This is a genomic window from Allobosea sp. NPDC003192 (genome assembly GCF_050275675.1).
Classification (GTDB): Bacteria; Pseudomonadota; Alphaproteobacteria; order Rhizobiales; family Beijerinckiaceae; genus Allobosea.
Genome location: NZ_JBNNPK010000018.1, coordinates 55,659 through 112,631 on the forward strand (window position 1 = coordinate 55,659; position 56,973 = coordinate 112,631).

Below are 56,973 nucleotides of genomic sequence, written 5' to 3' on the forward strand. Positions count from 1 at the left end.
TCGCCGGGCGCGTTCATGCCGATCTCGTAGACGCCGTAGCGGACATCGCGCGGCGTCCTGGTCAGCGTCAGCGGTACGCCCCAATGGTTGTTGTAGGAGGCGACCGGCGCATGCGTCTTGCCCTGGCGCGACAGCACCAGCCTGAGCGCCTCCTTGGTCCCGGTCTTGCCGACCGAGCCGGTGACGGCGACGACCCTGGCGGTCAGTTCCGCCCGGCGCGCCATGCCGGCCCTTTCCATGCCGCGGAGCACATTGGGGACGATCGCAAGCGGCGCATCCGCTGGCAAGGAACCGGCATGCGCCTCGTCGACCACCGCAAGCGCCGCGCCCTTGTCGAGCGCCGCCGCGACAAAATCATGCCCGTTGCGGGCCTCGCCGGTGATCGCGAAGAAGGCGTCGCCCGGCTCGAGCGTGCGCGTATCGATCGAGGCGCCGGTTACGGCGGCCGGCAAAGGCCCTTGCGAACGGGCGCCCATCGCCTCGATCAGGCGCGCGCCGGTCCACAGCGGTTCGGTGGTCATCCCCGTCTTCCCCCAGCCAATGCCGCGATCGCCTCGCGGACCACCTCATGGTCCGAGAACGGCAACTTCCGATCGCCAATGATCTGGCCGCTTTCATGGCCTTTTCCGGCAACCACGAGGACATCCCCATGCTGCAGCATCGTGACGCCGGCCATGATCGCCTCGGCCCGGTCGCCGATCTCGCGCAGGCGTTCCGGCGCCGCCGCCAGCACCTCGGCGCGGATCGCCGCCGGATCCTCGCTGCGCGGATTGTCGTCGGTGACGATGGCGATGTCGGCGCCATCGGCGGCGATCCTGCCCATCAGCGGGCGCTTGCCGCGGTCGCGGTCGCCGCCGCAGCCTAGAACGCAGATCAGCCGGCCGCTGGCATAGGGCCGCAAGGTCTTCAGCACCGCCGCGAGCGCATCGGGCTTGTGGGCATAGTCGACCACGACGAGCCCGCCATTGTGCTCACCCACACGGTCGAGCCGGCCCGGAACCCCCTTGAGCCCGGCAATGGCCGCCACGCTGGCCGTCGCATCCTCGCCCGTCGCGATCGCGAGCCCGGCCGCGACCAGCGCATTGCCGGCCATGAAGTCGCCGACCAGCGGCAGCAGCACCTCAGTCTTGGCGCCGTCGACCTCGACCGTCAGGCGCTGCGAGAAGCCCTCGCGCGCGACGTCGAGCAGTTTCAGGCGGTCGCCTTGCCTGCCGATCCCAATCACGGAATGGCCGCCGGCCTTCGCCGCCGCCTCGGCCTTGTCGGCATAGGGCTCGTCGCGGTTGATCACCACCGGCGCGCCGGCGGGCAGCAACGTCCAGAGCCGCAGCTTCGCCGCAAGGTAGTCCTCGACGCTCGGATGATAGTCGAGATGGTCGCGGCCGAGATTGAGGAAGGCGCCGGCCGCGAGCCGGACGCCGTCGAGGCGATGCTGGTCGAGCCCGTGCGAGGAGGCTTCCATCGCAAGATGCGTGACGCCCTCGCCCGCCAGTTTGTCGAGCGAGGCGTGCAGCGAGAGCGGGTCCGGCGTGGTCAGCGAGCCGTAATCGGCGCCAGCCTCGGTGACGATGCCGATCGTGCCGACGCTCGCTGCCTTGCGGCCGAGCGCCATGAAGATCTGGCGGCTGAATTCGGCGACCGAGGACTTGCCGCTGGTGCCGGTGACGGCGACGACGGTGCCCGGCTGGCGCGGATGCACCTTGGCCGCCGCCAGCGAGAGGGCGAGCCGGGGATCCTCGACCTGGGCATAGGCTATCCCGGCCGGCAAATCGGCAGGGCGCGGCCCGCCGGCGACGATCGCGATCGCCCCGCGCTGGACGGCGTCAGTAACGAAGCGGGCGCCATCGGCCTTGGCGCCGGCGAGCGCGACGAAAGCTTGGCCGGGCGCAACCTTGCGGCTGTCGAAGGCGACGCCGCTGACACGGCGCTCGCCCACTTCAGCGAAGGCTCCCGGGAAAAGTAGGTCGAGGCTGAAGCCGGTGTCAGTCACAAGAGCGTATCCTTGCCGGGCGCGGGGTCCCGCGCGTCATTCTCGGGCGAAGCGAAGCGTAGACCCGAGAAGCTCATGCAGGATCAAGCTCCCTTCCGTCCAGAGAGCTCGGTCACGCCCGAGCATGATCTCCCTACCGCGAACCCCACGCCCCGAGCCTGGCCATCAGCGGGAACGGCGCCGGCGGCGGCTCGAAGCGGGGCGCCATGCCGAGGATCGGGGCGGCCCGCTCGATCACCTTGCCGGTGGTGACGCCGGCGTTCCAAGCTGCGGTCGAGTAGCCACCGCTCTCGGCATAGCCTTTCGGCTCGTCATAGATGGCGAGGAAGAGATAGCGCGGCTTGTCCGAGGGCGCGATCGCCGTGAAGGTGGTGAAGTTCTTGTTCTTGGCGTAGCGGCCGTTGATGACCTTCTCGGCCGTGCCGGTCTTGCCGCCGACGAAGTAGCCGGCGACATCGGCCTTGCGGGCCGAGCCCTTCTCGCCGTTGAGGCGCATGATGTAGCGCATCGCCTCGGAGGTCTCCGGCTTGATCACCCGGATCGCATCCTTCTTGGCTTCCTCCTCGGAGCGTTTCAGGAAGGTCGGCTTGATCAGGTAGCCGCCATTGACCAGCGCGCCGACTGCCGCGAGCGCCTGGATCGGCGCGACCGCGAGGCCGTGGCCGAAAGCGATGGTCGCCGTGTTGATCTCGCCCCAGCGCTGCGGAACGATCGGGGCGGCGCTCTCGGGCAGCTCGGTCGTCATGCGGTCGAGCTGCATCATCTTCTTCAGGAACGCCTTGTGGCCCTCGACACCGACCGAGAGCGCCATCTTGATGGAGCCCATGTTCGACGAGTGCAGGAACACCTCGGGCACCGTCAGGGTGCGGCCGGTGCCGTGGTATTCCTTGATGACCTGTCGGCCGAACCGCATCATGCCGCCCGCCGTCGAGTAGCTCGAATTGATGTTGGCCTTGCCGGAATCGAGCGCCATCGCGATGGTCAGCGCCTTGAAGGTCGAGCCCATCTCGTAGACGCCGACATTCATCCGGTTGATCCGGTCCTTCTCCAGCGCGTCGACCGGGTTGCCGGGATCGAAATCGGGCAGCGAGACCAGCGCGATCATCTCGCCGGTATTGACGTCCATGATGGCGCCGGCCGCCGCGATCGCCCGATATTTCTCGATGCCCTTGACTAGCTCGTCGCGCAGCAGGTGCTGGACGCGCATATCGATCGAGAGCTGCACCGGCTTGAGGTCGGAGGCCTGCATCGCAAAGCCCGCCCCGTTCAGGTCCTGCAGCCCCTGCGAGTCGATGTACTTCTCGATGCCGGCGATGCCGACATTGTCGACATTGGCGAAGCCGAGCACATGGGCGGCGACATTGCCGTTGGGGTAGACGCGCTTGTTCTCGGGCACGAAGCCGACGCCGGGGATGCCGAGCCGGTGGACTTCGGCCTGCTGGCGCGGCGTGATCTCGCGCTTGACCCAGACGAAGCCCTTCTTGGTGCTGAGCTTGTCGCGCAGTTCCTTGGCGTTGAGGTCAGGCAGAACCGCGGTCAGAAGCTCGGTCGCCTCGTCCTTGTCGAGGATGTTGCGTGGCTCGGCGAAGACCGAGACGGTGCGGATGTCGGTGGCAAGCGGGATGCCGTTGCGGTCGAGGATGTCGGGGCGCGCCGCCGAGATCGCGTTCGACGTCGCCCGGCGCAGGCCGACCTGGTCGCTCGGGAAGGCGCCGAGCATGACGAGCCGGCCGACGATCGCCAGGAACAGGCAGCTGAAGCCGAGGATGACGAGGCCGACGCGCGGCTCGCTCTTCTCGCCGCTCATCCGGAAGATGTCGCGCAGCCATTCGGTGCGGAAGCGCCATTTCGGCTTCACGACCTCGGGCTTCGCGACCGTTGGAGCGACGATGTCGGGCGCCGCAGCCTGCTGGTGGACGTCCTGGCTCATGGGCGGGCTCCGGGCGTCGTCGCAGTGTTGCTCTTGCGGTCCCTGGGGGTCTCGGTCGGCAGGCCGAGACCGAGATCCTCGAGCTTGCGGCCGATCGAATCCACCTTCGGACCGCGATTGGGAATGTCGGAGAGGCGCACGATCTGCGCCGTGCCCAGCGGCTGCAGGTCGAGATGCTTGTCGGCCAGCGCCTGCAGCCGCTCCGGGCGGTTGAGGAACTGCCACTCGGCCTTCAGCACCGCGATCGCCTCGCGCTCGCGCTGGGCCTTGGCCTTGAGCTTCTGCAGCTGCTCGGCCTGCAGGGTCGTCTCGTATTTGATCGAGTAGGCATAGAGCGCCGAGGAGACCAGCGCGCCGATGGCGATGACATGCAAGAGCTTGATCACGCTCAGCTCCTCCGGCGGGTTTGCGGCGCGGGCACGACGGCGAGACCGACGAGATCGGGGTCGGGCGCGCGCGGCGGCGCCTCGGTGCGTTCGGCTGCGCGCAACTTGGCCGAGCGGGCGCGCGGATTGGCCCTCGTCTCGGTTTCGGACGGCGCGACCGGTCCCTTGGTGACCAGCCTGAACGTCGCCGGCTCCGCCATCATCGCTGGGGCATGACGCGAGCCCGCCGGCGCCCTGCCCGAGCGCTCGGCGAAGAAGTGCTTGACGATCCGGTCTTCGAGCGAATGGAAGGTCACGACCGAGAGCCGCCCGCCCGACCCGAGCACGGCCTCGGCACCGTGCAGCGCCCGGACCAGCTCACAGAGCTCGTCGTTCACCGCGATGCGCAGGGCCTGGAAAGTCCGCGTCGCCGGATGAGCGCCGCCGGGCTCGCTCCGGACGATGCCGGCGACGAGGTCGGCAAGCTGCTTCGTCGTCGTGATCGGCGCCTTGCGCCTGGCCTCGACGATCGCCCGCGCCACGGCGCGAGAGCGCCGCTCCTCGCCGTAATGGTAGATGATGTTGGCGAGTACGCCCTCATCGGCCTCGTTGACGAGCTCGGCAGCGCTTTGCCCGCCCGCCTCCATGCGCATGTCAAGCGGCCCGTCGAACCGGAAGGAAAAGCCGCGCTGCGCCTGATCGAGCTGCATCGACGAGACACCGATATCGAGAACGACACCGTCGAGCGGCGTCATCTTGAAACGCTCGGCCTCTTCCGCCAGCGCGCCGAATCGGGCCTCGGCCAGGGTCAGCCGTCCATCCATCGCCGCGACGAGCCCCGCGCCGCCCGCGATCGCGCTTGGGTCGCGGTCCAGCGACAGCAGCGTCGCCTTGGGCTCGCGCTCCAGCAACGCGCGCGAATAGCCGCCAGCGCCGAAGGTGCCGTCGAGATAACGGCCTCCGGCTTTCAGCGCGAGCGCATCGAGCGCCTCGTCCATCAGTACGGCGATATGCGGTTCGCTCGTCATGCCACCGGCCTCGCGCCAAGGGTGCGCCGGACGTCGCGCAGCTTCGCCCGCGACTCCTCCAGATGCGCCTCGAAGCGCTCCGGCTCCCAGATCTGGAACTTGTGGCCCTGCCCGACGAAGGTGACGGTGTCGCCGATGCCCGCATGCGCCTTCAGCGTCTCGCTCAGCATGATCCGCCCTTCCGGGTCGACCTTCAACACCTCGGACGTGCCGTTCAGCGCGGTCGAGAGCGACTCCCATTCCTCGGAGAAAGGCGAGAAGCGCGACAGGATCTCGTCGATCGTCGCGCGCAGCGCATGGCCGCCGCAGTCGAGACTGGCCTGGTCGAGTGCCGGGTAGACGTAGAGCCCCTCGTAGCCATCCTTCGCCAGCACGGCCCGGAAAGGCGCCGGGATCGAAACCCGCCCCTTGGCGTCGAGCCTGTTGGTGAAATGGGAGACGAAGCGGTCCGTCAACGCCGCCTCCGGATCGGGCTACCAACCGCACCGCAAAGGCGCGAAACGAGCCGGCAGGCGCCGGCGATCGATACCCCCGTCGACCCCGACATGGCGTAGCCGTCAGCCAAAATCCGCGCGGCACACGGGCCCTGACTTGGTGCTTGCCTGTCGGTTTCGACGGGATAATTTGGGATAGCATGGGACAATATGGGCGTCAACGGATTCAGCGCTGCGGACAAAGGTCTGCCCGAGCCTGTGAACATCACAGCCCGTTAAGGTTAACTATCCGTAAAGACGAGGATTTTTGGCAAAGAACGCCGGCGCGCGGCAACGCTTTGGCCGCCTAGCCGGACCAGGTTGCGCAGAAATATTTTTGCGACTGCCGCCCTGCCCTGCCGGATCTCAGCCCTCGGCCGTGGCTCGGCGCAGCAGCGCCTCGCGCAGAGCCCGCACATCGCCCAGCAGACGCCCCGGCGGGACGCCGCTGTCCTCGACCGCGCAGGGCACCGGATTGGGCGCGTTGCCCGCCTTTTCGCGCAGGGTGCTGCCCGCCTCGGTCAGCTCGACCAGCACCTGCCGTTCATCCTCGCGACTGCGCTTGCGCAGGATCAGGCCATTACCTTCGAGGCGCTTCAGCAACGGCGTCAGCGTACCGGAATCGAGCATCAACCTGTCGCCGATCGCCTTCACGCTCTGGCCGTCCTGCTCCCACAGCACCAGCATGACCAGATATTGCGGATAGGTCAGTCCGAGCTCGGCCAGGAACGGTCGGTAGGCCCGGTTGAAGGCATGGGCGGCCGAGTACACCGCAAAGCAGATCTGCTCGTCGAGCCCACGCACCGTCGTCGCCTTTGCATCTCTCGTCATAGCCTTGCCGCCTATTGCCCGCACTATGGACCCGTGGACAGGGAGAGCGATCCGAGCGGATCGGAACAACTCGCCCAGGAAACAGTCTCCCCTGCGATGAAACCAAGATAGCCTCTCATCGCATCGAACGCTGCCTGTTCACGAGAATGTGAATTGCAGACAACTCAATTGTGCACAATCTAATTCACATCAACCACGGCGGACAGCCCGCCCAGCAAGGAGAGCAGAGATGAAGATCCTCTACACCGCCCATGGTTCCGCCACTGGCGGCCGCGAAGGCCAGGCCGCGACCGACACCGGCAACGTCAAGCTCGTGCTGAACACGCCGAAGGAGCTCGGCGGCGGCGGTGGCGAGGGCACCAATCCCGAGCAGCTCTTCGCCATGGGCTATTCGGCCTGCTTCCTCGGCGCGCTGAAGTTCGCCGCCGGCAAGGAGAGCGTGAAGATCCCGGACGACGCCCGAGTCAGCGCCGATGTCGGCATCGGTCCGCGCGATGACGGCAAGGGCTTCGGCATCGCCGTCAAGCTGACGATCTCGGCGCCCGGCATCGACAAGGCCAAGCTCGAGGACCTCGTCCAGAAGGCCCATATCGTCTGCCCGTATTCGGACGCCACCCGGGGCAATATCGACGTCGAGCTGACGGTTGCGGCCTGACATCACGCCACCCATCTGATCCTCACGGCCGGCATCCCTCCGGCCGTGAGACGATATGGCCTGCCTTGAGCGGGCATCGTTTCCGGAGCCGCAATTTCAGCTTCTGGAACACTCCCATGATCGATCGCCGCCATTTCCTCGCAGCGGCCGCGGCCACTGCACTCGCGCCCGCCCTCCCCGCTTCGGCCCGCGCGCCCCTCTCCGGCAATCAGGTGCCCGGCATCTATCGCCGCAAGCTTGGCGACCTTGAGATCACCGCGATCCTCGACGGCTACATTCCCTTCGACACCAAGGTCTTCAGCGGCGGCGACCCCGCCGCGATCCGCCAGAGCCTCGCCACTGCCGGCCAGGACGAGCGCCTGCCCACCGCGGTCAACACCTTCGTCATCAACACCAAGGACAAGACCTATCTGCTCGACACCGGCGCCGGTGCCTGGAACGCGATGGGCGACACGATGGGCCGGGCCGAGAGCAATCTGCGCACCACCGGCATCACGCCGGAGCAGATCGACGCGGTCATCCTGACGCACGCCCATCCGGATCATCACGAGGGCCTGCTCACCGCGCAGAAGACGGCGCGCTTCGCGAATGCCGAGCTGATCATCAACGAGACCGAATATGCCTTCTGGCACGATGACGGCATTCTCAACCAGGCTCCGGCCGAGGTGAAACCCTTCTTCGCCTCGGCCCGGAACGCGCTCGCGCCCTATGCGAGCCGGACCCGCAAGGTGAAGCCAGGCGAAGTCGCCCCTGGTCTCACGCTCGAGCATGCGCCGGGCCATACCCCCGGCCACAGCATCCTGCGCGTCGCATCGGGCAATGAGCAGCTTCTGCTCGTCGGCGACAGCATCCACAACGTCGTGATCCAGACCGCGCAGCCGGAGGTGACCTTCGTCTTCGACGCCGACGGCAAGCAGGCGGCAGCCTCGCGCCGGCGCGTGCTCGACATGGCCGCCACCGACGGATTGCTGATCAGCGGGGCGCACATGCCTTTCCCCGGCTTTGGCAAGGTCCTGAAGGACGGCCCGGCCTTCCGCTTCATTCCCGCCGATTGGAGCTACGTACTCTGATTGCAGCCGCTGGAAACACGAAAGGGCCGGGATCGCTCCCGGCCCTTTTCTCTAAGATGAGGGTGCCAGCCGGCCTGTAAGCCGGGTTCTGGACGGCCGGGAGATTTCTCCCCCGACGTGACGGCCATTCCTCTGGGACGCGCATCGCTGCGCGCCTCGAGCAACCAACCCGGACGACTGGACCTGGAAACCGGCCCCTCCTCCCTTGCGGGCGAGCATCGTCCCTATTCGGTTTTGCTCCCGGTGGGGCTTGCCATGCCGTCCCCGTTGCCGGGTCCGCGGTGCGCTCTTACCGCACCTTTTCACCCTTACCTCGCACCCAAGCGCGAGGCGGTTCGATCTCTGTGGCGCTTTCCCTGGGGTCGCCCCCGCCGGACGTTATCCGGCACCGTGTTTCCGTGGAGCCCGGACTTTCCTCCCCTGCCTAAGCAGGAGCGGCCGTCCGGCCGACTGGCGGCGCCGATGTGCGCTTTCGAGCCTGAGCCGTCAAGCTCAGTTGCTGGCGGAGATGGTGCCGGTGCTGCCGGAGATGCTGCGGACCTTGGCGCAATAGGTGCGGTTGGCGCCGCTCATGCGCGTGGCCATATGGCCGCTCTGGTACTTCATCACGGTGCGGCAGGTGTCGCCGCCGGCGAGGCGATAGGCCTGGCCGAGATACTTCATGGCGTAACGGGCATTCGTGTCGGCATCGAGCAGGCCGGCCGCGCCGCCGCTATAGCCGACCCCGCGCGCCGTCTGGTGGCGGATCTGCATCAGCCCGTAATTGCCGGCGTTGGACGCCCGGGGATTATAGCGGCTCTCGATGCGCACCACGGCATCCGCCAGCGCGAACGGCACGCCATTGGCGGCGGCGTGGCGGGCGACGAGCTGGCGCAGCCCTTCCGAACCGGCCGGCGCAGCCAGCGGCTTCCGGATCTCGCGATCGGCCTTGGCGGTCCTGGCCCGCCCCTTGCGCTCGCTCTTGGCTTCAGTGGTTTCGGTCGCCTGCCGCGGATCCTGCCCCCCTTCGGCAGCGGCGGCCTGGCGCCTGATTTCAGCTTCTCGCACGATGAAGGCGCGGGCGTCGGTCTCGGCGTTCACCTGGGCGGAAGCGGGTTGAAGAAAGGCCAGGCAAATCGCGAAGGCGGCGCAGCCGCTACCAGAGATTTTGTTCATGCGGGAAGAGCCTCATCTATCCATTGCAGCGCAAAACAGAGCGGCGAAATGATAGATGAATGTGACGACAATCTGGCTGATACAAACAAATTTCGATCGATTCCGAAAGAACGGTGATTACTTTAGCCTCATTTCGAGAGCAGTAATCATCATGTATTGAACGACGGAACGATTCACCCTCGCTGGCGTTGACGCAGTCATGGCGGCAGGTCAAATCATCGCCGCATTGCCACCGCAATTGCCGGTCGCAATGCAAAAACTAGGCTCCGGCCGAGTCCGTGCCGCTACGTGCGACCCGAGAAGGGGAAACGAGATGAAGAAGTTGATCGCAATGGCGGCTGTTGCGCTGGCGCTCGGCGCCTGCACACCGCATGAGGAACGCGTCGGGGGCGGCGCCGTGCTCGGCGCAGCCACGGGCGCCGTGATCGGCGGGCTCGCGACCGGCCGTGCGGGCGGCGCGCTCGCCGGCGCCGCGATCGGCGGCGTGGGTGGTGCCATCGTTGGCTCGGCCACTTCGCCCTATCGCCGCGGCGGCTACTATTATGACGACGGCTACTATGGCGGCGGCTGCCCGTACGGCTATTATCGCGACTATTACGGCCGGCTCTATTGCCGCTGAGCCGCTCGCATTCTACGCAGGAGCCGCGGCCGATCCGGCCGTGGCTGGATGAACGATGACGTCGTCTTTCTGGGGGGTTTTGGGCGGCGGCGGCCTTGGCTTCGCGCTGGGCGGGCCGCTCGGCGCGCTCATCGGTGCGCTGGCCGGGCATGTCCTGATCGACCGCGAAGGCTCGCTCTTCGGCCCTGCTCCCAAGCAGCTGATCTTCACCACCGGCCTGGTCGCGCTCGCCGCCAAGATGGCACGCGCCGACGGGGTGGTGACGCGCGACGAGATCGCGGCCTTCGAGCGCATCGTCGAGGTGCCGGAGGAGCAGAAGGCGCATGTCGAGCGCCTGTTCGATCTCGCCAAGCAGACCAGCGCCGGTTTCGAAGCCTATGCCCAGCAGATCGCGGAGGCCTTCCGCGACGAGCCCGCCCTGCTCGAGGACGTGCTCGACGGCCTTTTCCTGATCGCCGCCGCCGACGGCGCGATCCATGAGCGCGAGCACGCCTATCTGCGCGATGTCGCGACGATCTTCGCCATCGACGAGGCCGGCTTCGCCCGCATCGAGGCGCGCCATTTGCGCCGTCGCGACGATCCCTATCTCGTGCTCGGCGCCAGCCGCGAGATGAGCGACGGCGAGCTCAAGCAGCTGCATCGCCGCCTCGTCATCGAGAACCATCCCGATCGCGAGATCGCCCGCGGCCTGCCGCAGGAGGCGGTCTGCATCGCGACGCGCCGCCTCGCCGCGATCAACGCGGCCTGGGATGCGATCGAGAAGGAACGCGGCATCGGCCGCAGGGAGCCCGAGCCGGCGTGAGCGTTACCCTCACCCCTGACAGCCGCTTCGCCGCCAAGGTCTTTCCCTCGCCCAATCATGGCGAGCGCAAGTTCCGTGACGGCACGACGGGCCGCCGCCCGGACACGCTGATCCTGCACTATACCGGCATGCCCGATGCCGGCGAGGCGCTGCAGTGGCTGTGCAACCCGGCCTCGCAGGTCTCCTCGCATTATTTCGTCTTCGAGAACGGCCATATGCTCCAGCTCGTGCCGGAGGAGCGCCGCGCCTGGCATGCCGGCGCCTCGCACTGGGCCGGCGAGACCGACCTCAACTCGGCCTCGATCGGCATCGAGATCGCCAATCCCGGCCATCCCGGCGGCCTGCCTGATTTCCCGGAGGCGCAGATCGCCGCGACGCTGAACCTCTGCCGCGACATCTGCGAGCGCTGGCAGATCCCGCCCGGGCGCGTCCTCGCCCATTCCGACATCGCCCCTGGCCGCAAGATCGATCCCGGCGAGAAATTCCCCTGGCGCCGTTTCGCCGAGGGCGGTGTCGGCCTCTGGGTCGAACCGGCGCCGATCAAGGGCGGCCGCTTCTTCGCCCGCGGCGATGCCGGCCCGCCGGTCGAGGCGTTGCAGGCGATGTTCGCCATGCTCGGCTACGGCGTTTCGGTCGACGGCACCTATGACGAGCGCTTCGAGGCGGTCGTCGCCGCCTTCCAGCGCCATTGGCGGCCGGAAAAGGTCGACGGCGTCGCCGACGGGTCGACCATCACCACCCTGCGCGACCTCCTGGCGCTGACACAGGAAGCGCGGACGGCGTAGAGTATTGGCTGCCGCAGCCGGAAGTTGTATGGCCATATAACGCTTGGTAAGCTCCAGCTCTCTGGAGGTGCGTTGCATGGATATGCTCGAGGCCGGGACCGAACCACCGCAGTCGATCGCGCTTTGCCTCTCGGGTGGTGGCCTGCGTGCAACCTTCTTTCATCTCGGCGTGATCACCGCGCTGCGCGAAGCCGGCCTGCTCGAGCGCGTCACGGAGGTTTTTTCAGTGTCGGGCGGCAGCATCACGGCCGCGCACCTCGCCCTGCACTGGAACCGCTACACCAGCTCCGACCAGCGCCAGTTTCTCAACGCCTGCAGCGAGCTGCGCGCCGTCGGCAGCTGGGATATCCGCAACCGGGTCGTCCGCAGATGGGTGCTCGGAAGCTTGCTGCTGTTGCCCTACTGGAAAGGCATCGGCCGCACCGAAATCCTGCAGAAGCAGTATGAAAAGCTTTTCCGGAACGCTTCTCTGCGCCATTGCCTCGAACTGAATCCGGGTGCTCCCAAGTTTTATATCCTCTCCACCAGCTTCAATACCGGCGACCTCTGCAGCTTCAGCGACGATCATTTCATCATCCACGGCGAGAGTACCGGCGACGAGGGCGAGGCGATCACGAACCCGCCGGTGCATTACCCGGCCGACAATGTCAGATTGAGCGTCGCCGTCGCGGCCTCGAGCGCATTTCCACCGCTCTTTCCGCCGATGCGGCTCACCTGGGACAAGATCGGCGCCTCGTCAGATGGCGCATTCAGCGCGATCGCCCTGACCGACGGCGGCGTCTACGACAATCTCGGCTTCGACAAGTTCGCCGCTCTTGATGTCGGCAAGGCTCGCCAGCCGATCGACACCGTCGTCGTGAGCGATGCGGGCGGCGCGTTCAACGCCTCGCTCCGCAACGATTTCTCTGGCGTTTTCGCTCGCAATGTCCGCGCCACCGACGTCTTGATGCGCCGCACCTCGAAGGCAACGCTGCTGCGCATGCGCGAGATGCGGAACAAACGCAGGGTCCTCTATGTCCCCATCGGGCAGACCAGCACCAGGTCGCAAGCGCTGGTCACGACCCAGACGCGCCTGCAGAACATCAGGACCGACCTCGACCGATTTTCCGACACCGAGATCGCACTGCTGGTCGATCACGGCCGCGACGTTACCCGGGATACGCTGGAGCAGTCGCATGTGACGACCGCTCCCGGACGACCGACGCAGGCGGCCAGCCAGCCCGGCCTGTCGGCGCAGGAGATGAACGAGGCGACCGCTCGGGGGGCAAGCGTGACGCGCATAGGCCTGCTCGATAGCCGGGATTGGGCGAGCTATGCGCTCGTAGCGGCAGCGATCGGGATTGCGGCGCTGGTCTACTCCGGAGGGAAGCAGGTCGTCGTCAAAATCAACGAATTGCTCGGGCAGTCGCAATCGCTGGAGATCGCGAAGAAATACCAGCAGGAGCAGCAGTTGAACTATGAGCGAACGATAGCCGAGCTGCGCTCCTCGAATGAAGTTCACAAGAACGCGCTCATCACCGCTTTGAGCACGAGAGGAACTGCGAACTCCGGGAGCATTCTGACTCAGAAGTTCCCTGACAAGCTCGACCTCTCGCCTCCTCTCGCGTCTCCACAACCCCCTCAGCAAGCGCCGGACAAGAGCCGGTACACGGTCTGGATCCAGTTTGCCGGGACATTGACCCGCGAGCAGATGAAGGGCTTCGGCAGCAAGCTCAGCGAGAGCTGGCCGAACACGCCCGGCGCGGCCCAAGGCGGTGAACGCATAGGGATAGCCGCGGGGAGAAACGAAGTGCGCTACCGCTCCGATCGGGAACGGGACGCCGCCCAGATGCTCGCCGACGAGGTGAACGCCGCACGCATCGTTCCGGCCAGGGTGGTCGCCAAGCCATTCCCCCAATTGCCGCCGAACTCCCTCGAGATCTGGATCAGCAACTGATCCGGCAAGCTTTCCGCAACATTGCAGCGAGTTAACTCGTCTCGCGTGCCTGAATCTGGCATTCTGTGCCCGATGGAAGGCTGGCACTTTTCCCCGGCCTCGGAGGGTGAACGGACGTGCGTCTCTGGGCAATCGGTGCGGTCGTCGGCGCAGGCGCGCTGGCCGCCGGCTATTTCGCGCTGCGGCCGACCGGCGGCGCCGCCAACGATACGCCCTATCGCACCGCTGCGATCGATCGCGGCCAGATCACGGCCTCCGTGCGCGCCACCGGCACGTTGACCCCGATGACCACCGTCGTGGTCGGCTCGCAGCTCTCCGGCCAGATCGTCGAGATCCTTGCCGACTATAATTCGCAGGTGAAGGCCGGCCAGATCGTCGCCCGCCTCAACAGCGACCAGATCAAGACCCGGCGCGATGCTGCGGCCGCCGACCTGCAGCAGGCCAAGGCCGATCTCGTCGTCAAGCGCGCCCAGCTCGATCGGGCCAGGGTGGCGCGGACCAAGGCGAACTCGACCGTCAACGATCTCGAAGCCCAGCGCGACCGCACCCGCGCCCAGCTGGCTGATGCCAAGCGCACCTTCGACCGCCAGAACGAGTTGTTCACGCGCGGCGCCGGTGCGCAGCAGGGCCTCGACAGCGCCCGCACCCAGGTCGAGATCCAGACCGCGACGCTCGCCTCCAACGAGGCGCAGATCGCCTCGCTCCAGGCCGAGATCGGCGGGCTCGACGCCGACATCGCGCTGGCGGAAGGCCAGGTCCAGTCCGGCGAGGCGCTGATCGCCCAGCGCGACGCCAAGCTGAAGGACATCCTGATCGATCTCGAACGCACCGATATCCGCTCGCCGGTCGACGGCGTGGTCGTCCAGCGCCAGGTCGATCTCGGCCAGACGGTGGCCGCCTCGCTCTCGGCGCCGGTGCTGTTCCAGATCGCGCAGGACCTGCGTACCATCGACATCTACGCCAATATCGACGAGGCCGATGTCGGCCGGCTCAAGGTCGACCAGGACGTCTCGTTCAGCGTCAACGCCTATCCGAACCGGACCTTCCAGGGAAAGGTGCAGATGGTCCGCCTGGGCGCCCAGACTATCCAGAACGTCGTCACCTATACCGGCGTCGTCCGTGTGGCGAACCGCGATCTTGCTCTGCTGCCGGGCATGACCGCCAATCTCCAGATCGTCACCGACGACCGGCAGGACGTACTGCGCGTGCCGAATGCGGCGCTGCGCTTCCGCCCGCTCGGCGGACCGACCGCCCTGCCCGCTGCCGCGCCAGCCGAGGCGCAAGCAAGTCGCGGTGGCGGCAGTGGTCGCGCCGCCGGCGCCTTGCGCGAACGCATCGAGGAGGAGGTCCAGCCGACGCCGGAGCAGAAGCAGGCGATCGCCGCGATCATGTCCGAGCAGCGCGCCGGCAATCGCCAGGCCATGGCCGGCCTCTCCGAGGAGGAGCGCCGCGCCGCCTTCCGCGCTACCCGTACCGAACTGCGTGCCAAGGTCGCCGCCGTGCTCGATCCCGAACGCCGCGCCAAGTTCGAGGCGTTGATGCAGGAGGGCCGGCCGGCAACGCAGAGCGACGTCACGCCGGGGCGCGTCTATGTGCTCGACGGCGAGGGCCAGCCCAAGCCGGTCGCGATCCGGCTAGGCCCGAGCGACGGCGCCTTCACGCAGATCCTGCCCGCGGCCGGCATCGCCGAGGGCGTCGAGGTCGTGATCGGCGGCGGCCCGCGCAATGCCGAGCCGACGCCAGCCGGCCGCGGTCCCGCCCCGCGCGGTCCGCGGCTGTTCTGAGGCCGCTGCCATGCCCCTGATCGAGGTGCGCGATCTCTCCCGGGTCTATGATCTCGACTCCGGCCGCGTCACCGCGCTCGGCGGCGTCACGCTCGACATCGAGGCCGGCGATCTCGTCGCGGTGATGGGGCCGTCCGGCTCGGGCAAGTCGACCTTCATGAATCTCATCGGCTGCCTCGACCGGCCGACCGGAGGCCATTACCGGCTCGACGGCGTCGCAGTGGAAACGCTCTCCGGCGACGGGCTTGCCGAATTGCGCAACCGCAAGCTCGGCTTCGTCTTCCAGCAGTTCAATCTCCTGCCGCGCGTCGACGCCTGCGCCAATGTCGAGCTGCCGATGGTCTATGCCGGGCTCGACGGCAAGACCCGGCGCGAGCGGGCGCTCGCCGCCCTCGCTCGCGTCGGCCTGGCCGAGCGCGCCCATCATCGGCCGATGCAGCTCTCCGGCGGCCAGCAGCAGCGCGTCGCCATCGCCCGTGCGCTGGTCAACCAGCCGCGCCTGCTCCTTGCCGACGAGCCGACCGGCGCGCTCGACAGCCGCACCGCGCTCGAGATCCTCGCCCTCTTCCAGGACCTCAACCGCGAGGGCGTCACCGTCGTGCTGGTGACGCACGACGCCGAGGTTGCCCGCCATGCCCGCCGGGTCGTGCGTTTCCGCGACGGCCATGTCATTGCCGACACCCGGCAGGACCCGGCCGACGCCCGCGCCGCGCTCGCCGCCCATGACAGCGCCGCCCCCGTGCCGGAGGCCGCCGAATGAGCCTGCTCGAAGCGATCCGCTCGGCCCTTTCCGCCATCGGCGCCAATGCGCTGCGCTCAGCGCTGACGATGCTCGGCATCATCATCGGCGTCGCCGCCGTCATCGCCATGGTCGCGATCGGCTCGGGCGCCCGCGAGCGCGTCGACAGCCAGATCAAGTCGCTCGGCGCCAATCTCGCCATCATCCAGGCAGGCAATGTCACCCAGGGCGGTGTCCGCCTGGGCGCCGGCGCTTCCTCGACCCTGACCGACGAGGACGCCAAGGCCGTCGCGGCCGAGGTCGAGGATGTCGTCGCCTCGGCTTCCGTAATCACCACCCGCGCCCAGGCCGTCTATGCCGGCACCAACTGGTCGACGACCATCACCGCGACCGACCTCGACTTCTTCACCGCCCGCGAATGGGGCCTCGCCGAGGGCCGCCTGTTCGAGCCGGAGGAACTGCGCCGCGGCGAGATCGTCGCCATCATCGGCCAGACCGTGGCGAAGAACCTGTTCGGCGAGAGCGATCCGCTGGGCCAGATGTTCCGCATCCGCAACGTGCCGTTCAAGGTCATCGGCGTGATGGCGGGCAAGGGCCAGTCGGCGCTCGGCCAGGACCAGGACGACGTCATCTTCGTGCCGCTCGATACCGGCCGCCGCCGCATCGTCGGCCGCAACTATGCCCGCGACCGCTCGGTCCAGACCATCATGGTCAAGTTCGCCAGCGAGGAGGCGATCAATCCCGGCATCGAGCAGACGCGCGCGCTGCTGCGCCAGCGCCATCGCCTCGTCGAGGACCAGGAAGACGACTTCATCGTCCGCAACCTGACCGAGATCGCCAACACCGCGACCGCCGCAGCCAGCACCCTCTCCTGGCTGCTCGCCGCCGTCGCCGGCGTCTCGCTCCTGGTCGGCGGCATCGGCATCATGAACATCATGCTGGTCTCGGTGACCGAGCGTACCCGCGAGATCGGCCTGCGGCTCGCCGTCGGCGCCCGCCAGCGCGACGTGCTTTCGCAATTCCTGATCGAGGCGACGACGCTGGCGACCATCGGCGGCGCCGTCGGCATCGCGCTCGGCATCGGCGCCGCGACCGCGATCGCCCGCTTCGCCGGCTGGCCCTTCGTGATCTCGCCGCAAACCATCCTGATCGCCGTCGGCGTCTCCGGGCTGATCGGCGTGTTCTTCGGCTTCTACCCGGCGCGGCAGGCGGCGCGGCTCGACCCGATCGAAGCGCTCAGAAGGGAGTAAGACCTTCCGGATCGGCAATCTTCGTTAACTCTTCGGCCCTAGCGTCACCGGACTCAACCGATCACCGGGCGAGCGCATAGGGCCAGACCATGCCGCTTTCCGACGCCGAAGCCAGACGCCTCTATGATCAGGCCGCGCTGATGGCCTGCATCGGCGCCTGGGAATGTCGGCTCGCCGACACGCAATTGAGCTGGACCGACGGCATCTACGACCTGTTCGGCCTGTCACGCGGCTCACCGATTCCGCGCCGGTCCATCGTCGACCTCTACCATGACGACTCGCGCGCCGAGATGGAGCGCCTGCGCAGCCGTCTGATCGCCAGCGGCCAGGGCTTCGTCATGGACGCCCGCATCCGCACCGCCGCCGGCAGCGAGCGCTGGATGCGCCTCTCCGCCGCCGTCACGCATGAGCATGGCCGGCCGGTCCGCATCCATGGCGCCAAGCAGGACATCACCAGCGAGAAGGACATGTGGATGGGGCTGCGCCGCCTCGCCTACAGCGATCCGCTGACCGGCCTCGCCAATCGCCGCGCCTTCGAGATGCAGCTCTCGGACCTGCGCCGGCACACCGGCGATGCCTGCGCGCTCGGCCTGCTCGCCATCGTCGACCTCGACAATCTGAAACCGATCAACGATCGTTTCGGCCATGCCGCCGGCGACGAATGCCTGCGCCAAATCGCGATGCGGCTGGAGACCTCGCTCAGCGATGCCCCGCTCATCGCCCGCATCGGCGGCGACGAGTTCGGGCTGCTTCTCTGCTCGGCCGCCGGCCGGCCCTATCTGCTGCACCGGCTGGAGCAGGCGCAGCAGGCGCTCGCCCGCCCCGTCGCCTGGCGCGACACCAGCATCGCGGTCAGCGCCTCGATCGGCGCCACAATCCTCAGGCCCGGCCTGTTGCACGACCCGGAGCGGCGCTTCGCCGAAGCGGATTCGGCCCTCTACGTCGCCAAGGCCGCCGGCCGCAACTGCCTGCGCCTGTTCGGCGATCCGGTGGAGGCTGCGGAGGTGACCTCCCGACACGCAGCCAGCGCGGGTCCCCTGAGGGCAGTCTAAGCCCAAAAGCACATAGCGAACGGCCATCGGCCGCGCACGGCAATCTTTCGGTAACCTTCCTGAGGCAACCCTCTCGCCGGCGGGCGCTCGCTGACAGCCATTCGCTCGGACCCGGCCGTCCGCCCCCCGCGTTCGCTGAACGGCAGCGAACAATTCCGTTCAGGTGGCGTTGCAATTGCGGCAGCGATAATCGCCTCGACTAAATCAGGAGACACCCCATGCGACATCTGTTGATCGCAGCAGCCCTGTTCGTGGGCTCCGTCACGGCGGTCAGTGCCGCGCCGGCGGCCCCCGCGGACGCCCCGCTCGCGCCCGCCCTCGCGCGGCAGCTCGACAGGCTGCCGGCAGAGTTTACCGCGAGCGACGCCAAGCTGCGGCGGATGCAGATCATCCAGAACAATCTCGACCGCCAACGCTACGGGCGTGGCGGCGGTGGCTATGGCCGCGGTGGCGGCTATGGCGGTGGCTACGGTTACGGCCGCGGTGGTGGCTACGGCTATGGTCGTGGCTATGGCGGGCCGCCGCCCTATGGCTACGGCTATCGCCGCCACGGCTATTACGACCGCTGGTGACCAAGGCAGCGGCCCCGCAGGAAGGCGGGGCCGCTTTTACATTTGGAGCATGAAGGCAGACCATCGGCAGCCCGCCTTTGCCTTGTCGGAACGCTTTCGAGAAAATCGCATCGCCCCTGTCGGAACCCTCGCCCCTTCTTCGTCCTTGAGGTGACAGGTCGGCATCAGACCTGCCGACGCAGCAAGGAGCATGGCGATGAAGGTCATCCAGAATCTCTGGTTCGATAAGGACATGGAGGCCGCGATCAGCCTCTACACCTCGCTGATCCCGAACTCCGCGCTGGAATGGACCAGCGCCTTGCCGGCGGAATCGCCGAGCGGTCCGGCCGGCAGCGTCAAGATCGCCTCCTTCACCATTGGCGGCCAGCGCTACCAGGCCTTCGAGGCCTGGCGCTCCGACGCCTTCAACCACACTTTCTCGATCTTCGTGGAATGCGAGACCCAGGCCGAGATCGACCGCCTCTGGGAGGCGCTCGGCGAAGGCGGCAAGTTCGAGCAGTGCGGCTGGCTCAAGGATCGCTGGGGCCTGTCCTGGCAGATCGCGCCCAAGCGCCTGGGCGAACTCACCCGCGATCCCGACCGCGCCAAGGCCAGGCGCGTCGCCGAAGCGATGCTGAAGATGGTCAAGCTCGACATCGCCGGGCTGGAAGCGGCCGCGAAGGGCTGAGTTCCGCCGCTCAGGCCGCCCGCGCCCGCGCGGTGGCCTGCGCCTTCAGCTTGGCGCCGACCTCGGCGATCGCGAGGATCGCCGGCACGTATTCCTGTCCGAGCTCGGTGAGGGCGTACTCGGTCGAAGGCGGGCTCGTCGGCACGACCTTGCGCTGGACGACGCCCTTCTCCTCCAGCGCCCGCAGGCGCGCGCTCAGCATCTTCGCCGAGATCGCCGGGATATCGCGGCGCAGTTCGCCGAAGCGGCGCGGCCCGCCGCTCAGGAACCAGATCACGTTCGGCGTCCAGGCCCCACCGAGCACCTGCATGCAGGCGCCGACATTGCAGGTCTCGGGCTGCGCCGCCGCGCGATTCTTCCTGAGTTTCAAGGCCATTGCGATCGGTTCTCCGGTTACCGGGAGGATACCGGAAAACGCGGTTACAACAAGTTACCCCGTATACAGAGGTAACTGCTTGCGCCTAGCTCTCCGTGTCGTCAACGCGGATGAGGAAACCGCCGTGAAACTCTACTACGCCCCGGGCGCCTGCTCGCTTTCGCCCCATATCGCCCTGCGCGAGGCCGGCCTGCCCGTCACCCTCGAGAAGGTCGATCTCGTCGCCGGCAAGACGGAAACCGGCGCCGACTATGCCGCCGTCAATCCGAAGGGCTATGTCCCGGCGCTGCAATTCGACGACGGCGCCGTGCTGACCGAAGGCGCCGTCATCGCCCGCTACATCGCCGATCTCGCCCCAGATGCCGACCTGGCGCCGAAGCCCGGCAGCTTCGAGCGCTTCAGGCTCGAAGAGATCATGAACTTCATCGGCAGCGAATTGCACAAGGCCTACACCCCGCTCTTCCTCCCCGACACCACCGAAGAGGGCAAGGCTGCCGCGCGGGCCCGCATCGCCAAGAGGCTCGCCCATATCGAGGGCATCCTGGCCGATGGTCGCGACCATCTCCTCGGCGAGCGCTTCAGCGTCGCCGACGGCTACCTCTTCACCATCGTCAACTGGTCGGAGAGCCGCGGCGTCCCGCTCGACGCCTTCCCGAACCTGCGCGCCTTCATGACCCGCATCGCCGCCCGCGCCAGCGTGCAGGAAGCAATGCGTGCCGAGGGGCTGCTCCAGTGAGCACCGATCCGCGCTTCGCCGAGATCGTCGCCGCGCTCGGCGACTATTTCGACGGTCTCCATCACAGCGACGCCGACAAGCTCGGCCGCCTTTTCCATCCGCAGGCGATCTACGCCTGCGGCACGGAAGGCAGCCTGACCCATCTCACCATGGACCAATATCTGCCGCTGGTGGCGAAGCGGCCCTCGCCCGCCAGCCGCGGCCAGCCTCGCCGCGACCGCATCGTCTCGATCGAATTCGCCGGGCCGGTCACGGCGCTGGCCCGCGTCGAATGCAGCATCGGTCCGAAGCGCTTTACCGACCTCCTGAGCTTCATCAGGCTCGACGGGCGCTGGCGCCTGATCGCCAAGGTCTTCCATTTCGATCTCGACGAGGCGGTCGCCTGACCAGCCGAACCCTGATCGCCGGCGGATAACGCCGCCGGCGATCAGGCGTTGAAGCGGCTCTCCGCTATCGTGACGCTTAGTCACCGGCCTGTCGCACGACCTGCCTAAGGACTCCGTTAGCCAGGTGGGGAAACCGGCACGGAGAAGCGCGCGCGTCCGCTACGGGACCTGCGTGCCTGCGCTCGCCGTGATCGCTCGACCCAGCCGCAGAGGCGTCCGCGCACCCCTTGTCGGAGTCGAGAGCATGCAAGTCGATATCTTCACGCAGGTGATCGTGCCTGTGATCGGTGGCCTGGGCATCTTCATGCTCGGCCTCGAGTTCATGAGCAACGGCATCCAGAATCTCGCCGTCAACAAGATGCGGGCGCTGCTCGCCAAGATCGCCGGCACCCCGGTCAAGGGCGTCCTGGCCGGCACCTTCATCACCGGCATCATCCAGTCTTCGACCGCGATGACCGTCATGGTCGTCGGCCTCGTCAATGCCGGCGTGATCGGCCTGCGCCCCGCGATCTCGGTGATCATGGGCGCCAATATCGGCACGACGCTCGGCAACGGCCTGATCGCGCTGCCGCTCGGCCCGCTCGGCCTGCTGCTCGCCGGCATCTTCGCGCTGGTGCACATCTTCGCCAAGACCGACAAGGTGAAGAACATCGCGCTGGCCTGCATGGGCTTCGCGCTGATCTTCTACGGCCTCAACTTGATGACCGGCGGCCTGCGTCCACTGCGGGCGATGCCGGAAGTCATGAGCGTCATCTCCTCGCTCAAGGCCGACACCTATCTCAACCTGATCTACTGCGTGCTGATCGCCGCCGGCATCACCGCGATGATCCACTCCTCCTCGGCGACGATCGGCATCGTCATGGGCCTCGGCGCCGCCGGCATCCTCGACTGGAAGACCGCCGTCGCCTTCTCGCTCGGCGCCGATCTCGGCACCACCATCACCTCGTGGATGGCCTCGCTCAACCTGTCGAAGAACGCCAAGCGCGCCGCTTACGCCCACATCTCCTTCAACATCATCGGCGTCGCCATCACGATACCGCTCTTCTTCGTCTCCATGGAGATCCTGACCTGGGCGATGCAGTGGTTCGGCGGCAATCCCGGCATCCCGGTCATCAAGGACGGCAAGGAGACCTTCCCGCTCGTTCCTGTCGCGATCGGCCTCTACTCGACCTTCTTCAACATCTTCAACACCGTCCTGCTCTTCCCCTTCGTCGGCGTGTTCGAGCGGGTCCTGTCGCGCGTCGGCGCCTCCACGGTCGACGACATCGAGGATTATTCGACGCCGCGCTTCCTCGCCAAGGCCACCGACCACGCCCATGCCGTCGCCAACATCCAGAAGGAGACCGGGCGCTATCTCCAGGCGTCGCAGCTCTTCCTCGACATCGCCCGCAACAAGCCGGATGCGCCGGAGAAGAGCGACGAGCACTACGCCGCGATCGACGTCCTCAACCGTGACATCCGCGCCTACACCTCGGGCATGTTCACGCCGGAGATGCCCTATGCCCGCGCCGACCTGGTCGCGAGCCTGATCGAAGAAGAGGACTTCACCGCCAGCCTCGGCGAGACCCTCTACCAGATCGCCCGCCGCATCGAGCGCCAGCCCTTCGGCCAGCCCGGCCGCGAGGTCGTCGACAGCATCATCGACCAAGTCGCCGATGCGATGCGCGCCATTGTGCCGGCCGGCCAGGACGCGCCGCGGGTCTCGGCCGAGGCCGAGCCGCGCATCGCCGCCCTGACAGCCGTGCGCGAGCGCTGCCTGCGCCTCGGTGCGGAGCTGCCCTGGGTCGAGCGCGGCGCGATCCTGGCCCTGCTCGGCTCGGCCGAACGCGCCTTCTTCCTGATCGAGCGCATCGATGGCGAGCGCCGCTCGGTCTCGCGCGTCGTGCCGGTCACGGACACCGGCAAGCAGACCCGCGAGGCCGGCGGTTTCGACGCCGCCGCCGTGCCGGCCTGAACGGGCTGACATCACCGGGCTGTGGACAGGCCGCCTCCGGGCGGCCTGTCTGCTTTTGTGCGCTCGCCTTTTTGTCGCGATTGCAGGTGAAACCAAGCGGCCGCAATGGCAGTGCAATACGCGAATTGGTGCCTGCTCGGCGCAAAAGCGCGGCGACGACCGGATACGAGGACAGCTACATGACGTCGAAGGCGATTTTTTTCCTGGCACCCGCTCTAGCGCTGCAGACAGCCGCCGCTCTCGCCGATGACGGCCTGACCTGGGGCGTCCGGCAGGATGCGGACGGCATCGTCGTCGCCTATGAGATGCCGCAGACCGACGACCAGCGCCTGTTCTTCTCCTGCGACTTCGCCAGCAAGAGCCTGACCGTGCGGATCCCGTTCTTCAAGGAAGGCATGAAGGACAACGCCGTCACCACCGCCAAGTTCTCGTCGAGCGGCGGGCAGGCCGACGTCAGCATGAAGCTGATCAGCGACGAGATGGGCAATCACTTCGAGGCGATGACGACTTTGTCACCGGCGCTCCAGGCGGTGCTGCGCAAGGGCAAGAGCCTGACCTTGCGCATCGAGGGCGAGACCCAGAGCTTCCCGCTCGCCGCCGGGCAGAAGGGCTTTGCCGTGCTGGCGCAGCGCTGCGGCGGGTAAGTCATTTCCAAGTAAGGCGCGGGATCCCCTCTCCTGGAAGGAGAGGGGTAGGGGTGAGGTGTTCGGACTGGAAACGTCGGCGTGAACCTGACCGCGCCGTCAGGCCTCGCGGAACTGGTCACAGGGCCTGCACCTCACCTGCCCTCTCCTTACAGGAGAGGGTTCCCCGCGCCTCCCCTTCACGGCGCCAATGGGATCATCTGACCGTGGCGGCGCGAAAGCCATGGCTCTTCGCGCCCCATGCGACCACGAACGTCGCGATCAGCAGCGCCGCCAACACCCACGGGAACGGCGCGACGCCAAACCCGCTCAGCAGCAGCCCGCCAAGGATACCGCCGCCGGCAATGGCGAGATTCCACGTCGTCACCAGCATCGATTGGGCGACGTCGGCAGCTTTGCCTGCGGCCTTGGCGGAGGCGGTCTGGAACAGCGTCCCGGCTCCACCGAAGGCCAACCCCCAGACGGCGACCGCGCCATAGACCACCGCGGGCTCAGTACCTGCAAGTCCCAGCGCCAGGGCCGAGAACCCGAACAGCGCAACGCTCGCGAGGACCAGTTCACGCAGCCAGCGATCGATCAGGGCGCCGGTGATCCAGATGCCGAGCAGCGACGCCAGGCCGAAGACCAGCAGCACGATGTCGGCCCGGTCCTTGAGGCCCGCCGGTTCGAGGAAGGGCGCGATATAGGTGTAGAGCGTGTTGTGCGCGAGCACATAGGCGAAGACCACGAACAGGACCGGCCGCACGCCCGGCAGCGTGAAGACCGCCTTCAGTCCGAATTCCTGGCCGCGCTTCTGGCCGGGAAAATCGGGCACGCTCGCCAGAACCCAGGCGACGAGCAGCACGGTCAGCCCGCTCATCACGCCGAAGGTCCAGCGCCAGCCGAGCAGCGTGCCGAGGAAGGTCCCCGTCGGAATGCCGAGCGAGAGGGCGAGCGGCGCGCCGACCATGGCGATCGCGATCGCGCGGCCCTGCAGATGATCGGGCACCATGCGCGCGGCGTAACCGGCCGCCAGCGCCCAGAGCAGCCCCGCGCTCATGCCGGCGACGAAACGAGCGACCAGAGTGACGGCATAACTCTCTGAGATCGCCGTAACCGTATTGGCGACTGCAAAGCCGGCGATGGCGAGCAGCAGCAGCGTGCGCCGCCGCCAGTTCTGCGTGGCGATCGTCAAAGGGATGGCAGCGACGAGCGAGCCGACTGCAAAGGCGGTGACGAGCTGACCGATCAGCGCCTCGGATTGTCCGAGGCCCCGTGCCATTTGCGGAAGGAGGCCCGATGGCAGGATCTCCGTCAGCAGCGTGATGAAGGCCGCCATGGCGAGTGCCAGCAAGCCTCCCAACGGCAGCCGCACCTCGCTCGTATCTGCCGATATCGTGTTCGTCGCTGAAGTCATGGCTGTAGCGCCTTCGAAGGTTGACCGGCGCTTCAGGTAGCCGGTTCCCAATGAACGAAAAACAGGACACAACTCATGACACTTTGGACATTTATGTCATGACTGGGTGATCGCAGCATGGACAGTCTCGGAGCGCTCTTCGCCTTTGTGCATGCGGCCGACGCCGATGGCTTCACCGAGGCCGGCCGCAAGCTCGGCGTCTCCGCCTCTGCCGTCAGCAAGGCCGTGGCGCGCCTGGAGGATCGGCTCGGCGCCAGGCTGTTCCATCGCTCGACCCGCAGCGTCAAGCTGACCCCGGAAGGCGCGCTATTCCTCGAACGCTGCCGGCGCATCCTCTGCGAATATGAAGCCGCCGAGCTCGAACTCTCGCGCAGCCGGGCGACGCCGCAGGGCAAGCTGCGCGTCAGCCTGCCGTCGATGAGCATGATCCCGATGGCCAAGCTCGCCGCCTTCAAGCGGCGCCATCCCGAGATCGAGCTCGATCTCGATGCGACCGACCGGCTGGTCGATGTCATCGCCGAAGGCTTCGATGTGGTGCTTCGCACCGGCGAGCACACCGATTCCCGGCTGATGACCCGCACGCTCGGCTATTTCCGCCAGGCGCTCGTGGGCTCACCGGACTATTTCCGCCAGATGGGCAAACCGGAGACGCCGGAGGACCTCGCCCGGCATACCTGTCTCGTCTACCGCTTCGCCAATACCGGCAAGCTCCACCAATGGCCTTTGTCCAGAAGCGGCGAGCCGGCGCAGCCGGAGATCCAGCCCAGCGTGGTGACGAATTCACTCGAAGCGCAGATCGGCCTCGCCGAAAGCGGGCTCGGGATCGCCTGCGTCCCCGACCTGTCCGTCGCCGAACATCTGCAGCGCGGCTCGCTCGTCCGCATTCTCGATGCTTATGTCGAGGTGCAGACCAAGCTCAGCGTGATGTGGCCGGCCAGCCGCTACGCCTCGCCGAAACTACGGGCCTTCGTCGACTTCGCGGCCGAAGAATTCCTGAAGGCTGCGAATAATTGAAAGGGCGCGGGAACCCCTCTCCTGGAAGGAGAGGGGTAGGGGTGAGGTGTTCGGACTGAAAACGTTGGCCTGAACCCATCTGCGCAGTCGGCCCTAGCACACGAGCAGGCATCTACACCTCACCCCAGCGCTGCGCACGCCGCCTCGATCCGAGCGATGACGGCATCCAGATCATTCAGCACGTCCTCATTGCGGAAGCGGATGAGCATTAAGCCATGGCGCTCGATCTCCTCGCTGCGGAGGGTGTCGTAATCGCGCTGAACATCATGCTGGCGCCCATCAAGCTCGATGATGAGCCTGCGCTCGAACCTGAGGAAATCGACGGTGTAACCGAGCAGAGGAACTTGCCGCCGGAACTTCACGCCACTGAAGCGACGACCGCGCAGGAGTGTCCAGAGATGTCTTCAGGCTTGGTTGCCTGCCGGCGAAGCTTGCGCGCGAAATGCTGGTGCTCACCGACCATCGGAGCTTCCTACGGAGAGCGCGTACACCTCACCCCTGCCCCTCTCCTTACAGGAGAGGGGTTCCCCGCGCTTCACCTAACTCCTACTCCGCCGCCTCCGCATAGGCGCTCGGCTCGTAGTTCAGGATCGGCGCCAGCCAGCGCTCGACCTCGTGGATATCCATGCCCTTGCGCACCGAATAGTCCTCGACCTGGTCGCGCTCGACCTTGGCGACGCCGAAATAGTAGGCGTCGGGATGCGAGAGATAGAGGCCGGAGACCGAGGAGCCCGGCCACATCGCATAGCTCTCGGTCAGCTTGACGCCGACGCGCGGCTCGGCCTGGAGCAGATCGAACAAGGTCGCCTTCTCGGTATGGTCGGGCTGGGCCGGATAGCCCGGCGCCGGGCGGATGCCCTGGTAGTCCTCGCGGATCAGCTCCTCGTTCGAGTAGTTCTCGTCCGGCGCATAGGCCCAGAACTCGGTGCGGACGCGCTGGTGCATGCGCTCGGCGAAGGCCTCGGCGATGCGGTCGGCTAGCGCCTTGACCATGATCGAGCGATAATCGTCATTGTCGCGGGCGAAGCGCTCGGAGATGCGCTCCTCCTCGGCGCCCGAGGTGACGACGAAGGCGCCGATATAGTCGGGCGCCCCGCCCTCCGGCGCGACGAAGTCGGAGATGCACATGTTCGGCTTGCCGTCGCGCTTCGAGAGCTGCTGGCGCAGGCCGTGGAAGGTGGCGAGCTTCTCCTGCCGGCTCTCGCCAGTATAGAGGCGGATATCGTCGCCGACCGCGTTGGCCGGCCAGAAGCCGATCACCGCCTTCGGGTTGAACCAGCGCTCCTCGACGACGCGCTTCAGCATCGCCTGTGCATCGTCCCAGAGCTGGCGCGCCGCCTCGCCCTGCTTCTCGTCCTCCAGGATCGCAGGGTACCGGCCCTTCAGCTCCCAGGTCTGGAAGAACGGCGTCCAGTCGATCAACGGCACGAGCTCCGCAAGATCGTAGGTCCTGAAGACGCGCGTGCCGAGGAAGGTCGGCTTCGGCGGCTGGTAGCCGGCCCAGTCCGGCTTGAAAGCGTTGGCGCGCGCCTTGGCCAGCGGCAGGCGCTGCTTGTCGGCCTCGGAGCGGCGATGCGCGGCGGCGACCTTCTCGTACTCGGCCTGGACGCCCTCGACGTAAGGCCCCTTCTGCTCCTGCGAGAGCAGGCTGGAGACGACGCCGACGGCCCGCGATGCATCGGTGACATAGACCGCCTGGCCCTGATTATAGGCCGGGTGGATCTTCACCGCGGTGTGGACGCGGCTCGTCGTCGCGCCGCCGATCAGCAGCGGGATGTCGAAGCCCTCGCGCTCCATCTCGGAGGCGACGGTGACCATCTCGTCGAGCGAGGGGGTGATCAGCCCGGAGAGGCCGATGATGTCGACCTTCTCCTTGCGCGCCGTCTCCAGGATCTTCTGGGTCGGCACCATCACGCCGAGGTCGATCACCTCGTAATTATTGCACTGGAGCACGACGCCGACGATGTTCTTGCCGATGTCGTGGACATCGCCCTTCACCGTCGCCATCAGCACCTTGCCGGCGGCCTGGCGCTCGACGCCGCCATTGAGGCGCTTCTCCTCTTCCATGTACGGCATCAGGTAGGCGACGGCCTGCTTCATCACGCGGGCCGACTTCACCACCTGCGGCAGGAACATCTTGCCGGCGCCGAACAGGTCGCCGACGACGTTCATCCCGGCCATCAACGGCCCTTCGATGACGTGCAGCGGCTTCTCGGCCAGAGTGCGCGCCTCTTCCGTATCGCGGTCGATGAACTCGGTGATGCCGTTGACCAGCGCGTGCTTGAGCCGCTCGTGCACATCGGCTTCGCGCCAGGCGAGGTCCTTGCCGGACGAGGCGGCCGAGCCGTCACCCTTGAAGCGCGGCGCCGCATCGAGCAGGCGCTCGGTCGCATCCTTGCGGCGGTTGAGAACGACGTCCTCGCAGAGTTCGCGCAGTTCGGGATCGAGGTCGTCGTAAGAGCCAAGCTGGCCGGCATTCACGATGCCCATGTCCATCCCGACCTTGATGCAATGGTACAGGAAGACCGAGTGCATCGCTTCGCGGACCTTCTCATTGCCGCGGAAGGAGAAGGACAGGTTCGAGACGCCGCCCGAGATATGCGCATGCGGCAGCGTCTCGCGGATCGTGCGGGTCGCGTTGATGAAGTCGTTGCCGTAGTTGTCGTGTTCCTCGATGCCGGTCGCCACCGCGAAGATGTTCGGATCGAAGATGATGTCCTCGGGCGGGAAGCCAGCGACCTCGGTCAGGAGCTTGTAGGCGCGGGTGCAGATCTCGATCTTGCGCTCATAGGTGTCGGCCTGGCCGGTCTCGTCGAAGGCCATCACGACGACCGCCGCGCCATATTGCCGGCAGATGCGGGCGTGCTCGAGAAAGGCTTCCTCGCCCTCCTTCATCGAGATCGAGTTGACGATCGGCTTGCCCTGGATCGTCTTGAGGCCGGCCTCGATCACATGGAACTTCGAGGAATCGACCATGATCGGCACGCGGGAGATGTCCGGCTCCGAGGCGATCAGGTTGCAGAACTCGGTCATCGCCTTCTCGGAATCGAGCAGGCCCTCGTCCATGTTGATGTCGATGACCTGCGCGCCGTTGGCGACCTGGTCGCGCGCCACGTCGAGCGCGGCGGCGTAGTCGCCATTGGTGACCAGCTTGCGGAACTTGGCCGAGCCGGTGACGTTGGTGCGCTCGCCGACATTGACGAACGGGATGGTCTCGTCGAGCGTGAACGGCTCGAGGCCCGCGAGACGCAGATAAGGCTTTGGCTCCGGGATGCTACGGGGCGCCTTGCCGGCGACGGCCTCTGCGATCGCGCGGATATGGCCCGGCGTGGTGCCGCAGCAGCCGCCGACGACGTTGACGAAGCCGGCATCGGCGAATTCGGCCAGCATCTTGGCGGTCGCTTCCGGCCGCTCGTCATAGAGGCCGAACTCGTTGGGCAGGCCGGCATTGGGATAGGCGCAGACCAGCGTGCCGGCGACGCGCGACATGTCCTTGATATGGGCGCGCATCTCGCGGGCGCCGAGCGCACAGTTGAGGCCGATGGTCAGCGGATCGGCATGGCGCACCGCGTTCCAGAAGGCCTCGACCGTCTGGCCCGACAGCGTGCGGCCGGAGAGGTCGGTGATCGTGCCGGAGATCATCACCGGCAGCTTCATCGCCTTCTCGCGGAAGACCTCCTGGATCGCAACGATCGCGGCCTTGGCGTTGAGTGTGTCGAAGATCGTCTCGATCAGCAGCAGTTCGGAACCGCCATCGATCAGGCCGCGCACCTGCTCGGCATAGGACTCGCGCACCTGGTCGAAGGTCACGGCGCGGAAGCCGGGATTGTTGACGTCGGGCGAGATCGAAAGCGTGCGGTTGGTCGGACCGATCGCGCCGGCGACGAAGCGGCGACGGCCGTCCTCCTTGCGGGCGATCTCCGCCGCCTCGCGCGCGATCCGGGCGCACTCGACATTGAGCTCGTAGACGATCGCCTCCATGCCGTAATCGGCCTGGGCGATCGAGGTGCCGGAGAAGGTGTTGGTCTCGACGATATCGGCGCCGGCCCGGTAATAGGCGAGATGGATGTCGCGCAACGCGTCGGGCATCGTCAGCGCGATCAGGTCGTTATTGCCCTTGAGGTCGTGGTTCCAGCCCTTGAAGCGCTCGCCGCGGAAATCCGCTTCGGTCAGCTTCAGGTTCTGGATCTGCGTCCCCATCGCGCCGTCGAGGATGAGGATGCGCTCGGAGGCGGCCTGGCGCAGGGCGCGCTCGATCTCGGCGCCGTCGACGGGGGAGGGCTGATAATCGGACATCGTGAACGCTTTCGCTCAAAAATCGTCGTTCTTCTGAGCCCTCATCCTGAGGATCAGCCTTCAGGCTGCGTCTCGAAGTATGCTCCAGCTGGTTCCGGAGCCTCCTGAAACATCCTTCGAGACGCCGCTGCGCGGCTCCTCAGGATGAGGGCTTTGAAAGGCTATTCCGCCGCCACCTGCTGCGCCTGCGCCTTCTCGGGCTTCAGGCCGACGAGATGGCAGATCGCATAGACCAGATCGGCCTTGTTCATCGTGTAGAAATGCAGGTCGGAGACGCCGCGATCGATCAGGTCGAGCACCTGTTCGGCGCAGACGGCGGCGGCGACCAGCCGGCGCGTAGCCGCATCGTCCTCCAGCCCTTCGAAGCGGTCGGCCAGCCATTGCGGCACGCTCGCCCCGGTCTTGCGGGCGAAGCCGGCGGTCTGCTTGAAGTTCTGGACGGGAACGATGCCCGGCAGAATCGGAATCTCGATGCCGCGCGAGCGGACCTTGTCGAGATAGCGGAAATAGACGTCGTTATCGAAGAAGAACTGAGTGATCGCCCGGGTCGCGCCGGCATCGACCTTCTTCTTCAGCGCATCGATGTCGGCATCGAGCGAGGCCGCTTCCGGATGCTTTTCCGGATAGGCCGAGACGGTGACCTCGAACTCGCCGATCTTGCGGATGCCTTCGACCAGATCGGAGGTCTGGTGGTAGCCTTGCGGGTGCGGCTCATAGGTCGTGCCAAGCCCGCCGGCCGGATCGCCGCGCAGCGCCACGATATGGCGCACCCCCGCAGCCCAATAGGAGCGGATGACCTCGTCGACCTCGGCGCAGGAGGCGGAGACGCAGGTCAGATGCGCCGCCGGCTTCAAGGCCGTCTCGTCGATCATGCGCTTGACGGTGTTGTGGGTGCGCTCGCGGGTCGAGCCGCCGGCGCCATAGGTCACCGAGACGAAAGCCGGCCCGAGCGGCTCCAGCCGGCGCACGCTGTCCCAGAGATTGACTTCCATCTCCTCGTTCTTCGGCGGGAAGAACTCGAAGGAGACACGCGGGCGGCGCGAGCCGTGGCGGCTGGGGCGGAACGCGTTCATCACGCAACCTCACGATCGAACTGGCGAAGCGGAAAATCACCCTGGAGGCGCCGGTCGCGCCCGCGCCAGAGCATGACGCCGAGCTGACCGCAAGCCCCATCAGGCGCAGTGACCTCCTCGGCGAGGTCGCAATCGAGACCAGCCTCGGCGAACCAGGCGACGATCTCGTCCTTCTCGAAGCCGAGCCGGCGATGGGCGTGCTCGGTGCGCAGGAACTCCATCTCATGCGGCGCGAAATCGACGAGGATCAGCCGCCCGCCAGGCGACAGCAGCGCCGCCGCCTCGCGCAAGGCGCGGCCGGGGTCGTCGAGGAAGTGCAGCACCTGGTGCACGATCACCAGGTCGAACGAGCCACGCGCGAAGGGCAGCGCATAGATATCGCCCTGCCGCAGTTCGACCCGCGACAGCCCGGCCTTTTCGAGATTGGCGCGGGCCACCGCCAGCATGGCGTGGCTGGCATCGACGCCGACCGCGCGGGCAGCTTTGGGTGCAAGGCGCTCGAGCATGCGCCCGGTGCCGGTGCCGAGATCGAGCAGCGCCTGCATCGGCGTTTCGCCGACGGCGGCCTCGACCGCAGCCTCGACGGCAGCGTCGGGAACATGCAGCGAGCGCAGCTGGTCCCATTCCCTGGCGACATTGGCGAAATAGGACTGCGCCGCTGCGGCCCGCGTCGCTCGCACCGTAGCGAGGCGCTCGCGGTCAGCCGCGAGAACCGGATCGGCGGGATCGAGATCACGGGCGAGAGCCAATGCCAGCGCACCGCCCGGCGTCGCATCGTCGAGCCGGAAGAAGGCGAAGGCGCCCTCGCGCGAGCGTCGCAGCAGGCCGGCCTCCGCCATCAGCTTGAGATGCCGCGAGATGCGCGGCTGCGACTGGCCGAGAATATCGGTGAGATCGGAAACCGAGAGTTCGCCCTCCGCCAGCAGCGCCAGGATCCGCAGGCGTGTTTCCTCGCCCGCCGCACGCAGGCAGCCCAGCAAGGTCGGCAGCGAATGGTGGAAGCGGCTGGTCACCGGCGGGTGTCTCGAAATTCTGTGAAAGATATAAAGATATCTTTATGTCAGAAGCAAGGAGGATGCAAGCCGCTTGTCCGATATTTCAGTCGACATCGACGGATCAAACAAACGCAGGAGCCTCCCTGACACAGGAGAGAGGCCCCCGCGCTCGCCCTACACGGTCTTGCCTAAGGCAGCCGCCCGCATCGCCTCGCGCAGCACGCTGAAGATCCTGGGATCGGCGGCCTGCGCCACGTTGAAGCGCATGAAGTGCCGGGCCGTCCGCGACAGGCTGAAGGCGTTGCCAGGCGCGAGCACGACCCCCTCGCCCAGCGCATGCCGCGCGATCTCCCCGGCATCGAGTTCATCAGGCAGCCGACACCACAGGAACATCCCGCCGCGCGGCGTCAGCCAGGGCTCGATGCCGAGCGCCGCGAGCCGGCCGCGCGTCTCCGCCATCGTCCGCGCCAGGCGCTGGCGCAGCGCCTCGACATGCCGGCGATAGCTGCCGTCCTTCAACAGATCGAGCACCAGTTCGGCCGCGAGCCGCCCGCCGCCGAAGGAGAGCGCGACCTTGAGATCGGTGAGGCCCTCGATCCAGTCGCGCCTTACCGCGATGTAGCCGCAGCGCACCGAGGCCGAGAGCGTCTTCGAGAAGCTGCCGATCTGGATCACCCGCTCCAGCCCGTCGAGCCCGGCGAGCCGCGGCGCGAACTCCGGCTCGAGATCACCGAAGATGTCGTCCTCGACGATGGTCAGCCCGGCTTGCTCCGCAAGCTTGAGGAGGCGGTGTGCGGTTGCAGCCGAGAGCGTCGCGCCGGTTGGGTTGTGCAGGGCGGAATTGGTGACATAGAGCCGCGGCCGGTGTTCGGTCAGCGCCTGTGCGAACAGGGCAAGATCAGGCCCCGACGGCGTATAGGGCACGCTGACGATCTTGGCCCTGTGTGCCCGCAGCAGCGCATTGAAATTGAAGTAGCAGGGATCGTCGACCAGCACGGTGTCACCCGGCTCAAGCAGGAAGCGACAGACGAGGTCGATCGCCTGCGTGCCCGACTCGGTCAGGACGATCTGCTCCGGCGGCGCCTCGACGCCGCGTTCGGCGAGGCGATGGGCGAGGAGATGGCGCAGCGCCGGCAGGCCGAGCGGCGTGCCGTACTCTGCCAGCGTCGCGGCATCGGCCCGGCCGAGCTTGCGCAACGCCTTGCGGATTGAGGCCTCCGGCATCCAGTCCGGCGGCAGCCAGCCGCAGCCCGGTCGCAAGGCGCCCTCACCCGCATCGAGCGACTGCCGGGAGATCCAGAGCGGATCGACCGCCCGGTCGAGTTTTGGCGCGACATCGGCGAGCGAGAGCGGCGGCAGGCGCCGGACATAGAAGCCAGAGCCACGCCGCGCCTGGATCGCGCCTTCCGCCGCCAGCCGCTCATAGGCCTCGACCACCGTCGACTTCGACACGCCCATGTTCTCGGCGAGGCCACGGATCGAGGGCAGCTTGGCGCCTGGCGCCAGCGTCCGTCCGGCGATCCGCTGCCGGATCGTCGCCACCACGCGCCCGACCAGCGTGTCGGCAGCAGTCGCAACTTCGCCCGAGTCCTTAACCTGTACTGCTTCCAGCATCGGGACAGTTTGCCCGAACTGTACCTGACTGTCTCTGGAAATCCGCTGAACCTCCCCGCAAGCAGAACGGCGAAAGAGTCCGCCTGCTTTCCACAGCCGTCATCCTGAGGAGCGATCGCAGATCGCGTCTCGAAGGATGCTCCAGCTCCCTCCGGAGCCTCTGGATCATCCTTCGGGACGGTCGCCATGCGGCCTCCTCAGGATGAGGGCTGAAAGCGTCGGCAGACTCACTGGAGGCACCATGGACAGAACTGCGAACGGTCTGCTCAACGGCTTTATCGGCGTCGTCATCTTCAGCGGCTCGCTGCCGGCGACCCGCGTCGCCGTCGCCGATTTCGATCCTGTGTTCCTGACCGTCGCACGCGCCGCCATCGCCGGCCTGCTCGGGCTCGCCCTCTTGCTCGCACTACGCGAGAAGCGCCCCGCGGCCGCCGACCTCGTGCCACTCGCCGTGGTCGCCCTCTGCGTCGTCGTCGGCTTCCCGCTCCTGACTGCCCTGGCGCTGAAGCACGTCACCTCCGCCCATTCGATCGTCTTCGTTGGCCTGCTGCCGCTGGCGACTGCGATCTTCGGCGTGCTGCGCGGCGGCGAGCGGCCCCGGCCGGCCTTCTGGCTCTTCGCCGGGCTCGGCAGTCTCTGCGTCGTCGGCTTCGCCTGGACGCAAGGCTTCGCCACCTCTCCGGTCGGCGATCTCCTGATGCTCGCCGCAATCGTCGCCTGCGGGCTCGGCTATGCCGAGGGCGCGCGGCTCTCGCGTCATCTCGGCGGCTGGCAGGTGATCTCCTGGGCGCTGGTGCTGTCGCTGCCGATCATGGCCGGTCTCACGCTGGCGACGCTGCCGGCCTCGTTCGGGCAGGTCGGCGGCGGCGCCTGGCTCGGCCTCGCCTATGTCTCGCTGTTCAGCATGCTGATCGGCTTCGTCTTCTGGTATCGCGGCCTCGTCCAGGGCGGCATCGCGGCGGTCGGGCAACTGCAATTGCTGCAGCCCTTCTTCGGCCTGGCGCTGGCCGGCCTGCTGCTCGGCGAGACCGTCGGCTGGCAGATGATCGCGACCTCGGCGGCGGTCGTGCTTTGCGTTGCCGGCGCGCGGCGCTACGCGCGATAGGTCCGACTGCCGGATAGATAGGAATCGAGGGAGGCGACCAGTCTTGTCGCGAACGGGCGCCCTCCGTGCCGGTCGGGCCGGTTGTCAATGTGGCGACGAACCTGCTGTCACCGGGCGCAGCATTCACAGCCGCAGGCCCGCAGCCTTCGTCACCTCTATCACGCCCGCTGCCGTCTTCAGAGCAGCTTGAGGTCACCCGCCGCGGTCTTGCCGCGTTCGGTCTTCAATTCGAAGGAGAGCTTCTGCCCTTCAGTCAGGGACATCATCCCCGCTTCCTTGACGGCAGTGATGTGCACGAACACATCCTTGCCGCCATCGGCAGGCTGAATGAAGCCGTAGCCCTTCTCGGTATTGAACCATTTGACGGTTCCGGTCGCCATCGCCGCATCCCTTGGAGCATCCGTGGTCGGACGAAGCCCCTCGGCAACGCTGTCGAAAAGGCCCCGCGAAGCTGAGGATTGACCGAAAACGCAAGCTTGTCGAGATGAAAGCGACAGCAGTTGCCGTAACGTCCGCTCAGCGCCTCACCAATTCGAATTGCGTCCCTACTGTAGCGAGTGAAGAACCTCCAAGGTAAACTTCGACGATACCCGGATCGAGCTGATAGCGGCCGGCATCGTCATGGCCGCCAAGCGCCTTGCCCTCCAGCTTGAACCGCACCGTCCGCGTCTCGCCGGCCTTGAGCGAGACCTTCTCGAAGCCCTTGAGCAGGCGCAGCGGCCGCGAGCGCTCCGCCACCGGCTGGCGGATATAAAGCTGTACCACCTCCTGGCCGTCGCGGTCCCCCTGATTGGTCACGTCGACGGCGATCTCGGCCGCGCCATCGAACGGCACCCGGGCGTTCGTCACACGCGGATTGGCATAGGCGAAGCGGCTATAGGACAGACCGAAACCGAACGGGTAGAGCGCCTCGTTGGCCTCGTCCATATAGATGGACTCATAGCGCTGGCGGATCTTCTGCGGCCGGCCGGTCGGCAGCTGGTCGTAATAGACCGGGATCTGCCCGACCGAGCGCGGGAAACTCATCGGCGTGCGCCCGGCCGGGTTGACCTTGCCGGCCAGCACCTCGGCGATCGCGGCGCGCCCCTCGGTGCCGCCATGGAAGGTCTGCACGATCGCGGCGACGTTCTTGTCGGCCCAGGTAAGGACCAGCGGCCGGCCTGTCGCCAGCACCAGCACCACCGGCTTGCCGGTCGCGACCAGCGCCTCCAGCAGCTCCTGCTGCACGCCTGGCAGGCTAAGATTGGTGCGCGAAGCGCCCTCGCCCATGAACTCGCAATCCTCGCCGAGCATGGTGACGACGAGATCGGCGGCGGCCGCCGCCTTCAGCGCGGCATCCTTGTCCTTGAACTCGGTGCCGCAATTCTTGGCGAAGGCCGGCTCGTAGGTGACGGTCACATCGGAAGGTAGCTGCTCGCGTAGCGCTTCCGGCAAAGGCTGCACCACACGGCGACCGAGGCCGGCCGGATCGGTCCAGACCCGCTCGTCCTCCGGCACGGCCATGGCGCCGATCACCGCGACCGACTTCACGCCCGGCGCGATCGGCAGCGTCTGCTTCTCGTTCCTGAGCAGGATCACGCCTTCGCGCGCCGCCTGGCGCGCAACCTTGCGGGCTTCTTCCGTCTGCATCAGCGACGGCGCCGCCCCCACATCGACGTCCTGTCGCTCGAACAGGCCGAGATGGTACTTCACCCTGAGCACGCGCCGGACGGCTTCGTCGAGCGCCTTCAGCGGCACGCGGCCAGCCTTCACCTCATTGGCGAGGTGCTTGTGGTAGACATCGCCCATCATGTCCATGTCGATGCCGGCGAGCAGCGCCTTGCGCGCCGCTTCCGCGTCGTCCTTGGCGATGCCGTGCAGGCGCAGCTCGGTGATCGAGCCGAAATCCGAGGTGACGAAGCCGCGAAAACCCCATTGCCCGCGCAGCAGGTCGGTCAGCATGCCGCGATGGGCGGTGGCCGGCATGCCGTTGAGGGCATTGAACGCCGCCATCGCCGTCATCGCGCCGGTGTCGAAGGCCGCCTTGAACGGCGGCAGGAAGAGATCGTGCAGCTGGCTGGTCGGGATCCAGGTCGAGTTGTAGTCGCGCCCGCCCTCGGCCGCGCCGTAGCCGACGAAGTGCTTGACGCTCGCCGCCACGCCGCCGCGCTGATAGCCGCGGGTGCGCGCCACCGCGATCACGCTGGCAAGATAGGCGTCCTCGCCGGCACCCTCCAGCACCCGGCCCCAGCGCGGATCGCGCGAGATGTCGACCATCGGCGCGAAGGTCCAGTTGACCCCGGCGGCGCGGGCCTCGCGCCCGGTCCAGTAGGCCGCCTGCTCGATCAGTTGCGGATTCCAGCTCGACGCCTGGCCGAGCGGCAGCGGGAAATAGGTCGAGAAGCCATGGACGGCGTCGAGCCCGATGATCAGCGGGATCTTGAGGCGCGACTGCCTGACGGCCTCCTGAACCTGCCGAACCTCCTGCGGCACGACGAAGTTCATCACCGCGCCCATGCGGCCGGCCTTGACCTGATTGATGTCGAAGCCCTCACCGCGCCCGGAGAGGTGGAGCTGGCCGACCTTCTCCTCCAGCGTCATCCTGCCGATCAGGGCCGTGATCTTGCGCTCGATCTCGGCCGCCTCGCGCCCTCTCTTCCAGCCGACCTCCTGCTGCTGAGCAGAGGCAAGGGTCGCAAGGCCGCAGAACAGGAATGCAGCGACGAGCCGCAGAAGCATGAGCACTATCTCGCTGAGCACATGGAAGGGATGAGCGGCCCCTACAGGATCGGGGCGCCCGGCTCAACCGCTGGCATCGCCGCATCGCGATGAACAGGGCCTGAAGCGGAGCCACCATGCCAAGGGCGCGGCCTCCGCGGTTGCCTCCAGTGCCGTTCCATGCGACCGGGGACACGGAGAAAACGCGGGATTTGGCGACCATGGCCCAGCTTCTGACCATCGAGGATTTGCGTCTGCAGGCAAAGCGCCGCGTCCCGCGCATGTTCTACGACTATGCCGATTCCGGCGCCTGGACCGAGAGCACCTACCGCGCCAACGAGGCCGATTTCGCCGGGATCAAGCTGCGCCAGCGTGTCGCCGTCGACATGACCAACCGCACGCTGGCCTCGACCATGATCGGCGAGCCGGTCTCGATGCCGGTGGCATTGGCGCCGACCGGCATCGCCGGCATGCAGCACGCCGATGGCGAGATCCTCGCCGCCAGGGCAGCCGCCCGGGCCGGCGTGCCGTTCACGCTCTCGACGATGAGCGTCTGCTCGATCGAGGACGTCGCCGAGAACACCGACAAGCCGTTCTGGTTCCAGCTCTATGTGATGCGCGACCGCGTCTTCATCGAGCGCCTGATCGACCGTGCCAAGACGGCCGGCTGCTCGGCACTGATGCTGACGCTCGACCTGCAGATCCTCGGCCAGCGCCACAAGGACATCCGCAACGGCCTCTCCGCTCCGCCGAAACCGACCATCGCCAATCTGATCAACCTCGCCTTGAAGCCACGCTGGTGCATGGGCATGCTCGGCACCAAGCGGCGCAGCTTCGGCAACATCGTCGGCCACGCCACCGGCGTCGGCGACATGACCTCGCTCTCGGCCTGGACCGCCGAGCAGTTCGACCCGACGCTGAGCTGGGACGACGTCAAGTGGATCAAAGACCGCTGGGGCGGCAAGCTGATCCTGAAGGGCATCCTCGACGCCGAGGATGCTGAGCTCGCGGCCCAGAGCGGTGCCGATGCGCTGATCGTCTCCAACCATGGCGGCCGCCAGCTCGACGGCGCGGTCTCCTCGATCGCTGCCCTGCCCGGCATCGTCGAGCAGGTCGGCGGACGCATGGAGGTCTGGATGGATGGCGGCGTCCGCTCCGGCCAGGACGTGCTGAAAGCTGTGGCGCTCGGCGCCCGCGGCGTGCTGATCGGCCGCCCCTTCCTCTATGGCCTCGGCGCCATGGGCGAGGACGGCGTCAAGCTCGCCCTCGACATCATCCGCAAGGAGATGGACATCACCATGGCCCTCTGCGGCAAGCGCGACATCCAGGATGTCGACGCCAACATCCTGGTGAAGGGCAAGGCCTGAGGCCAGCGGCGCTCAGGGCTCCTCTTCCAGAGCGAGGACGGCGAAACTGGCGAGCCAGTGCTCGCCCATATAATCGCCGGCGATATGCGGAATGCCCGCGGCGAGATGCTCGGCCGCGGCCGTCTTCGCGACCGCTCGGCGGGCATCGCCCTCCGGCAATGCGCCGGCCAGCGCCCGCCAGCACCAGGCGCGGCTGAGGTTGAGCCCGTCGAGATGCGCAATCTTGCCGTCGCTGCGGTCGGTGACGGTCGCGGGCCTGAACAAGGTCGCCGGCTCCCGGCGCTCCAGCCTCGGCAGGAAGCGGTCGAACCAGAGCAGGAAATGATCCGGCGGCAGCAGGCGGCGCATGCATTCCGCCTCGATCAGCGCCGAGGATTGGAAATCATCGCCACTCGGCTCGCCCCAGGCCGGGCAATCGGTATCCTCGCCATACCAGCGCAGGGCCGTGTCGCGCAGCAGCGCGGCGAAATCATCGTCCGCCGTCGCGGTCGCATAGTCCGCCGCCATGCGCAGGCCGAAGGCGGTGTTGAAATGCGTCCCGACCCGCACCGGATAGGTCGAGAGCGGCAGGAAGTCGCGAAAGCGCTGCGCGAAGGCCTCGGCCAGCGGAGCGATGGTCAGCGACCAGCGCTTGTCGTCGAGCAGACTGAGTTCCGCTGCCAGCTTCAGCAGCCAGCCCCAGCCATAGGGGCGCTTGAAGCCGCGCGCGGTTGGCGCGGCGAGATAGCCGCACTCGACCGCGACCTTCTCGGGCGTGAGCTGCGCGTCGAACAGCGCGCGGATATCTGCGGCCGCCTCGAAGTTGGGGTAACGCCGCAGCAGCCGCGCCAGCATCCAGTAGCTGTGGACGCAGGAATGCCAGTCATAGCTGCCATAGAAGATCGGGTGCAGCTCGCGCGGGGTACGCGCATCCTCCGGCCCGGCCAGCGTATGGTCCGGCTTGTTCGGATATTCGCGCCCGACATGCCCGAGCGCGATGCGGGCGAAACGGAGCGCGAGATCTTCCGTCAAATGGGCGGCGGTCATGATGGCTTCCTTGCTCTGGCGTAATTGATGATCATGTCGATCAGGCGCGGGGTGAGATAGATCGGCAATTGCGTCGCCGCAAAGAACAGCGCCATGCGCGGCGAGGCGGCGGCGCCGAGCGCCGACCAGACCAGCCCGACATTGCGATTGCCGAGGATGAGGCCAACGGCCAATCGCTCGGCGAGCGTGCCCGGCAGCAGGACAGCGCCGGCCCCCTGCAAACCGAGATTGCAGGCGACGGCGAGCGCGAGGTAAAGCAGCGCGGCCTGCCAGTCCGCCTCGATCTGCGCGCGCACGCCCGCCATGGTGGCGACCACGAAGACGAGCAGCGCCGCGACCACGATTCTGTCGACCGTTTCACCATGGTCCCGCAGCTGTGCTCCCGCAAAGCGCCGCAGCAGCAGGGCGACGCCCTCGGCACCGCCGACCAGCACGGCCAGGCGCAAGGCGAGATCGAGGGCACTGAGTCCGATCCCGCCGAACCAGCCGGCCAGGAGAGGCACGGTGAGCGGGGCGAGCGCCATGCACAGCAGCGTCACCGCAAGCGGGACTGTGCCGTCGAGGCCGAGCATCCGCGCCACCGCCGCCGTGCCGCTAGACGGTGGGGCCGCGCTCGCCAGCACGAGGGCAAGCGCGAGCTCGGCGCCGAGGCCGAGACCTTGCGCGATCAGGCCGATCAGGACCGGACAGGCGACCATGACGGTGACGGGGAGGAGAACGGAAAGCGCGGGCCGGCCGAGCACGGCGATGACGGCCTTTCCGTCCGTTCGCAGCAACGTGCCGAGCACGATGATGAAGATCATCGCCGGCATCGACGGCCGAGCCAGCTCGGCCAGCGCCGGAAAGGCCAGGCCGGCGAGGACGCCGAGCGCCAGGATCGTCGGTCCGCGCGGCACGAGGCGCGACAGGAATGCTCGCATGCGCCTCGTCCGGTCGTTTCAAGCACGCCCCTTTCACCAGTTCGCCCGACATTGTGGAAATCGATTTTTACTATTGGTACTATTGTTCAAATGAATTTGGCTGCCATCGACCTCAACCTCCTCGTCGCCTTCGAGGCGCTGCTGGAGGAGCGCAACGTCACCCGCGCCGGCCAGCGCATCGGCCTGGCGCAGCCTTCGATGAGCAGCGCGCTGACGCGCCTGCGCGCCTTGTTCGGCGACGAGCTCTTCATCCGCACCGCCGCTTGCATGCAGCCGACCGCCCGCGCGCTGGCGCTGGCCGGGCCGATCGGCGAGGCGCTGGCCCGGATCAGGGAGACACTCGCGCCGGACACCGCCTTCGAGCCCGCGACCGCACGCCGACGCCTGACCATCGCCGTCACCGACTATGGCGACCTCGTCGTCGTGCCGGCGCTGGTCGCCCTGCTGCGCCAGGAGGCGCCCGGCATCGATCTCGTGGTCCGGCCGATCGCCGATCCCAGCGCGATCCTCGCCGCCCTCGAGCGCGGCGATGTCGATGCCCTGATCGGCGGCCATCTGCCGGGCTCCCCGCGCGTCGTCAGGCACAGGTTGTTCGAGGAGGATTTCATCTGCATCCGCGACAAGGAGCACGCCGAGCCGCTCACCGCTGACGAGTACCTCCGGCTGCCGCATGCGCTGTTCTCCTCCGCCGGCGGCGACGGCTCACCCGGCGTAGTCGATGCCATTCTCGCCATGGAGGGCCGCAGGCGTCGGGTCGCGGTCACGCTCGCCCATGTCGTCGCCGTGCCCTTCGCCGTCGCCGGCACCGACCTCGTCGCGACCATGGCCAGGCGTGTCGCCGGGCGCTTCGCCGAGATCGCCGGCGTCACGCTCATGCCCCTGCCCTATGACACCCCACCCTTCGCCATCGACCTCCTGCACAATCGCCGCGCCACCGCCGATCCGGCTCTGAGATGGTTCCTGGCGGTGATCGAACGGATCGGGCGCTCGCTTTAGAACGTGGGCACAGACGGCCTTGACTCTCACGCCCCTCATGTCCAGATAAATGAGCAATCACTCACTCATTCAGATTTGACCCGTTCATGGCCCGTCCCCTCAGCGAAGCGAAGCGCGAAGCGATCCTGGCCGCCGCCTGCAAGCTGGTGGCGGAGCAAGGCACCGGCGCGCCGACCGCCAAGATCGCCAGGGAGGCAAAGCTCGCCGAGGGCACGCTCTTCACCTATTTCGCCACGAAGGACGACTTGCTCAACCAGCTCTATCTCGAGCTGAAGACCGACTTCGCCAGGCTCACCGTGCCCTCTTATCCCGCCAATGGCAGCGTGCGCGACCGGTTCGAGCACTTCTGGAACGGCTTCATCGACTGGGGCGCGAAGCATCCCGCCAAGCGCAAGGCGTTGCGCCAGCTCGCCGTCTCGGGCCGGATCACCCAGGAGACCCGCGACCGGTCGGCCGTGGCCTTCGCCGAGATCAGCGCCCTGTTCGAGCAGGGACACCGGGACGGCGTGCTGAAGGACCAGCCGCAGAGCTTCATCGGGACGGTCCTCGACGCCCTAGGCACCATGACGCTCGACCTGATCGCGCAGGAACCGAACCGGCACGAGCACTACAGGAAGACCGGTTTTTCGGTCTTCTGGGACGGCATCTCCGCCTGAAACCCATCGAGGAAGGACCGCTCAGGCCTTTTTTTGACTCGATTAAATGAGCAAGTACTCACTCACAATTTCGCGAGGACATCTCATGACCAAGACCTGGCTGATCACCGGCGCCGCCCGCGGCCTCGGCCGCTCGATCGCCGAGGCGGCTCTCGCTGCCGGCGACAATGTCGTCGCGACCGCGCGCGATCCCGGCCGCCTCGCCGATCTCGAGGCGCGATATCCCGACACGCTGCTCTCCTTCGTGCTCGACGTCACCGACATGGCGGCTGCGAACGTCGCCGTCACCGCCACTGTCGATACCTTCGGCCGCCTCGACGTGCTCGTGAACAATGCCGGTTACGGTCACGCCGTCGCCTTCGAGCAGACCAGCGAGGACAGCTTCCGTGCCCAGATCGAGACCAATTTCTACGGCGTCGTGAACCTCACCCGCGCCGCGCTGCCGGTGCTGCGGGCCCAGCGCTCTGGCCACATCATCAACATCTCCTCGGTCGGCGGCCGTACCGGCACGCCTGGCCTCAGCGCCTACCAGTCGGCGAAATGGGCGGTCGGCGGCTTCACCGAGGTGATCGCCAAGGAGGTTGCGCCGTTCGGCGTCAAAATCGTCTCGGTCGAACCCGGCGGCATGCGCACCGGCTGGGGCGAGATCGCCCGCGGCAACGCCCCGGCGGTGATGCCGGACTACCAGCCCAGCGTCGGCGCCGTGCTCGACCTGCTCAAGGCCTATGTCGGCAACGAGATCGGCGATCCCGAGCGTATCGCCGGGATCATCCTCGATCTCAGCCGCCGCGAGACCCTGCCGGCCCATCTCGTCCTCGGCAGCGACGCCCTCTTCGTCCTCGCCCAAGCCGAAGCTGAACGGCAGAAGCAGGCGGCCGAGTGGGCGGAAGTCAGTCGGTCCTCGGATTTCGTCGGGACGGACCTTGTAGCTCTGCAGAAGCTGCTCGGCGGGGAGGCTCGGGCATAGCGGTCGGCTTCTGCCCTGTTGCGGAGGTTAAGAAGGCCTCTTCGGGATAAGGCGCGGGAGTTCTCGCCTGAGGACTCCTATCGCAATTGCGCCAGGACGATTTCGCGCAAGACCCGCGTCGGCGGCATCCACTGGTCCTCCCGCTCATAGTTTCCGGCCGTCACCGCGATGACCAAGTCGAGTGCGGGGATAACGAACAGCCGCTGGCCTCCCTCGCCTTGCGCCATCCACATTCGCTCCAGCCGGCCGACGGCCCAGCCCTTCGGCTTGCCGAAGGCGATGTCGAGGACAAACCACTGATAGCCGTAGCGGCGAAGCTCGTCGGCGCTGACGAAAGGGGTTACGCAGCGCGCAAGCCATTCGGCGGGGACGACCGAACGTCCATTCACCTCGCCGCCATTCAGCATCATCATGCCGATGCGCGCAAGATCGCGTGTCGACATCCGCACTCCCGATGCGGCAATCGGCTCGCCATCATCATCCGTCACCCATTCGGTCGCCCCCATCCCCAGGGGCCCGAACAGGCTTTCGCGAGCAAAGTCGTGGAGCGCTTTGCCCGTGCCCTTCGCGATGATGCCGGCCAAAAGCGCTGTCGTTCCGCCGCAATAAGCCCAGTGCGCACCCGGCACATCGATCACGGGTCGCTCAAGGATGTAGCGATACCGATCCGGCGCAGCGTCCATCGCAATTTCGCTATTGCGAGGGTCAGAGTACGGGAAGCTGCTTTCGTCCCAGTCGGTGCCCATCGCCATCGTCAGCACATGCTGGATCAGAAGCCGATCACGGCCATCCCGATGCGCGAGATCGGCGTATTCCGGGAATGCGGAGAAGAGCGGCGCTTCCGGAGGTGGTACCTGACCCTGCTGCAGCGCGATGCCATAGAGCAGGCCGACGATGCTCTTGGAACAGGATCGCAAATCATGCAGCGTGTCGGGCGTGAAGACGACATGGCCGAGCGCGCCGACGCCGCGGGCGCGATCCTCGCCTCCGAAATAGCGTTCGAGGACCGCCTTGCCGCTTCGCAGCACAACGAGCCCGTGCAGGTTCCAGACTTTCCCGTCGGCGATGGCCTGATCGAGCCGAGCGCCGAGACCGGGCAAGAAACCCTCGTCTTCAGGGGCGGCCTTTGCGAACCAGCCGGGATCATCGCCGGCAGGCGCAGTAGATTGCTGCATCATGATCGAGGCTCCGGCCGGCGCGCTCATTCTTAAGCAGGATGGCGGCTTTCCGGAACCATGTCAGAGCCTACAAGCTACCGGCTTTCGATTTCACATCGTCAGGCACTCGATCCAGCCACCCGATAAAAAAGCCCGCGCCCCGTTTCCGGAGCGCGGGCCATTTCGAATCCTGCGCCAGCGGCTTAGCGCGTGAACTTCTTGTACTGGATGCGCTTGGGGATGGTGCTGTCGATGCCCAGCCGGCGCTTCTTGTCTTCCTCGTAATCGGCGAAATTGCCCTCGAACCACTCGACATGGCTGTCACCCTCGAAGGCGAGGATGTGGGTGGCGATGCGGTCGAGGAACCAGCGATCGTGGCTGATGATCACGGCGCAGCCGGCATAATCCTCCAGCGCCTCTTCCAGCGCGCGCAGCGTGTCGACGTCGAGATCGTTGGTCGGCTCGTCGAGCAGGAGGACGTTGGCGCCGCTCTTCAGCATCTTGGCGAGGTGGACGCGGTTGCGCTCACCGCCCGAGAGCGAGCCGACCTTCTTCTGCTGGTCGCCGCCCTTGAAGTTGAAGGCCGAGCAATAAGCCCTTGAATTGATTTCTTTCTTGCCGAGATAGATGATGTCATTGCCGCCTGAGATCTCCTCCCAGACGTTCTTCTTGTCGTCGAGCGAGTCGCGGCTCTGGTCGACATAGCCGAGCTGGACGCTCTCGCCGATCTTGATCGTGCCGGCATCCGGCTTCTCGACCCCGGTGATCATCTTGAACAGCGTGGTCTTGCCGGCGCCGTTCGGGCCGATCACGCCGACGATGCCGCCCGGCGGCAGCTTGAAGGTGAGCCCGTCGATCAGGAGCTTGTCCTGGAAGCCCTTCGACAGGTCCTCGAAATCGACGACATTGTTGCCGAGCCGCTCGGCGATCGGGATGATGATCTGGGCAGTGTCCGGCCCCTTGTTCGAGGCCTTCTGCACGAGCTCGTCATAGCGCTGGATGCGGGCCTTGCTCTTGGCCTGGCGCGCCTTCGGCGAGGCGGCCATCCACTCGGCCTCGCGCTCCAGGGTCTTCTGGCGCGAGGCGTCCTCGCGGCCTTCCTGGGCGAGACGCTTCTGCTTCTGCACCGACCAGGCCGAATAGTTGCCCTCATAGGGGATGCCCTGGCCGCGATCGAGCTCGAGGATCCAGCTGGTGACGTTGTCGAGGAAGTAGCGATCGTGGGTGACGATCAGGATCGCGCCCGGATAGGTACGCAGATGCCCTTCCAGCCAGGCGGTGGTCTCGGCATCCAAATGGTTGGTCGGCTCGTCGAGCAGTAGCAGCTCGGGCTGCTCCAGCAGCAGCTTGCAGAGCGCGACGCGGCGGCGCTCGCCGCCCGAGAGCTTGCCGACCTGCCAGTCGTCCGGCGGGCAGCGCAGCGCGTCCATCGCCTGGTCGACCTTGGAATCGAGATCCCACAGGCCCTTGGCCTCGATCTCGTCCTGGAGATTGGTCATCTCGTCCGCGGTCTCGTCCGAATAGTTCATGGCGAGCTCGTTGTAGCGGTCGAGGATCGCCTTCTGCGGGCCGACGCCGAGCATGACGTTCTCGCGGACGGTCAAGGTCTCGTCGAGCTTGGGTTCCTGCGGCAGGTAGCCGACGCGCGCGCCCTCGGCGACCCAGGCCTCGCCGGTCCACTCCTTGTCGAAGCCGGCCATGATCTTGAGCAGGGTCGACTTGCCGGCGCCGTTGACGCCGAGCACGCCGATCTTGGCGTCCGGATAGAAGGAGAGGTGGATGTTGTTGAGGACCTGCTTGCCGCCCGGATAGGTCTTCGACAGGCCGCGCATATGGTAGATGAACTGACGAGACATGGGGCGTGCGGGCTCCGCTTGCGACTGGCGTTCGGGCTTTGGGGAAATCTGGCCGCTAGATAGGCGACGAGGCCGCGGAAGGCAACGGGCGGCGGCAGATCGGCCGTTGCAACTCTGGCTTGAAACAGTAATCGCCCCGCGCCAGATTGCCGCTACGTCAACCGACCACCAACGCCGTGAAGGCCTACCGCATGGCGAAGTCGAAAAGCCCGCCTCCTGCCTCTCACGACCCCAGCCAGATCACCACGATCTCGGCCTCTGGCGAGATGCGCGAAGCGACGTCCGAGGAAGCACAGGCCTTCACTGAGCGCATGCGCGCTGCATCCGCTGAGCGGGCACGCCGCGACGGCATCGATTTCGCGTCCGAGCCCGACGATCCGCGGATGGAAGCGCCGGCGCAGCGGACAGCACCAAAAAAAGCGGCGTCGCAGGGCCGCGCGCGGCAACCCAAATCGACGGAAGCGAATCTCCAACCCGCACTGAACGCTCCGACCATCCTTACCATCAGAGAGGCGCGCGCTCTGACGCATTCCGATCGCGCCAAAACGTTGATCGATCTCGCCGGTGCCATTGCTGTATCGACTAAGCCCCGAGGCACGCAGCTGAGTGCCCGCGACTTGTTGTGGGCAATGCTCCTGTTGGGCCAGACGTCGGACGAGCGCTCGGGTGCGACCGCGACGCGATGGCTGTACGACTGGATCGCCGGGCGAACACAGAGACCTATTTCATCGGCGCTGTCGCCCTATGTGAACATAAAGCCGGCGCCCGTGGACGGCTCACTGCCGCTGTCGCCCAATGCAGCGAGAATTCTTGCGCGAGCGCGCGCAATTGCTCTTGTCACGGTCAACCGGGCGCAAGTCGATCTCCGGCATATCGTCGCCGCGTTGACACTCACCGACACAGCCGGTGCGAACGAGAATGTTCTCGGCCTCGCCCGCCGAAGTATGGGCGTTGACCTGACGGAGTTTCCTCCGGACATGGTCAATATCATCGCCCGATCGAAGGAGCCCGATGAAAGCTTGGCCGCCTGGCAAAGCCTCCTCGAAAATCCCATTCCATCGGAGGGTGCGGATACCGGAATTCGGCCTCTGCGCCGACTCGCCACCATCTCCGGCTTCCACGCCGACCGCGCCTCGACCGCCGGCTCCGACCCCCTCGGCATCCAGGCCGACGTCACCGCTTTCGCCCGCCTGATCTGCCTCGAAGAGGCGCGGCCGCCCCTCTCGATCGGGATTTTCGGCGAATGGGGCTCGGGCAAGTCGAGCTTCATGGAGCGGCTTCAGCTCGAGATCGCCGATCTGACCCGCAAGGAGCGCGAGGCGCGGGTCAAGGCCACTCAGCCGAATGCGGCGGTCTCATCCGGCAACGCGGCAAATGCCCCGCGCTTCATCGAGAACGCCGTCCAGATCCGCTTCAACGCCTGGCACTATGCCGACGCCAATCTCTGGGCGAGCCTGACCGCCGAGTTCTTCGACCAGCTCCGCCGCGGCGGCTATGAGGGCCAGCGTTCCCGGGACTATCTCGCGCTGATCGGCAAGGTCGCCGAGCGCGTCCGCAGCCTCGAAGCCTCCGCCCAGAAGGCAGAGGACAAGCTCGCCGACGCCGAGCGCACTGCCCGGAACGCGGACGAGGCCCTCGCCTCGGCGCGCAAGAAGCTGGCGGCGAGCGACCTTGCTCTAGCGTCGCAGCATCTCGCCGAAACACTCGACGGTATCCGCAAGGAGAAGCAGAACGCCGACAAGCTGAAGGAAGTCGGCCGGCGCATCTATCGCGACGATCTCGGCACCGATCTCGACAGCTTCACCGCCGCTGTCTCCGGGGCCAGCACGATTCCCGGCAAGGTCGCGTTGGTGGTGCGCCTGATGGCGGGCGGCGGCCTGCCCACTTGGCTCGGCGCCTTCGCCATCGTGCTGATCGCTGCCGCCGGCATCGGCTGGCGCCTTGGCGATCCGACCTCGCTCGCCGTGCTGCTCCAGCGCGCCATCGCCTGGGGCGGCGGCACGCTCGCGGCGCTCGGCTCGCTCTGGCAGGCGGTCAAGCTCGCCAAGCCGGTGCTCGACGGCGCCTGGGAATATGCCAAGGCGGTCGAGAAGGCGCGCAAGGAGCTGGCGAAGGAGGTCGAGGACAAGGAGGTCGCCGCCCGCGAGGCGGGGCGCGCCCTCGCCGAAGCCCAGCAAAAAGCCAAGGAAGCCAAGGCGCCGCTGGCGAAATACGGCGACGGCGCCGCGGCCGGCGCGCCGAGCACGATCCTGCGCTATTTCCTGTTCGAGGACGGCGATGTCCGCGACTACGACAAGCAGGTCGGCCTCGTCAGCCGGGCGCGGCGCTCCTTCGAGCAGCTCGACGCGATCTTCGGGGCAAAGCGCGACGGCTTGGCGGCGAAGGAGAAGCTGGCCGGCCTCGCGCCCGGCAAGACGCTCGATCCGAAGGAGGTCGAGGCGCTGAAGCGCTACGAAGCGATGCAGCTCGACAAGCAGGGCCTCGTCATCCCCGATCGCATCGTCCTCTATATCGACGATCTCGACCGCTGCACCCATCAGCAGGTCTACGACGTCCTGCAGGCGATCCATCTCCTGCTCGCCTTCGAGTTGTTCGTCGTCGTGGTGGGCGTCGATGTCCGCTGGGTCGAGGAAGCCGTCGCGCGCCAGTTCAGCACCGCCGCAGAGGATCTACCGGACAATGCCACGCCCGAACAGCGCGACGCCGCCCGACAGAGAGCCGAGACCGAGCGACGCAAGCGCGCCATCGACTATCTCGAAAAGATCTTCCAGCTGCCGTTCTGGCTGCGGCGACTCTCGACCGAGGGCGACAAGGGCGGCAGCTACGGCGCCTATGTCCAGGAGCTGCTGAGGGCCAATCTGGACGTTCCAGAGAATGTCCCCTCGCCGCTCGCCGGAACGAGTGGCGGGCCGGTCCTTAAGACGTTCGCGCCTGGCGCAACGCCGGAATCAGAAACATCTCCGACCGACGAACTTGCGCCCGAAAGTCTCACCGACGCAGCCCCCACCGCCGACGAACTCGCCTCGGTCGAACTGGCGCTGGCAACCGTGCGGCTGACGAAAGAGGAAGTCGACTTCCTCGCCAGCCCCGAGATCGGCGCCATCGCCTTCAAGAGCCCGCGCTCGGTCAAGCGCATGCTCAACGTCTATCGCATCGTTCGCGCCCGGATGAGTGAGACGGAGCTGGATGAGTTCCTTGGCAGGAACGGCAAAGTTCCGAATTGGCCCGTCGCCGTTTTCATGGCCGCGGTGGAAACGGGGCAACCCGTCGAGATCGCTGACGCCTGGTTCGAAGGCCTCAAGACTGGGAATGGAGAAATATTGACAGCCTCTGGCCCTACAGTTCACGCCAGCAAGGAAACAGCTTTTGCCGAGATGGCAAAGGCAACCGGATTGGCAAAGTTGGAATTGGCGGATTTCGTCGCGGAGTTCGCGCTGTCACGAGCGATCAGAGCACTCGATAGAATCGAGGACATAGGACCTCTGACAACCGGCCGAATGCTCGGCATGGCCCGCATCGTCCGCCGCTACTCCTTCAACCGCTATCACTGAGGCCCATCGGCCTCAGTGATCCCGAAAGCGCTCAGCGTGGCCGGATATCCAGGCCGCCGCTGACGATCGCCCTGGTCATCGGCCGGGCCAGGAAGTCGTGCGGGAAGCCGAGGTCGATCGCGCTCGCCGCCTGCAGCCGCGCCCGCTGCCCTTCGTCCAGAACGACATCCAGCGCCCCGAGATTGTCCTCGAGCTGGGCAAGCGTGCGCGCCCCGATGATCGGCGCCGTCACGGCCGGGTTGAGCAGCGTCCAGGCCAGGGCGACCTGCGCCGGCGAGCGGCAGAGCTCGCCAGCCACCTCCTGCACGACATTGGCGATGGCGAGCCCGCGCTCGGTCAGCGAGCCGTTGCCGGCGGCGACATCGCGACGGGAACCATCGGCGGCCGAACCGCCCGTCCCAGCGCCGAGATCGGCGCGGCTGTATTTGCCGGTCAGCACCCCACTGGCGAGCGGCGACCACGGGATGACGCCGAGCCCGAGCTCCGCCGCCATCGGCACCACGTCGCGCTCGACCGTGCGCTCGATCAGATTGTACTCGACCTGCATGGCGACCAATGGCGCCCAGCCGCGTAGATCGGCGATCGCCTGCATGCGCGAGGCCTGCCAGGCCGGGATGTCGGAGAGCCCGAGATAGAGCACCTTGCCGGCGCGGACGAGGTCGTCGAATGCGCGCATGATCTCCTCGACCGGCGTCGTGAAATCCCAGGCATGGAGATAGAACAGGTCGACATAATCGGTGCCGAGCCGCTTCAGGCTGTCCTCCAGCGAGCGCACCATCGCCTTGCGGTGGTTGCCGCCGGAGTTTGGGTCGCCCGGCTGCATCGGCAGCGTGTACTTGGTCGCGAGGACCAGGCTGTCGCGCCGACCCTTGGCGAATTCGCCGACGAAGCGCTCCGAGGTGCCTTCGGTATAGCGGTTGGCCGTGTCGATGAAATTGCCGCCACGCTCGACATAAGCGTCGAAGATGCGGCGCGCCTGCGTCTCGTCGGCGCCCCAGTTCCAGTCGGTGCCGAAGGTCATCGCTCCCAGCGCGAGCGGCGAAACCCGCAGGCCGGAGCGGCCGAGCAAACGATAGGATGAAAGAGTGGTCATGGGCAGCTTCCTGTCTTGCAGCTGCCGGCAAGATGCCTCTTCGCGATCATCGCGATAATGCGATAAGATCGGAAGATACTCTTCAGAAATGAGAGCATAATGCGCGGCAGCGACATCGCCGAACTCCGAGCTTTCGCCGCCGTCTGCGAACATCGCAGCTTCACCCGCGCCGCCGCCCATCTCGGCATGTCGGGCTCGGCCCTGAGCCAGGTCATCCGGACGCTGGAAGAGCGGCTCGGCACGCGCCTGCTCCACCGCACCACCCGTTCGGTCGCGCCCAGCGAAGCCGGGGAACGCCTGCTCGCCGGCCTGCTCCCCGCTTTGCGCGACCTGGAGGCCGCCGTCCTCTCCGTCACCGCGCGCGAGGGCGCGCCTTCCGGGCGCCTGCGCATCAACAGCAGCCGGCTGGCGGCGCTGCATCACCTCGCGCCGCTGATCGGCCCGTTCACCCAGGCCTATCCGGGGATCAGCCTGGACATCGTCGTCGACGACACCCTCATCGACATCGTCGCGGCCGGCTTCGATGCCGGCGTCAGGCTCGGCGAAAGCCTCGATCGCGACATGGTCGCCATCCGGCTCGGTGGCCCGTTGCGGCTCGTGGCAGTGGCTTCGCCTGACTACTGCGCTCGTCACGGCCGCCTCCAAACGCCGCAGGACCTGCTCCAGCATCGCGGCCTCAACACCCGTTGGCCGACCGATGGCAGCCCCTATCGCTGGGAGTTCGAGCGCGATGGGCAGGAGTTGGAGATCGCCGTTCCCGGACAGGTCATCACCAACGAGGCGGAAATGCTCGTCCGGGCGGCCTGCGACGGCGCCGGCATCGCCTATGTCCCCGAGCCGCTCGTCGCGGGGCTGATCGCGAGCGGAAAGCTGATCCATCTGCTGGCGGACTGGTCACCGCCCTTCCCCGGCTTCCATCTTTATTACCCAAGCCGGCGGCAGATGCTGCCGGCGCTGCGCGCCTTCATCGACTTCGCCACGGCTGCAGACCGGATCAAACAGTCGGCGAAATAGGCGGGTCCGCCCGCCGGCGACCTGCCCTTTCCACGACAGTTCCCACGGCATCCATAGCCGCGCGGCCAGCGACTTGCGACTCAATCATATGATGATATGATCTATTTATGGCTCGCCCTTCGAACTTCCATGCGCATCTCGTCGATCGGCTCGGCCGGGAGATCGTCTCCGGCCAGATCGGGCTCGGTGGCACGCTGCCGCGCGAGGACGAGCTCACCGCGCATTTCGGCGTCAGCCGCACCGTCATCCGCGAGGCGACCAAGACGCTGCAGGCGCTCGGGTTGATCGTCACCGGCCCGCGCGTCGGCTCGCGCATCCAGCCGGTCTCGGCATGGCGCCTGCTCGATCCGCAGGTGATGGGCTGGATCACCGATGCCGACATGGCGAGCGGCTTTCAGCGCGATCTGCTCGAACTGCGTGGCATGATCGAGCCTGCGGCCGCCGGCCTCGCCGCCGAGCGCGGCACCGACGAGCAGATCGCCGAGATCACCGCGGCCATGGCGGCGATGGTGACCGCCGGCGACAAGCGCACCCATGAGCTGGCCGATTTTCGCTTTCACGAAGCGATCCTGGAGGCATCGGGCAACCTCCTGTTGATCCAGCTGAAGCCAATTCTCGAGGCCGTGCTGAAGGCCTCGTTCGGGCTCTCCATGCACGACCTCGAGCGCACCCGGGCCTCGCTCGCGATCCACGGCGTCGTCACCGACGCCATCGTCGCCCGCGATCCCGAAAGGGCGCGGCGGACCATGGCGGAGCTGATCGCCGTCGCCCGTGTCGACATGGAAAGCGCCTACCGCACCAAACCCGAAGCGCCGAAGAGCGCCGGAACGCCAACAACAGACCAACGGGAAACGTCCAATGCTGCGTCACGCCGAAAGGTGGGTCTTACGCGCGCTTGAGTTCTGCCTCGTCGCCCTGCTCGCCGGCATGGTGGTGATGGTGTTCGGCAATGTCGTGCTGCGCTACGCGTTCAACTCCGGCATCGACGTGTCGGAAGAATTGTCGCGCTATTTCTTCGTCTGGCTGACCTTCATCGGCGCCGTCGTTGTGATGCGCGAGAACGGCCATCTCGGCGTCGACAGCCTGGTCGGGGCGCTCGGCGACAAGGGCCGGCGCCTCTGCATGGTCGCCAGCGACGCCATAGTCTTCATCTGCTGCCTGATGCTGCTCGAAGGCACCTGGAAGCAGCAGGCGATCAATGCCAGCGCCGTCGCCCCGGTCACCGGCATCAGCATGGCCTATGTCTACGGCGTGCTCTATTTCGCCGGCGCCGGCATCGCGCTGATCACGCTCGGCCGGCTGTTCCGGGCGCTGACCGGTAAGCTCGCCCCGCACGAACTCGCCGAATTCGCCGGCGACTACAGCGCCAGCCCCTCGCATAACCTGAAGGGGCATCTGGAATGACCGTCGCCGTCTTCCTGGTCTCGCTCTGCGGAGCGATGGCGCTCGGCATGCCGATCGCCTTTGCGCTGATCGTCTGCGCCGTCTGCCTGATGTTCTGGCTCGGCGTCTACGACACCCAGATCATCGCCCAGAACATGATCATCGGCGCGGATTCCTTCCAGCTCCTCGCCATCCCCTTCTTCCTGCTCGCCGGCGAATTGATGAATGCCGGCGGCCTCTCAAAGCGCATCGTCAATTTCGCGCTCTCGCTGGTCGGCCATCTCCATGGCGGCCTCGGCTATGTCGCGATCTTCGCGGCGATCATCATGGCCTCGCTCTCGGGCTCAGCTGCGGCCGATACCGCAGCGCTCGCCTCGATCCTGCTGCCGATGATGCGCAGCGCCGGCTACGATGTCGGCCGCTCGGCCGGGCTGATCGCGTCCGGCGGCATCATCGCCCCGATCATCCCGCCCTCGATCGGCTTCATCGTCTTCGGCGTTGCAGCGAACCTGTCGATCACCCGGCTCTTCCTCGCCGGCATCTTCCCGGGTCTCCTGATCGGCCTTTCGCTGGTCATCGCCTGGTGGATCGTCAGCCGCCACGACCAGCTTACCGTGCTGCCGCGCCGGACAGGGCGCGAGCGCCTGCAGGCGACCTGGGACGGCGCGCTCGCCTTGCTGATGCCGATCGCGATCCTCGGCGGCATCCGCTTCGGCATCGTCACGCCGACGGAAGCGGCGGTCGTCGCCACCGTCTATGCGCTGATCGTCGGCATGTTCGTCTATCGCGAGCTGAAGCCGAGCCACCTCTACCGGGTGACGCTGCTGGCGGCGAAGACGACCAGCGCCGTGATGCTGCTCGTCGCCGCGGCCGTGGTCTCGGCCTGGCTGATCACGCAGGCGAACATCCCGGCCGAGCTGTCGTCGCTGCTCGCGCCGTTCATGGACAACAAGACCCTGCTGATGATCATCATCATGCTGCTGGTCATGGCGGTCGGCACGGCGCTCGACTTCACCCCGACGGTGCTGATCCTGACGCCGGTGCTGATGCCGATCGTCAAGCAGGCCGGTATCGACCCGATCTATTTCGGCGTCCTCTTCATCATCAACAACGCCATCGGCCTGATCACGCCGCCGGTCGGCATCGTGCTCAACGTCGTCTGCGGCGTCGCCCGCGTGCCGATGAGCGCGGTGATGCGCGGCGTCTGGCCGTTCTTCATCGCCCAGTCGATCGCGATGTTCCTGCTCGTGCTGTTCCCACAGCTCGTGATGGTGCCGCTCGCCTGGCTGAGCGGCCGCTAGAGCATTTTCGAGCGAAGTGGACACCGGTTCGCGTGAAGAAAATGCGACAAGACAAAGACTTAGAGCGTTCCTGCGGTTCGGAGAAGCGCGGGAACGCTCTAGAGACGAAGCCTGCCCCACCAAAACCCAAGAAGAGTTCAGTACCAGGGAGTAGATCATGACCAAGGCAACTCGGACCAGGACGACCCGCCTCCTCTCGCTCGTCGCCGGCGTTGCGCTGGCAGCCTTCGCCGGTTCGGCTGAGGCGCAGATCAAGGAGCGCAACATCCGCGTCTCCAACGGCATCAACGAGGACCACCCTGTCGGCAACGGCGTCGCCAAGATGCGCGCCTGCATGGCCGAGAAGTCCGGCGGCAAGCTCAAGCTTCAGGCCTTCTGGGGCGGCGCGCTCGGCGGCGATCTGCAGGCGACGCAGGCCCTGCGCGCCGGCACGCAGGAGATGGTGATCACCTCCTCCTCGCCGCTTGTCGGCATCATGCCCGAGCTCGGCGTCTTCGACCTGCCCTTCCTGTTCACCAACGAGAAGGAGGCCGACGCCATCCTCGACGGCGCCTTCGGCACCTACATCGCCGACAAGCTGCCGGGCTTCGGCGTGGTCAACCTCGCCTATTGGGAGAACGGCTTCCGCAACCTGACCAATTCGAAGCGCGCCGTGACCAAGGCCGAGGAGATGACCGGGCTCAAGGTTCGCGTCATGCAGAACAACATCTTCCTCGACAGCTTCAAGACCATGGGCGCCAACGCCACCCCGATGGCCTTCGGCGAGGTCTTCGCCGCGCTTGAGACCCATGCGATCGACGGCCAGGAGAACCCGCTCGTCACCATCGACACCTCGAAGCTCTACGAGGTCCAGAAATACCTGACGCTGAGCCGGCACGCCTATACGCCATTCCTGATGCTCTATTCGAAGAAGCTCTGGGACCAGCTCTCGGCCGAGGAGCAGAAGATCCTCAGCGACTGCGCCATCGTCGGCCGCGACGAGGAGCGCAAGGTCTCGCGCGAGCTCAACGACAAGTCCCTCGCCAATCTCAAGGCCAAGGGCATGCAGGTCAGCGAGGTCAGCGCCGAGGAACTCGCCAAGATGCGCGACAGCACCCAGGCCGTGTACCAGCGCCACCAGGCGACGATTGGCAAGGACACGATCGAGCGCATCCAGGCCGACCTCGCCAAGCTGCGGGGGAAGTAGCGCGGGATCCCCTCTCCCGGATGGGAGAGGGGTAGGGGTGAGGGACCGCCACTGATTGTTGAGGCGATGCGGCGCCGTTGCGCCTTCTGCGGTTAGGGCAGGCCCTCATCCCTGCCCTTCTCCCACACGGGAGAAGGGTTCCCCGCGCCCTTGATCGCAGTCACCTCTGTCATGTCACCTCAGGACCACCGATGAAGATCACCGCCCTCGAAACCATCCGCCTCGCCGAGTTCGGCAACCTCGTCTGGGTGCGCCTGCACACCGATGACGGGCTCGTCGGTCTCGGCGAGACCTTCATGGGCGCGGCCGCGGTCGAGGCCTATCTGCATGAGAGCGTCGCGCCCAAGCTGATCGGCCAGGACCCGCTGCAGATCGAGGCCCGCAATGCCAGCCTGAGCAATTATCTCGGCTGGCGCGGCTCGGGCGTCGAGACGCGCGGCAACTCGGCCGTCGACCTCGCGCTCTGGGACATCTACGGCAAGGCGATCGGCCAGCCTGTCTCGATGGCGCT

Annotated in this window: 50 protein-coding genes, 1 other RNA gene and 1 pseudogene (2 of these 52 running past the window's edge); 29 read left to right on the forward strand and 23 right to left on the reverse strand. The window is 66.7% G+C overall.

Annotation, left to right across the window (positions count from 1 at the left end):
• The 7 genes from ACQKLX_RS21925 to ACQKLX_RS21955 form a co-directional block, all read right to left on the reverse strand.
• Positions 1-521, reverse strand: partial view of a UDP-N-acetylmuramoylalanyl-D-glutamyl-2,6-diaminopimelate--D-alanyl-D-alanine ligase gene (locus tag ACQKLX_RS21925; RefSeq protein ID WP_427363677.1) — the beginning only. It extends 907 nt beyond the left edge of the window; 521 of the gene's 1,428 nt are visible here — the first part of the coding sequence; its start codon is at positions 519-521; its stop codon lies off the left edge, out of view.
• Entirely contained in the window at positions 518-1,990 is a 1,473-nt protein-coding gene (locus ACQKLX_RS21930) for a UDP-N-acetylmuramoyl-L-alanyl-D-glutamate--2,6-diaminopimelate ligase (protein WP_427363678.1), read from the reverse strand. Before ACQKLX_RS21930 ends, ACQKLX_RS21925 begins: the two co-directional genes overlap by 4 nt.
• 133 nt (positions 1,991-2,123) lie before the next feature.
• Positions 2,124-3,920, reverse strand: a complete 1,797-nt coding sequence (locus ACQKLX_RS21935; RefSeq protein WP_427363679.1) for a peptidoglycan D,D-transpeptidase FtsI family protein — start codon at positions 3,918-3,920, stop codon at positions 2,124-2,126.
• Positions 3,917-4,306: a cell division protein FtsL gene (ftsL, locus tag ACQKLX_RS21940; RefSeq protein ID WP_427363680.1), complete on the reverse strand. Its 390-nt coding sequence runs from the start codon at positions 4,304-4,306 to the stop codon at positions 3,917-3,919. Before ftsL ends, ACQKLX_RS21935 begins: the two co-directional genes overlap by 4 nt.
• A 2-nt stretch (positions 4,307-4,308) precedes the next feature.
• Positions 4,309-5,313, reverse strand: a complete 1,005-nt coding sequence (rsmH, locus tag ACQKLX_RS21945) for a 16S rRNA (cytosine(1402)-N(4))-methyltransferase RsmH (protein WP_427363681.1) — start codon at positions 5,311-5,313, stop codon at positions 4,309-4,311.
• Positions 5,310-5,768, reverse strand: a complete 459-nt coding sequence (locus ACQKLX_RS21950; RefSeq protein ID WP_427363682.1) for a division/cell wall cluster transcriptional repressor MraZ — start codon at positions 5,766-5,768, stop codon at positions 5,310-5,312. Before ACQKLX_RS21950 ends, rsmH begins: the two co-directional genes overlap by 4 nt.
• A gap of 384 nt (positions 5,769-6,152) precedes the next feature.
• Entirely contained in the window at positions 6,153-6,617 is a 465-nt protein-coding gene (locus ACQKLX_RS21955) for a MarR family winged helix-turn-helix transcriptional regulator (RefSeq protein WP_427363683.1), read from the reverse strand.
• A 229-nt stretch (positions 6,618-6,846) separates the two neighbouring features.
• Here ACQKLX_RS21955 and ACQKLX_RS21960 point away from each other — a divergent pair, with 229 nt between their 5' ends.
• Positions 6,847-7,272, forward strand: coding sequence for an organic hydroperoxide resistance protein (locus tag ACQKLX_RS21960; RefSeq protein WP_427363684.1), 426 nt, complete (start codon positions 6,847-6,849; stop codon positions 7,270-7,272).
• Positions 7,273-7,388: 116 nt separating this feature from the next.
• Complete coding sequence (locus ACQKLX_RS21965; RefSeq protein ID WP_427363685.1) at positions 7,389-8,342, forward strand: MBL fold metallo-hydrolase; 954 nt, start codon at positions 7,389-7,391, stop codon at positions 8,340-8,342.
• Positions 8,343-8,403: 61 nt separating this feature from the next.
• Here ACQKLX_RS21965 and rnpB read toward each other — a convergent pair.
• Both rnpB and ACQKLX_RS21975 read right to left on the reverse strand, forming a co-directional pair.
• Positions 8,404-8,796: RNase P RNA component class A (rnpB, locus tag ACQKLX_RS21970), an RNA gene on the reverse strand.
• 38 nt (positions 8,797-8,834) lie between these two features.
• The gene (locus ACQKLX_RS21975; RefSeq protein WP_427363686.1) at positions 8,835-9,497 is read right to left on the reverse strand and encodes a lytic transglycosylase domain-containing protein; all 663 of its coding nucleotides are present in this window, start codon (positions 9,495-9,497) and stop codon (positions 8,835-8,837) included.
• Positions 9,498-9,810: 313 nt separating this feature from the next.
• Here ACQKLX_RS21975 and ACQKLX_RS21980 point away from each other — a divergent pair, with 313 nt between their 5' ends.
• The 10 genes from ACQKLX_RS21980 (at position 9,811) to ACQKLX_RS22025 (ending at position 19,703) form a co-directional block, all read left to right on the forward strand.
• The gene (locus tag ACQKLX_RS21980) at positions 9,811-10,116 is read left to right on the forward strand and encodes a glycine zipper domain-containing protein (RefSeq protein ID WP_427363687.1); all 306 of its coding nucleotides are present in this window, start codon (positions 9,811-9,813) and stop codon (positions 10,114-10,116) included.
• A gap of 55 nt (positions 10,117-10,171) precedes the next feature.
• Positions 10,172-10,918 carry a TerB family tellurite resistance protein gene (locus tag ACQKLX_RS21985; RefSeq protein ID WP_427363688.1) on the forward strand — a complete coding sequence of 249 codons (747 nt, stop codon included), beginning with the start codon at positions 10,172-10,174 and terminating at the stop codon, positions 10,916-10,918.
• Positions 10,915-11,703: an N-acetylmuramoyl-L-alanine amidase gene (locus ACQKLX_RS21990; protein WP_427363689.1), complete on the forward strand. Its 789-nt coding sequence runs from the start codon at positions 10,915-10,917 to the stop codon at positions 11,701-11,703. Before ACQKLX_RS21985 ends, ACQKLX_RS21990 begins: the two co-directional genes overlap by 4 nt.
• Positions 11,704-11,779: 76 nt before the next feature.
• Entirely contained in the window at positions 11,780-13,639 is a 1,860-nt protein-coding gene (locus tag ACQKLX_RS21995) for a patatin-like phospholipase family protein (RefSeq protein WP_427363690.1), read from the forward strand.
• 116 nt (positions 13,640-13,755) lie between these two features.
• Entirely contained in the window at positions 13,756-15,423 is a 1,668-nt protein-coding gene (locus tag ACQKLX_RS22000) for an efflux RND transporter periplasmic adaptor subunit (protein WP_427363691.1), read from the forward strand.
• A 10-nt stretch (positions 15,424-15,433) separates the two neighbouring features.
• Positions 15,434-16,183 carry an ABC transporter ATP-binding protein gene (locus tag ACQKLX_RS22005; RefSeq protein ID WP_427363692.1) on the forward strand — a complete coding sequence of 250 codons (750 nt, stop codon included), beginning with the start codon at positions 15,434-15,436 and terminating at the stop codon, positions 16,181-16,183.
• Entirely contained in the window at positions 16,180-17,412 is a 1,233-nt protein-coding gene (locus tag ACQKLX_RS22010) for an ABC transporter permease (protein WP_427363693.1), read from the forward strand. The genes ACQKLX_RS22005 and ACQKLX_RS22010 overlap by 4 nt, the downstream gene beginning before the upstream one ends.
• Positions 17,413-17,501: 89 nt before the next feature.
• Positions 17,502-18,464, forward strand: a complete 963-nt coding sequence (locus tag ACQKLX_RS22015) for a diguanylate cyclase domain-containing protein (protein ID WP_427363694.1) — start codon at positions 17,502-17,504, stop codon at positions 18,462-18,464.
• A 218-nt stretch (positions 18,465-18,682) separates the two neighbouring features.
• Entirely contained in the window at positions 18,683-19,036 is a 354-nt protein-coding gene (locus ACQKLX_RS22020; RefSeq protein ID WP_427363695.1) for a hypothetical protein, read from the forward strand.
• A gap of 196 nt (positions 19,037-19,232) precedes the next feature.
• Positions 19,233-19,703 (forward strand): VOC family protein, encoded by a 471-nt coding sequence (locus ACQKLX_RS22025; protein ID WP_427363696.1) that lies wholly within the window; start codon positions 19,233-19,235, stop codon positions 19,701-19,703.
• A 10-nt stretch (positions 19,704-19,713) separates the two neighbouring features.
• Here ACQKLX_RS22025 and ACQKLX_RS22030 read toward each other — a convergent pair whose 3' ends face one another.
• Positions 19,714-20,079 carry a winged helix-turn-helix transcriptional regulator gene (locus ACQKLX_RS22030; protein WP_427363697.1) on the reverse strand — a complete coding sequence of 122 codons (366 nt, stop codon included), beginning with the start codon at positions 20,077-20,079 and terminating at the stop codon, positions 19,714-19,716.
• Between the two features lie 124 nt (positions 20,080-20,203).
• Between ACQKLX_RS22030 and gstA the strand changes: the two genes are divergently transcribed.
• From gstA to ACQKLX_RS22050, 4 genes are all read left to right on the forward strand, one after another.
• Complete coding sequence (gstA, locus tag ACQKLX_RS22035; protein ID WP_427363698.1) at positions 20,204-20,815, forward strand: glutathione transferase GstA; 612 nt, start codon at positions 20,204-20,206, stop codon at positions 20,813-20,815.
• Positions 20,812-21,201, forward strand: a complete 390-nt coding sequence (locus ACQKLX_RS22040; RefSeq protein WP_427363699.1) for a nuclear transport factor 2 family protein — start codon at positions 20,812-20,814, stop codon at positions 21,199-21,201. Before gstA ends, ACQKLX_RS22040 begins: the two co-directional genes overlap by 4 nt.
• Positions 21,202-21,445: 244 nt before the next feature.
• Positions 21,446-23,155, forward strand: a complete 1,710-nt coding sequence (locus ACQKLX_RS22045; RefSeq protein ID WP_427363700.1) for a Na/Pi cotransporter family protein — start codon at positions 21,446-21,448, stop codon at positions 23,153-23,155.
• 179 nt (positions 23,156-23,334) lie between these two features.
• A complete protein-coding gene (locus tag ACQKLX_RS22050; protein ID WP_427363701.1) occupies positions 23,335-23,799 on the forward strand; it encodes a hypothetical protein in 465 nt (154 codons plus the stop codon).
• Positions 23,800-23,995: 196 nt separating this feature from the next.
• Here the strand turns inward: ACQKLX_RS22050 and ACQKLX_RS22055 are convergent, their stop codons facing one another.
• Positions 23,996-25,195 (reverse strand): MFS transporter, encoded by a 1,200-nt coding sequence (locus ACQKLX_RS22055; protein WP_427363702.1) that lies wholly within the window; start codon positions 25,193-25,195, stop codon positions 23,996-23,998.
• A gap of 117 nt (positions 25,196-25,312) precedes the next feature.
• On the opposite strand from ACQKLX_RS22055, the gene ACQKLX_RS22060 reads away from it, so the two are divergent.
• A complete protein-coding gene (locus ACQKLX_RS22060) occupies positions 25,313-26,209 on the forward strand; it encodes a LysR family transcriptional regulator (protein ID WP_427363703.1) in 897 nt (298 codons plus the stop codon).
• A 119-nt stretch (positions 26,210-26,328) separates the two neighbouring features.
• Here ACQKLX_RS22060 and ACQKLX_RS22065 read toward each other — a convergent pair.
• The 5 genes and pseudogenes from ACQKLX_RS22065 to ACQKLX_RS22085 form a co-directional block, all read right to left on the reverse strand.
• Positions 26,329-26,601 (reverse strand): annotated as a pseudogene (locus tag ACQKLX_RS22065) (endonuclease domain-containing protein); the annotation flags it as partial.
• A 154-nt stretch (positions 26,602-26,755) separates the two neighbouring features.
• Positions 26,756-30,505, reverse strand: a complete 3,750-nt coding sequence (metH, locus tag ACQKLX_RS22070; protein WP_427363704.1) for a methionine synthase — start codon at positions 30,503-30,505, stop codon at positions 26,756-26,758.
• A gap of 161 nt (positions 30,506-30,666) precedes the next feature.
• Positions 30,667-31,578, reverse strand: coding sequence for a methylenetetrahydrofolate reductase [NAD(P)H] (gene metF / locus ACQKLX_RS22075; RefSeq protein ID WP_427363705.1), 912 nt, complete (start codon positions 31,576-31,578; stop codon positions 30,667-30,669).
• Positions 31,578-32,591: an ArsR/SmtB family transcription factor gene (locus tag ACQKLX_RS22080; RefSeq protein ID WP_427363706.1), complete on the reverse strand. Its 1,014-nt coding sequence runs from the start codon at positions 32,589-32,591 to the stop codon at positions 31,578-31,580. Before ACQKLX_RS22080 ends, metF begins: the two co-directional genes overlap by 1 nt.
• Before the next feature lie 156 nt (positions 32,592-32,747).
• On the reverse strand, positions 32,748-34,187 hold the full coding sequence (locus ACQKLX_RS22085; protein ID WP_427363707.1) for an aminotransferase-like domain-containing protein: 1,440 nt from the start codon (positions 34,185-34,187) through the stop codon (positions 32,748-32,750).
• A 241-nt stretch (positions 34,188-34,428) separates the two neighbouring features.
• On the opposite strand from ACQKLX_RS22085, the gene ACQKLX_RS22090 reads away from it, so the two are divergent.
• The gene (locus tag ACQKLX_RS22090) at positions 34,429-35,292 is read left to right on the forward strand and encodes a DMT family transporter (protein WP_427363708.1); all 864 of its coding nucleotides are present in this window, start codon (positions 34,429-34,431) and stop codon (positions 35,290-35,292) included.
• Between the two features lie 176 nt (positions 35,293-35,468).
• On the opposite strand, the gene ACQKLX_RS22095 is transcribed toward ACQKLX_RS22090, so the two are convergent.
• On the reverse strand, positions 35,469-35,672 hold the full coding sequence (locus ACQKLX_RS22095; protein WP_427363709.1) for a cold-shock protein: 204 nt from the start codon (positions 35,670-35,672) through the stop codon (positions 35,469-35,471).
• Positions 35,673-35,808: 136 nt separating this feature from the next.
• On the reverse strand, positions 35,809-38,010 hold the full coding sequence (locus ACQKLX_RS22100) for a glycoside hydrolase family 3 N-terminal domain-containing protein (protein ID WP_427363710.1): 2,202 nt from the start codon (positions 38,008-38,010) through the stop codon (positions 35,809-35,811).
• Between the two features lie 200 nt (positions 38,011-38,210).
• Here ACQKLX_RS22100 and ACQKLX_RS22105 point away from each other — a divergent pair, with 200 nt between their 5' ends.
• Positions 38,211-39,356, forward strand: a complete 1,146-nt coding sequence (locus ACQKLX_RS22105; RefSeq protein WP_427363711.1) for an alpha-hydroxy acid oxidase — start codon at positions 38,211-38,213, stop codon at positions 39,354-39,356.
• 12 nt (positions 39,357-39,368) lie between these two features.
• On the opposite strand, the gene ACQKLX_RS22110 is transcribed toward ACQKLX_RS22105, so the two are convergent.
• Positions 39,369-40,382, reverse strand: coding sequence for a DUF2891 domain-containing protein (locus ACQKLX_RS22110; RefSeq protein WP_427363712.1), 1,014 nt, complete (start codon positions 40,380-40,382; stop codon positions 39,369-39,371).
• Positions 40,379-41,302: a hypothetical protein gene (locus ACQKLX_RS22115; RefSeq protein WP_427363713.1), complete on the reverse strand. Its 924-nt coding sequence runs from the start codon at positions 41,300-41,302 to the stop codon at positions 40,379-40,381. The genes ACQKLX_RS22110 and ACQKLX_RS22115 overlap by 4 nt, the downstream gene beginning before the upstream one ends.
• Positions 41,303-41,392: 90 nt before the next feature.
• On the opposite strand from ACQKLX_RS22115, the gene ACQKLX_RS22120 reads away from it, so the two are divergent.
• The 3 genes from ACQKLX_RS22120 to ACQKLX_RS22130 all read left to right on the forward strand — a co-directional run bounded on the left by ACQKLX_RS22120 (position 41,393) and on the right by ACQKLX_RS22130 (position 43,921).
• On the forward strand, positions 41,393-42,298 hold the full coding sequence (locus ACQKLX_RS22120; protein ID WP_427363714.1) for a LysR family transcriptional regulator: 906 nt from the start codon (positions 41,393-41,395) through the stop codon (positions 42,296-42,298).
• A gap of 86 nt (positions 42,299-42,384) precedes the next feature.
• On the forward strand, positions 42,385-42,954 hold the full coding sequence (locus ACQKLX_RS22125) for a TetR/AcrR family transcriptional regulator (protein WP_427363715.1): 570 nt from the start codon (positions 42,385-42,387) through the stop codon (positions 42,952-42,954).
• An 85-nt stretch (positions 42,955-43,039) separates the two neighbouring features.
• Positions 43,040-43,921 carry an SDR family NAD(P)-dependent oxidoreductase gene (locus ACQKLX_RS22130; protein ID WP_427363716.1) on the forward strand — a complete coding sequence of 294 codons (882 nt, stop codon included), beginning with the start codon at positions 43,040-43,042 and terminating at the stop codon, positions 43,919-43,921.
• A 77-nt stretch (positions 43,922-43,998) separates the two neighbouring features.
• On the opposite strand, the gene ACQKLX_RS22135 is transcribed toward ACQKLX_RS22130, so the two are convergent.
• Entirely contained in the window at positions 43,999-45,099 is a 1,101-nt protein-coding gene (locus ACQKLX_RS22135; protein ID WP_427363717.1) for a serine hydrolase domain-containing protein, read from the reverse strand.
• 182 nt (positions 45,100-45,281) lie between these two features.
• Positions 45,282-46,934 (reverse strand): energy-dependent translational throttle protein EttA, encoded by a 1,653-nt coding sequence (gene ettA / locus ACQKLX_RS22140; RefSeq protein WP_427363718.1) that lies wholly within the window; start codon positions 46,932-46,934, stop codon positions 45,282-45,284.
• Between the two features lie 1,019 nt (positions 46,935-47,953).
• On the opposite strand from ettA, the gene ACQKLX_RS22145 reads away from it, so the two are divergent.
• Positions 47,954-50,485 carry a P-loop NTPase fold protein gene (locus ACQKLX_RS22145; protein ID WP_427363719.1) on the forward strand — a complete coding sequence of 844 codons (2,532 nt, stop codon included), beginning with the start codon at positions 47,954-47,956 and terminating at the stop codon, positions 50,483-50,485.
• A gap of 31 nt (positions 50,486-50,516) precedes the next feature.
• Here ACQKLX_RS22145 and ACQKLX_RS22150 read toward each other — a convergent pair whose 3' ends face one another.
• Positions 50,517-51,578, reverse strand: coding sequence for an aldo/keto reductase (locus ACQKLX_RS22150; RefSeq protein ID WP_427363720.1), 1,062 nt, complete (start codon positions 51,576-51,578; stop codon positions 50,517-50,519).
• A 99-nt stretch (positions 51,579-51,677) separates the two neighbouring features.
• Between ACQKLX_RS22150 and ACQKLX_RS22155 the strand changes: the two genes are divergently transcribed.
• The 6 genes from ACQKLX_RS22155 to ACQKLX_RS22180 form a co-directional block, all read left to right on the forward strand.
• Positions 51,678-52,592 carry a LysR family transcriptional regulator gene (locus ACQKLX_RS22155; protein ID WP_427363721.1) on the forward strand — a complete coding sequence of 305 codons (915 nt, stop codon included), beginning with the start codon at positions 51,678-51,680 and terminating at the stop codon, positions 52,590-52,592.
• Between the two features lie 107 nt (positions 52,593-52,699).
• Positions 52,700-53,491 carry a FadR/GntR family transcriptional regulator gene (locus ACQKLX_RS22160; RefSeq protein ID WP_427363722.1) on the forward strand — a complete coding sequence of 264 codons (792 nt, stop codon included), beginning with the start codon at positions 52,700-52,702 and terminating at the stop codon, positions 53,489-53,491.
• Positions 53,451-53,996, forward strand: a complete 546-nt coding sequence (locus ACQKLX_RS22165; protein ID WP_427363723.1) for a TRAP transporter small permease — start codon at positions 53,451-53,453, stop codon at positions 53,994-53,996. Before ACQKLX_RS22160 ends, ACQKLX_RS22165 begins: the two co-directional genes overlap by 41 nt.
• The gene (locus ACQKLX_RS22170; protein ID WP_427363724.1) at positions 53,993-55,276 is read left to right on the forward strand and encodes a TRAP transporter large permease subunit; all 1,284 of its coding nucleotides are present in this window, start codon (positions 53,993-53,995) and stop codon (positions 55,274-55,276) included. Before ACQKLX_RS22165 ends, ACQKLX_RS22170 begins: the two co-directional genes overlap by 4 nt.
• 157 nt (positions 55,277-55,433) lie before the next feature.
• Positions 55,434-56,462 carry a TRAP transporter substrate-binding protein gene (locus ACQKLX_RS22175; RefSeq protein WP_427363725.1) on the forward strand — a complete coding sequence of 343 codons (1,029 nt, stop codon included), beginning with the start codon at positions 55,434-55,436 and terminating at the stop codon, positions 56,460-56,462.
• Positions 56,463-56,653: 191 nt separating this feature from the next.
• Positions 56,654-56,973 carry the beginning of a mandelate racemase/muconate lactonizing enzyme family protein gene (locus ACQKLX_RS22180; RefSeq protein ID WP_427363726.1) on the forward strand. The gene runs 877 nt beyond the window's last position, so the window shows 320 of its 1,197 coding nt (coding positions 1-320); it begins with the start codon at positions 56,654-56,656; its stop codon lies beyond the right edge, outside the window.

Coding starts and splice junctions, on each gene's coding strand:
- ACQKLX_RS22030 (WP_427363697.1), bottom strand. CDS start 20,079: ATGGCCTTGAAACTCAGGAAGAATCGCGCGGCGGCGCAGCCCGAGACC.
- ACQKLX_RS22100 (WP_427363710.1), bottom strand. CDS start 38,010: ATGCTTCTGCGGCTCGTCGCTGCATTCCTGTTCTGCGGCCTTGCGACC.
- ACQKLX_RS22060 (WP_427363703.1), top strand. CDS start 25,313: ATGGACAGTCTCGGAGCGCTCTTCGCCTTTGTGCATGCGGCCGACGCC.
- ACQKLX_RS22155 (WP_427363721.1), top strand. CDS start 51,678: ATGCGCGGCAGCGACATCGCCGAACTCCGAGCTTTCGCCGCCGTCTGC.
- ACQKLX_RS22115 (WP_427363713.1), bottom strand. CDS start 41,302: ATGCGAGCATTCCTGTCGCGCCTCGTGCCGCGCGGACCGACGATCCTG.
- ACQKLX_RS22120 (WP_427363714.1), top strand. CDS start 41,393: ATGAATTTGGCTGCCATCGACCTCAACCTCCTCGTCGCCTTCGAGGCG.
- ACQKLX_RS22010 (WP_427363693.1), top strand. CDS start 16,180: ATGAGCCTGCTCGAAGCGATCCGCTCGGCCCTTTCCGCCATCGGCGCC.
- rsmH (WP_427363681.1), bottom strand. CDS start 5,313: ATGACGAGCGAACCGCATATCGCCGTACTGATGGACGAGGCGCTCGAT.
- ACQKLX_RS22105 (WP_427363711.1), top strand. CDS start 38,211: ATGGCCCAGCTTCTGACCATCGAGGATTTGCGTCTGCAGGCAAAGCGC.
- metF (WP_427363705.1), bottom strand. CDS start 31,578: ATGAACGCGTTCCGCCCCAGCCGCCACGGCTCGCGCCGCCCGCGTGTC.
- ACQKLX_RS22130 (WP_427363716.1), top strand. CDS start 43,040: ATGACCAAGACCTGGCTGATCACCGGCGCCGCCCGCGGCCTCGGCCGC.
- ACQKLX_RS22135 (WP_427363717.1), bottom strand. CDS start 45,099: ATGATGCAGCAATCTACTGCGCCTGCCGGCGATGATCCCGGCTGGTTC.
- ACQKLX_RS22125 (WP_427363715.1), top strand. CDS start 42,385: ATGGCCCGTCCCCTCAGCGAAGCGAAGCGCGAAGCGATCCTGGCCGCC.
- ACQKLX_RS22095 (WP_427363709.1), bottom strand. CDS start 35,672: ATGGCGACCGGAACCGTCAAATGGTTCAATACCGAGAAGGGCTACGGC.
- ACQKLX_RS22165 (WP_427363723.1), top strand. CDS start 53,451: ATGCTGCGTCACGCCGAAAGGTGGGTCTTACGCGCGCTTGAGTTCTGC.
- ACQKLX_RS22175 (WP_427363725.1), top strand. CDS start 55,434: ATGACCAAGGCAACTCGGACCAGGACGACCCGCCTCCTCTCGCTCGTC.
- ACQKLX_RS21995 (WP_427363690.1), top strand. CDS start 11,780: ATGGATATGCTCGAGGCCGGGACCGAACCACCGCAGTCGATCGCGCTT.
- ACQKLX_RS22085 (WP_427363707.1), bottom strand. CDS start 34,187: ATGCTGGAAGCAGTACAGGTTAAGGACTCGGGCGAAGTTGCGACTGCT.
- ACQKLX_RS21935 (WP_427363679.1), bottom strand. CDS start 3,920: ATGAGCCAGGACGTCCACCAGCAGGCTGCGGCGCCCGACATCGTCGCT.
- ACQKLX_RS21965 (WP_427363685.1), top strand. CDS start 7,389: ATGATCGATCGCCGCCATTTCCTCGCAGCGGCCGCGGCCACTGCACTC.
- ettA (WP_427363718.1), bottom strand. CDS start 46,934: ATGTCTCGTCAGTTCATCTACCATATGCGCGGCCTGTCGAAGACCTAT.
- ACQKLX_RS22045 (WP_427363700.1), top strand. CDS start 21,446: ATGCAAGTCGATATCTTCACGCAGGTGATCGTGCCTGTGATCGGTGGC.
- ACQKLX_RS22160 (WP_427363722.1), top strand. CDS start 52,700: ATGGCTCGCCCTTCGAACTTCCATGCGCATCTCGTCGATCGGCTCGGC.
- ACQKLX_RS21985 (WP_427363688.1), top strand. CDS start 10,172: ATGACGTCGTCTTTCTGGGGGGTTTTGGGCGGCGGCGGCCTTGGCTTC.
- ACQKLX_RS21980 (WP_427363687.1), top strand. CDS start 9,811: ATGAAGAAGTTGATCGCAATGGCGGCTGTTGCGCTGGCGCTCGGCGCC.
- ACQKLX_RS22020 (WP_427363695.1), top strand. CDS start 18,683: ATGCGACATCTGTTGATCGCAGCAGCCCTGTTCGTGGGCTCCGTCACG.
- ACQKLX_RS21955 (WP_427363683.1), bottom strand. CDS start 6,617: ATGACGAGAGATGCAAAGGCGACGACGGTGCGTGGGCTCGACGAGCAG.
- ACQKLX_RS22150 (WP_427363720.1), bottom strand. CDS start 51,578: ATGACCACTCTTTCATCCTATCGTTTGCTCGGCCGCTCCGGCCTGCGG.
- ACQKLX_RS22015 (WP_427363694.1), top strand. CDS start 17,502: ATGCCGCTTTCCGACGCCGAAGCCAGACGCCTCTATGATCAGGCCGCG.
- ACQKLX_RS22005 (WP_427363692.1), top strand. CDS start 15,434: ATGCCCCTGATCGAGGTGCGCGATCTCTCCCGGGTCTATGATCTCGAC.
- ACQKLX_RS21960 (WP_427363684.1), top strand. CDS start 6,847: ATGAAGATCCTCTACACCGCCCATGGTTCCGCCACTGGCGGCCGCGAA.
- ACQKLX_RS22050 (WP_427363701.1), top strand. CDS start 23,335: ATGACGTCGAAGGCGATTTTTTTCCTGGCACCCGCTCTAGCGCTGCAG.
- ACQKLX_RS22170 (WP_427363724.1), top strand. CDS start 53,993: ATGACCGTCGCCGTCTTCCTGGTCTCGCTCTGCGGAGCGATGGCGCTC.
- ACQKLX_RS22055 (WP_427363702.1), bottom strand. CDS start 25,195: ATGACTTCAGCGACGAACACGATATCGGCAGATACGAGCGAGGTGCGG.
- ACQKLX_RS22110 (WP_427363712.1), bottom strand. CDS start 40,382: ATGACCGCCGCCCATTTGACGGAAGATCTCGCGCTCCGTTTCGCCCGC.
- ACQKLX_RS22090 (WP_427363708.1), top strand. CDS start 34,429: ATGGACAGAACTGCGAACGGTCTGCTCAACGGCTTTATCGGCGTCGTC.
- ACQKLX_RS22025 (WP_427363696.1), top strand. CDS start 19,233: ATGAAGGTCATCCAGAATCTCTGGTTCGATAAGGACATGGAGGCCGCG.
- metH (WP_427363704.1), bottom strand. CDS start 30,505: ATGTCCGATTATCAGCCCTCCCCCGTCGACGGCGCCGAGATCGAGCGC.
- ACQKLX_RS21975 (WP_427363686.1), bottom strand. CDS start 9,497: ATGAACAAAATCTCTGGTAGCGGCTGCGCCGCCTTCGCGATTTGCCTG.